Genomic DNA, 45079 nt, shown 5'->3' on the forward strand with positions numbered 1-45079 from the left:
ATCTTTCTGTACTGACATCAGAATTTCTGAAGGACACAGAGTATCAGGACCGGATTCTTGGAATTGGTATTTCAATTCCGGGAATCATCAGTCAGAAAGCCCATCTGCTTATAAAATCACATGCATTGCAGCTGGAAAATTACAGCCTGAGTTTTTTGGAACAGGCATTTGATCTTCCGGTTTATTTCGAAAATGATGCAAATGCGGCAATGATGGCAGAGGATATGAACAAATATAAAAATGCAATCTACCTGTCACTGAACAATACGCTGGGCGGAGCATTCTGTATTGGTGGAAAGCTGTTTCAGGGAGAAAATCAGAAGGCAGGAGAATTCGGACATATGATTCTGGTTCCGGGAGGACGTAAATGCTATTGTGGCAAGAAAGGGTGTGCGGATGCCTACTGTGCAGCAAGTGCACTTACAGATGAAATCAATTCTCTGGAAACGTTTATGGAACAGTTAAAATCCGGTGACGAAGCAGCGGAAGAAAAATGGAGCGAATATCTGGATATGCTGGCGGTCCTGATCTCAAATCTGCGTATGGCATACGATATGGATATCATCCTTGGTGGAGAAGTTGGTGGATATCTGGCAGAACATATGCTTCCACTGGGGGAAAAAGTGATGGAATACAATGGCTTCGATCATGATATCCGGTATCTCAGAAACTGCTCCTACAAGAGAGAAGCATCCGCAGTAGGTGCTGCGAAACATTTTTTACAGGATTTTATCAAAAATATAGAATAGAAGCTGAGAACTTTTATTTTCGGAAATCTCTGAACAAGGTCTGTCAAAAGGCAGATTTTGCTCAGAGATTTTTTGTTGTGGGATGATGCACAGTGTATCTATGAAACCTGCACAAAAACTGATTTCTAATATTGTGCAATAGAGAGAAGTGATAAGAACACTCTTGACAAAAGAGAGTTTCTGAATAATAATGTAATTACTTTAATAAAACATTTAATAAAAGATAATACATAACAAAAACAAGGAGGAAACTATTATGTTACAGCAGGTAATGACAAAACCAGGAGAAATTATTTTCAGAGAGGTTCCGGTTCCGGAAGTAAAGGACGATCAGGTTCTTGTAAAGATCATGAATATCGGAATCTGCGGATCAGATATCCATGTATATCACGGCAAACATCCTTTTACGAAATATCCGGTTACACAGGGACATGAAGTTTCCGGAGAAATCGTAGAACTTGGAGCTAATGTAACAGGATTTCATAAAGGACAGAAGATCACCATTGAACCACAGGTATATTGTGGACACTGCTATCCATGCCGCCATGGAAAATATAATCTCTGCGAGGAACTGAAGGTTATGGGATTCCAGACAACCGGAACGGCATCCGAATACTTCGCAGTAGATGCATCCAAGGTAACACCACTTCCAGAGGAAATGTCCTATGAGGAAGGTGCAATGATCGAGCCGCTGGCAGTTGCAGTTCACGGAGTAAAACAGATGGGCGATGTGAAAGGCATGAATATTGCAGTCCTTGGAGCAGGTCCGATCGGAAACCTGGTGGCACAGGCTGCCAAAGGAATGGGAGCCGCCAAAGTCATGATCACAGATGTCAGTGACCTTCGTCTCAAAAAAGCACAGGAATGTGGAATTGATGTCTGCGTCAATACAAAGAACAAAGACTTTGGAGAAGCAATGGTAGAAGCTTTTGGACCGGACAAAGCAGATGTGATCTATGACTGTGCCGGAAATAATATCACAATGGGACAGGCAATCAAATATGCAAGAAAGGGCAGCGTGATCGTACTGGTTGCAGTTTTTGCAGGAATGGCAGAAATCGATCTGGCTGTAGCAAATGACCATGAGCTGGATATCAAGAGCACTATGATGTATCGCCACGATGATTATGTAGATGGTATTAAACTTGTAAATGAAGGCAAAGTTCATTTAAGACCTCTGATCTCCAAAACATTTGCATTCAAGGATTATCTGGAAGCATATCACTACATTGATGACAACCGTGAAACAACAATGAAAGTCATTATCAACGTACAGGAAAAATAAAGCGAAGGAAGCAGGAGAAGCCATGGGAAAAGAATTTAAAGATGGAAAAGTGCCGCTGATCAGCAAGATTGCGTATGGATTTGGAGATGTAGGCTGCAATTTCAGCTGGATGTTTGTGAGTAATTTTCTGATGATCTTTTATACGGATGTTTTTGGAATCAGTATGACAGCGGTTTCTGCGCTGATGCTTTTTTCAAGATTCTGGGATGCGATCAACGATCCGATCGTCGGAGGACTGACTGATAAGACCAAGACAAGATGGGGCAGATACCGACCGTGGCTGCTGGTTGCAGCACCGGTCACAGCAATCCTTCTGATGCTGACTTTCTGGGCACATCCGGACTGGTCAGACAAGGCAAAGATTATATATATGGTCATTACTTACTGTCTGCTGGTTCTGGGATACACCTGTGTAAATATTCCATATGGAACCCTCTGTGGAGCAATGACACAGGATATCGATGAGCGTGCCAAGATCAACACATCCCGTTCTGTAGCGGCGATGATCGCAATTGGAATCATCAATATCATCACGGTTCCACTGATCAGTAAACTCGGAAGCCACAGCACCAAAAATGGATATCTGTTTGTAGCGATTATTTATGGATGTATTTTTGCAGCATGTCATTTCTTCTGCTTTGCAAAAACAAAGGAAGCCGTGACAACGCCGGAGAAAGAAAAAATTTCCATTAAAGTTCAGCTAAAAGCAGTTATGCAGAACCGGCCATATATACTTGCACTGATCGGACAGGTACTTTTTGGATTTACTCTTTATGGAAGAAATGCAGATGTTCTCTATTATTTTACTTATGTGGAAGGAAATGCAGCTTATTATACAACATATTCCATGTGCATTATTATCCCGTCGATCATTGGAGCAGCATGTTTCCAGCCAGTATTCCGTAAACTTGACAACAAGGGAAGAACTGCATCTGTTTTTGCACTGCTTACCGGTATTTCCATGTTGAGCATGTATTTCTTCAATGTAAAAGAAAGTGCAGTCATTTTCTATGCACTGGCAGGAGTGACACAATTCTTCTTTTCTGGATTTAATACCGCAATTTATGCAATCATCCCGGACTGTGTGGAATATGGAGAATGGAAAACGGGTCTTCGGAACGATGGATTCCAGTATGCATTTGTCTCACTGGGAAATAAGATCGGAATGGCAATCGGAACTGCGATGCTTGCAATGCTTCTTGGTAAATATGGTTATGTTGCGAATCAGACGCAGAATTCTGCTGTCATCAGTATCATGAAACACTCATTTTCAACAATCCCCGGAATTCTCTGGATCGTGACTGCGATTGTACTGTTCTTCTATCGTTTAAATAAAAAACGCTATAATGAGATTGTAGAGGATCTTAAGAATGGAAAAAGAGGACAGTGCTAAAATAAAAATTCTTGACTTTCTTTTACGAAAATAGTATGATTTACCCGAATTGGGAATGAAGTTCTCCCATGGGAAACCTAAACTGCTTATTCAGAGCTGATGACTTCTACGATTATTCAGTCGCAGAAGTTGTCAGCTCTTTTTGCGTTGTACTGCTGATTGCGTCTGAGGGAAAGAAAAGGAGGAAATTTTTTATGTTAACATCATTGTCACTTATTTTTCTGGTTGGCCTTGCAATGGGGGCCATCTGCGGATATCTGAAACTGCCACGGATCATTGGCATGCTGGTTACGGGAATCGTTCTCGGACCGTATGTGCTTGACCTGCTGGATCCATCGATACTGTCAATCTCAGCAGATCTGCGAAAGATGGCACTTATCATCATTCTTCTCAAAGCCGGACTGTCGCTGAATCTGGAAGACCTTAAGAAAGTAGGCCGCCCCGCCGTTATGATGTCTTTTGTGCCGGCATCGTTTGAGATCCTTGGTTATATTCTGTGCGCGCCTGCGATCCTGGGAATCTCAAGAGTGGATGCGGCAGTCATGGGAGCCGTCCTCGGAGCAGTATCGCCGGCGGTGGTGGTCCCACGCATGGTAAAACTGATAGAAACAAAATATGGTACAGGCAAAGCAATCCCGCAGATGATTCTGGCGGGTGCATCCTGTGATGATATTTTTGTGATTGTGCTGTTCACAACATTCCTTGGAATGGCGCAGGGAGATAAGGCAGATGTAAAATCCTTCCTCAATATCCCGGTATCGATCGTACTTGGAGTTGCACTTGGAGCGGTTGTCGGATATCTTCTCTATCTGTTTTTTGAGACAGCATACGCCAAAAAACATTATGTCAGAAACAGCATGAAGGTCATCATTGTACTGGGTGTTTCCTTCCTGCTGATCGCGATCGAAGGCTGGCTGGAAGGAAAGATTGCCATATCCGGACTTCTTGCAGTTGTCAGCATGGCCTGCGTCCTCAAGATGAAAAGCACTGCTTTTGTCTCAAAACGTTTATCCGAGAAATTTGGCAAACTCTGGCTTGCAGCAGAAGTCATTTTGTTTGTTCTTGTCGGTGCGGCGGTGGATATCCGATACACCCTGGAGGCCGGAGCTGCGGCAATCTTTATGATCCTGGTCGCACTTATTTTTCGTGCCTGTGGAGTCCTTCTATGCATGGTAAAAACAAACCTCAATGCGAAAGAAAGACTTTTCTGCGTACTCGCCTACCTGCCAAAAGCAACCGTCCAGGCCGCCATTGGCTCCGTCCCCCTGGCAGCAGGCCTTGGCTGCGGCAAGATCATCCTCTCCGTAGCAGTCATGGCCATCATCATCACCGCCCCGTTTGGCGCATTCGGCATGGATATGTCGTATAAGAAACTTCTGGAGAAGGAGTAAAAATGCAAATAAGTACAAATTAAAATGCAAAATCCCCTGAGAAATAGAATTGCAGCATAAAATGTGATAACATAACACATATCGGTTATTCAAAAAATATTTCTGAAAGTTTTGAGCAAAAGAGGAATGTAAATGAAGATCATATGTAAAAAAGGTCATAATGCACAGAAGATGCTGCAGATGGTTACGAATCTGATTGAGAAGAAAAGTCGGGAATATCCATTGCTGAGCGAAGACATGGAGATTGAGATCACGCTTGATAATGAAGAAGGACAGGTCAGTCCCGATAATGACAGAGAATATTATTTTGATGAGGAAGTGCAGAGCATCGAGATGATGCAGGAGAATGCTGCTTTTTATTATTCGAAGCTTTCACCCGTGAAAAAAGCTCTTCCGAAAACGGCATCATGGGAACCGGGCTGGGGCTCCGTATCGTAAAATCCTTCACAGACCTGATGAATGGCAGTGTCTCCGTAGAGAGTGAACCAGGAAAAGGTTCCTGTTTTACCGTTCTTCTCCCATGCAGGATCTCTGAGGAAAAAGAACTTTCAAAAGATTCGAAAGAGGATGCTGTACAGGAAGAAACTCTGAAAAATAAACGGCTCCTTCTCGCAGAAGATAACGAATTAAATGCTGAGATCGCAGTGACGATCCTTCAGGATGCACATGCAGAAGTAGAGGCTGCCGGGGACGGTGAGATCGCACTTTCCATGCTGCAGGCAAAACCGGTGGGATATTATGATGTGATCCTTATGGATATCCAGATGCCGCACATGAACGGATACCAGGCAGCTGAAGCAATCCGAAAACTGCTGGATGACCGTGCCAGAACACCAATCATAGCCATGACCGCAAATGCTTTCGAAGAGGACCACAAAGCTGCGCTGGCAGCAGGAATGGATGCCTATGTGGCGAAACCGATCGAGATAGACACTCTGTTTTCCACGATCACGCAGGTACTGGAAAATAAAATAACCATAAACAAATCATGAAAGATAAATAAATTTCGTCTTTTCATTTCATAAAAAAGATGTTATCATAGTATTATTAGACAAAAAACAAAGGAGGGCAATTTATGCGAAAGAAAGTAATGGCTGCAGTATTAACAGCTGCTATGGTAGCTTCCGTAAGTGCTATGCCGCAGATGGTTGCAGCAGCAGACGACGAGTTTAAGATTGGTCTGATCACAGACGTAGGTGGAGTTAACGATGGTTCCTTCAACCAGTCAGCATGGGAGGGACTTGAAAAAGCCGGAGAGGAACTCGGAGTAGAGGTTAACTATCTGGAGTCTGCTACAGATGCAGATTATCAGCCAAATATGGAAACTTTCGTAGACGAGGATTATGACCTGATCATCAGCGTTGGTTATATGCTGGCAGATGCTACCAGAGAAGCAGCAGAAGCTAACCCGGATACCAAATTCGCTATCATTGATGATTCAAGCATCGATCTTCCAAATGTTACCAGCCTGATGTTCAAAGCTGAGCAGGCTTCTTATCTGGTAGGATATGTTGCAGGTTTAACTACCAAGACCAACAATATCGGATTTGTAGTAGGTATGACTAACGAGACCATGAACCAGTTTGGATATGGTTACTGTGCAGGTGCTATTGATGCTAACCCGGATATCACTGTTCAGCAGTTCAATGCAAACTCTTTTGCAGATTCCGCTACAGGTAAGACTATGGCAAACACAGCGATCACCAACGGCGCTGATATCGTATTCCAGGCAGCTGGTGCTACAGGACTTGGTGTTATCGAGGCCTGCCAGGAAGCTGGTGTATATGCGATCGGTGTTGACTCTGACCAGTCCAGCATCGCTCCGAAGACCGTTCTTACCTCTGCTATGAAACGTGTTGACAATGCTGTATATGATGCAGTACAGGAACTGATCGATGATAAGCTTGAGGGCGGCGTTCAGACTTTCGACCTGGCAGCAGGTGGTGTTGATATCGCTCCGTCTCAGGATCTGATCTCAGATGATGTAATCAAGGCAGTTGACGAAGTAAAAGAAAAGATTATCAGCGGTGATGTTGTTATTCCGGATAACAAAGATGATTTCGAGGCAAAATACGGCGACGTATATGTTCTTGACTAAGAAGTGACCGTTTTACCCGGTAATCTAATATTTGCGTCTGTACGGGGCCTGCGTATGCAGAGCCCCGTCGATGCATATAGAGACAAAGATTTCCAGATTTTCTATCTTCAATGGAGAAGAAAATATCCTGCATTTTCGTTACTGTGAACGGAATGCACAGCAATTTTATTTTCCTGTCCACTGGAGACAGTGAAAAGAGCAAAACAACAAACAAAGGAGGCGGCATACGTGGGAAGAACAAGCCATATGGATGAGAGCAAAGTCGTAATCCAGATGAAAGACATCGTAAAAAAGTTTGGCGATTTTACAGCGAATGACCACATCAATCTGACCGTACACAAAGGAGAGGTCCACGCGATCCTGGGAGAGAACGGAGCCGGAAAGAGTACAATGATGAACGTACTCTGTGGACTTTACAAACCGACCAGCGGACAGATTTTTATTAATGAAAAGGAAGTACATTTTAACAGTCCGAAGGATGCTATTGATATCGGAATCGGTATGGTACACCAGCACTTTATGCTGATCCAGCCATTTACTGTGACCGAAAATATCATTCTTGGTATGGAGCCGACCAAGGGCCTGTCCGTCGACAAGGCAATAGCAAGAAAGAAAGTCCTGGAACTGTCCGAGCGTTACGGAATGAAAGTAGACCCTGACGCAAAGATCGAGGATATTTCCGTAGGTATGCAGCAGCGTGTGGAAATCCTCAAGGTTCTGTATCGTGGTGCAGAGACACTGATTCTGGATGAGCCGACTGCTTCCCTGACACCACAGGAGATCGAGGGACTTATGGAGATCATTGATAACCTGACCGCAGATGGCAAGAGTATTATCCTGATCACCCATAAGCTCAAAGAAATCACTGCTTCCTCTGACAATTGTACGATCATCCGTCAGGGTAAATATATTCGTACCGTAAAGGTATCAGATGTAAACGAGAATGATCTGGCAGCCATGATGGTAGGTCGTGATGTCAACTTCAAAGTTGACAAGAAAGACATGGAACCAGGCGAAGTCGTTCTGGAGGTCGATGATCTGCATGCCAAGGATTACCGAGGCGTAGAGATCCTCAAGGGATTCCACCTGAATGTCCGCAGAGGTGAGATCGTAGGTCTTGCCGGCGTAGATGGAAACGGACAGACAGAGCTTGTAGAAGTCCTGACAGGTCTTCGTAAGGCAGAATCCGGCAAGGTTACTGTACTTGGTAAGGACGTATTCAATAAGAGTCCTAAGGAAACTTTTGCGAATGGAATTTCCAGTATTCCTGCTGACCGTCAGAAACATGGTCTGATCCTGGAATTTTCCAATGAAGACAACCTGATTCTGCAGCACTTTGAGGAAGAACCGTTTTCGAATCACGGCATTCTGAACCGAAAAGCGATCAAGAAACATGCAGAGAAACTGATCGAGAAGTTTGATGTCCGTCCGAGAGGATGTGCAGAAGCACCGGCGGGTACACTGTCCGGTGGAAACCAGCAGAAGGTTATCATTGCCCGTGAGGTGACAAACGACAAGGAACTGCTGATCGCAGTAAACCCGACCCGTGGTCTTGACGTAGGTGCGATAGAGTTCGTACATAAATATCTGGTAGAGCAGAGAAACAAGAATCGTGCGGTCTTACTGGTATCCTTCGAACTGGATGAGATCATGAGTCTGTCTGACAGAATCGAGGTTATCTTTGATGGCCAGATCACCGGAAGTGTTCCGGGTAAGGATGCAGATGAGAAAGAACTTGGATTTATGATGGCAGGAGGAAAAACAAATGAATAAGAAAAAAAGCATTCTTGAGAGCAATGTACTCTATACCATCGTTGCGATCATTGCAGGTTTCCTGGTAGGTGCGATATTTCTTCTGATCGCCGGAATCAGTCCTGCAGTAGCATATGGCAAGCTGTTTGACAGTATTTTCAGCAAACCGAAATATCTGGTGTGGACTCTGGTTTATGCGAGCCCGCTGATCTTTACCGGACTGAGTGTGGCTTTCTCCTTCCGAACAGGTGTATTTAACATCGGAGCAGAAGGCCAGTTCGTAATCGGCAGTCTGGTAGCCTGTGTACTTGGCATTGTCCTCAAGCTTCCGCCGGTCCTTCATGCACTTGTATGCCTGGTGGCGGCAGCAGCAGCCGGCTGTATATGGTCTCTGATCGTAGGTGTCCTCAAAGTAAAACGAGGTATTCACGAAGTATTGTCCTTTATCATGTTTAACTGGATCGCATTTTATCTGTCCAACTATGTGGTAAACCTTCCGGGAATCCACAGAGAGAGCAGTGAAGCGACACTGGATATCGCCGAAAACGCGAGACTTCTTCTTCCGGAGGGTATCCGTAAGGCTCTGGACTGTAATGCAGCACACTGGGGCATTCTGTTCGCAGTGATCGCAGCAGTAGTTATCTGGGTCATCATCGAGAAGACAACACTTGGATACAAATTAAAAGCCGTAGGATTTAACAGAAACTGTGCACAGTATGGCGGTATCAATGCAGATGGTTCTGTGCTGACTGCACTTGGAATCTCAGGTCTTTTATCCGGTCTCGGCGGCGCGGTTCAGGTACTTGGTATGGCAGGTCGTCTGAGCCAGTTTGCAGGACAGGAAGGATTTGGATTTGAAGGTATCACCGTTGCCCTGATCGGAGGATCCAACCCGATCGGATGTATCTTTTCCGGTATCTTCTATGGTGCAATGAAATATGGCGGTTCCAAGCTCAGTATCGTAAAGGCACCGTCTGAAGTTGTTGATATTATCATGGGATGTGTTGTTCTCCTGATCGCCATCTCACACGTATTCAAAGTATTCGTACTGAATGCTGCAAAGAAGAAGGAGGCTAAATAAGATGAACGGATTAATTAAAGACCTTGGTCTTCTGATCAATGCGACTCTGATCGCAACACCGCCGCTTCTTCTGGCGGCACTTGGCTCCTGTTTTTCTGAGAGATGTGGAGTTGTAAACATTGGTATCGAAGGTATGATGACAATTGGTGCATTCACCGGAGCGGTAATGGGCCTGACTACCGGAAACGGCTGGATCGCATTCTTATGTGCAGGACTGGCGGGCGCATTGTTCGGCCTGATCCATGCATTTGTATGTATTTCTTGCCACGCAGACCAGACGATCGCCGGTACAGCGATCAACTTCCTGGGACCTGGACTTGCACTGTTTCTCTGCAAGGCAATGTATAATAACTCATCAGATACACCGGCTATGGACCCAAGCTGCAAGCTTCCGAAGCTGTTTGAGGGTGTCTTCCCGACAGGTTCATTCTGGAACAACGTATTAAATGTTTACGCAGTAGCGTATCTGGTATTCATTCTTGCATTTGTGTGCTGGTTTGTATTTTATAAGACAAAATTTGGAGCACACCTCCGTGCAGTCGGAGAACATCCGGAAGCATGTGAATCTCTGGGAATCGATGTTTACAAAGTTCGTTATACCTGTGTGATCCTGTCAGGATTTTTTGCAGGACTTGGCGGCGCATTCGTAACTCTGGCAACCATCAACCAGTTCCGTCCAAGCGTTATTGTAGGACAGGGATTTATTGCGATCGCAGCTGTAATCTTTGGTAAATTCTCACCGGAGGGCGCAACAAAGGCATGCCTTCTGTTTGGTCTCTGCAGTGGTATCAAATCTCTGGCAGCACAGAGCAATGTGGTATCCCCGAACCTGATTTCCATGATTCCATATGTGGTAACGATCATTGCACTGGTACTGTTTGTTGGTAAGGCTCACACACCGGCAGCCAACGGAAAGATTTTTGTAAAATCCAAATAAACGGTACAAGTGGAGCAAAGAGTGCTGTAAAAGACTGAAAACAGTTTTTGCAGCACTTTTTTTGACAGCAAAAAAAGACATTTGTTCTTTTTTGTTTACAGGAAATATGGTATAAATAAGATAAGACAACTGAGGGAAAATAATAGTTTTTTATAGTATTTTAGGAGGAATTACTATGCGTGACATTTCTATGGAAAGAGTCAATGAAACAAGAAAAAACATTCTGGAAATTATAGAGAGCGCAACGCTGACTCATGAACAGAAGCTGACCTGCCTTGCAAATCAGGCAGATTCTCTGATGGAAGTCCTTGATCTTCCGGAAGGACTGGATGAGCTTCTGAATGTACCGATCGACCGCAAATGTATCTGCGACCTGTCTGAAGGACATGCGCCGATGCGTCCGCGTTACATTATCCCGGATTATGCGAAATTCCTGAAAGAAGGAAGCAAATTCTTGCAGCTCGATCCGCCGACCGATCTCTATGAGGCACTGAACAGCCTGATGATCTTTTATAAACATGTACCGAGTGTTACCAATTACCCGGTTTACGTAGGACAGCTGGATGAATTACTGGAGCCATACATCGATACCGTCGATGAAGCTCAGGCAAAAAAGATGCTGAAGCTGTTCCTGACACAGATGGACCGCACGATCCTCGATTCCTTCTCACATGCAAACATCGGACCGAGAGAGACCAAGGCAGGACGTCTGCTTCTGGAAGCTGAGAAAGAACTGGAAAATGCAGTTCCGAACTTAAGCTTCAAATATGACGAAGACATTACTCCGGATGATTTTGCCCTCAAAGCGATCGACTGTGCAATGCACAGCGCAAAACCAAGCTTTGCCAATCACAAGATGTTCAAGAGCGAGCTTGGTGAGAATTATGTGATCGCCAGCTGCTACAATGGCCTTCTGCTTGGCGGCGGTGCGTATACCCTTTGCCGTCTGGTCCTTGGAAACATTGCCAAGAGAGCAAAGAACATCCAGGATTTCAAAGAACGTGAACTTCCATATGTACTGGATATCATGGCCCGTTACATGGATGCAAGAATCAAGTTCGAGGTAGAAGAGAGCGGATTCTTTGAGAATAACTTCCTGGCAAAAGAAGGATTTATCCACAGAGATCGTTTCTCCGGCATGTATGGTCTGGTAGGTCTTGCTGACTGTGTCAATATCCTTTTCGAAAAAGAAGGTCTCAAGGGACGTTTCGGACATGATGAAGCAGCCAATGATCTGGGTGTGGAGATCATGGAGATCATCAAGGAATTTAATCTGAACCACAAGAATAAATATTGTGAAGGAACCGGCGGACATTTCCTCCTTCATGCACAGGTAGGACTTGCTGAGGATGAGAATGTAACTCCGGGAACACGTATCCCGATCGGCGAGGAACCGGAAGAACTGATCGATCAGCTCAACGTGCTGAGAAAGTTCCACAAATACTTTACTTCAGGAACCGGCGATATCTTCCCGATCGATATGACTGTTCATCGCAATCCGGAGTATGTACTGGATATCATCAAGGGCTCCTTCAAGATGGATCTTCGTTACCTGTCTTTCTATTCCAGCGACAGCGATGTGATCCGTGTCACAGGATATCTTGTAAAACGTTCTGAACTTGAGAAACTTGCAAACGGAGAGGCTGTTCTGCAGGATACCACAGCTCTGGGGCTTGGTGCTGCAAGAAACGGACATATCCTGGAGAGAAAGGTACGTTAAATGAAAGCAGTAGTGAACCGGATCATCCCGTTCAGCAGTGTGGATGGTCCGGGTAACCGGACGGCAGTGTTCCTGCAGGGATGTAATATCAACTGCAAATACTGCCACAATCCGGAAACAAGGAAATTATGTGTACAATGCGGTACCTGTGTGAAACAGTGCCTGGCAGGTGCACTGTCTTTTGATGAGAATGGCAAAGTGGCGTTCGATCCATCGAAATGTGTACAGTGTGATACCTGCATCCACGTCTGTCCCAACGACAGTTCTCCGAGAACCTTTGAGATGACACCGGAAGAAGTCTATGCAAAAGTTAAGAAGCAGATTCCGTTCATCCGAGGTCTTAGTGTTTCAGGGGGAGAGTGCATGCTCTGGCCGGAGTTCCTGACAGAGTTGTTCCGCCTGGCAAAGAAGGACGGACTGGGGACACTGATCGACAGCAACGGCATGATCCCGTTTGAGGATTATCCGGAACTGATGGAAGTATCAGACGGCGTAATGCTGGATATCAAAGCGTTTGAAGCTGCCGAGCACAGGAAGGTCACCGATTTTACAAATGAAATGGTGTTGAAGAATGCTGTATATCTGGCAAAAACTTCCAAGCTTTATGAAGTAAGAGCGGTCATCGTACCGGATCTTTATGATACAGAGAGAAGTATCCGTGAGATGGGAGATTTTCTTGCACCATATCTCAAGATCAACGATATCCGCGTAAAGATCATTGCATACCGTCCGATGGGAGTCAGGGAGCAGTATTCGCATTACCAGGTTCCAAACCAGGAGTATCTGGCTTACCTGGCTGATATATTAAGGGAAAAAGGATTTCAGCACATTACGCTGATCTGACGGATTATAAATATCCGCCTAATCTGGGGAATGATATTACAGCAAAAACGAAATTAATATAAAGGAGGAGTAAGATGACAAATATTCCAACTGCACACAACAGTGCCAAAGCAGGAGATTTTGCAAAAACTGTACTGATGCCGGGAGATCCGCTCCGTGCAAAATATATTGCAGAGACATATCTGGAGAATCCAAGACAGGTGAATGCTGTCAGAAACATGTTCGGATATACAGGAACCTATAAAGGAAAGGAAATTTCTGTTATGGGAGGCGGTATGGGGATGCCGTCTATCGGAATCTATTCTTACGAGCTGTTCAATTTTTATGATGTAGATCAGGTCATCCGTATCGGTTCTGCCGGAGCTTTCCAGGACAACATCAAACTGATGGATGTGGTGATCGGTATGGGTGCCTGCACAGATTCCAATTATGCGTATCAGTATGGTCTGCCGGGAACTTTCGCACCGATCGCAGATTACGAACTGCTGAACAGAGCTGTAGAGACTGCGAAACGTCAGGGCACGAATGTGGTTGTAGGTAATGTTCTGTCTTCCGATGTATTCTACAATGCCATGAGCAATGTAAACGACCTGTGGCGCGATATGGGCGTGCTGGCAGTGGAGATGGAAGCAGCGGCATTATATATGAATGCTGCCAAAGCAGGAAAGAAAGCACTCTGCATGCTGACAATTTCGGATCATCTGTATACAGGAGAATCCTTAAGTGCCGAGGACCGTCAGCTTGGATTCGGCAAAATGATGGAAATTGCACTGGAACTGGCATAATGAATAATAAGAGTTACTGTTCACAGGTAGTATCCCGCGAGGTGTTTTGCCATGAATATGGCAAAATCCCGAGATATACAGGGCAAAATTCCATCACCGTAGGTGATGTGGAATGGATTTTGACCAAGTTACTGTGAACGGAGTGAACAGTAACTAATAAGAATGGAGAATAATAAAAACATGGATGCAAAAGAAATTTTAAAACACGTAGATCATACTTTACTGACACAGACTGCTACATGGGAAGAGATCAAACAGATCTGTGACGACGCAATCAAATATGGAACAGCCTCCGTCTGCATTCCGCCTGCATATGTAAAACAGGTCAAAGAATATGTGCAGGACAAAATGGCAGTCTGCACTGTTATCGGTTTCCCGAACGGATACATGACTACAGCAACAAAAGAATTCGAAACAAAAGATGCTCTGGCAAATGGTGCAGATGAGATTGATATGGTCATCAACATCGGCTGGGCAAAAGACGGCAAGTTTGACGCGATCGAAGAAGAGATCCGCACTCTCAAAAAAGTCTGCGGTTCCAAGATCCTCAAAGTGATCATCGAGACCTGCCTTCTGACCGATGAAGAAAAGATCAAAATGTGTGAGGCAGTTACCAAAGCAGGAGCAGATTATATCAAAACCTCTACCGGATTTTCCAAGGCAGGTGCGACTTTTGATGATATCAAACTGTTTTCCGAGCACATCGGCCCGAATGTAAAGATGAAAGCAGCCGGAGGAATCTCTTCTCTGGATGATGCAGAAAAATTCTTAAGCCTTGGAGCAGATCGCCTCGGCACAAGCCGTATTGTCAAAATCATCAAAAACGAAGAAGCTACAGGCTATTAAGAAAGAGTTGAGCAGAAATATGAAGAAAATGGAACAGAAACAGATTCAGGAACTGATCGAAAAAGCGATCGGTATGATGGATTATTCTTATGTACCGTATTCACATTTTCATGTAGGTGCGGCATTGCTGGCAAAGAACGGTAAGGTTTATGGCGGCTGTAACATCGAAAATGCGGGATACACACCAAGTAACTGTGCGGAGAGAACTGCATTTTTTAAGGCAGTCAGTGAAGGCGTAATGGAGTTTGACGCTATCTGTGTGGTTGGTGGTATGAATAAAATTATGAAAGAATACGCAGCTCCATGTGGTGTTTGCCGCCAGGTTATGATGGAATTCTGCAATCCTGAAGAATTCCAGATTATTCTCGCAACCAGCAAGGACCAGTATGAGATTTTCACGCTGAAAGAACTTCTTCCGCTTGGATTTGGTCCAGATAATCTGAATAAATAAAAAAGCTGGAATAAAAATCCACGGCGTGATTGACGAAAACGCTTCAACGTGGTATACAGATAGAGTGACAACTGTAAGGAATAAAATACAGATGTCATTCTATTTTTGATTTTAAGAAACTTAGCGTGATCCCCGGTGGGTTCCGTCTGCCAGATGGCCATTATGAGGATATCATTCCACATTATTATGTACTGTAAAAGGAGGACATCATGTCATTAAAAAGAGCAGAAGAATATCTGGAAAATAAGGGATTTCTGGATCATGTGATCGAACTTGAGGAATCCACAGCAACGGTTGCGATGGCAGCAGAAGCACTCGGTGTAGAGCCGGGAATGATCGCTAAGACGATGTCCTTTTTGCAGGGAGAAAATGCGGTTCTGATCCTCACAGAAGGCACTGCAAGAGTCGATAATCGTAAGTATAAAGATACCTTTCATGTCAAAGCAAAAATGATCCCGTTCGATCAGGTAGAGGAAGTGATCGGACATGCCCCGGGCGGCGTGTGCCCGTTTGGAATCAACGATGATATTGAGGTTTATCTGGACGAAAGCTTAAAGAAATTTGACACCGTATACCCGGCAGCAGGCAACGACCACAGCGCAGTAAAACTCACGATCCCGGAACTTGAACAGGTCGCAGATGCAAACGGATGGGTGGATGTGTGTAAGGAAACGGAGGCTTAAATGATCTACAAAAAGATAGAGATTAAAGTAGAAGGATACCAGGAGACTGCGGATCTATATACCTATATTCTGGATAATTCTGTGGAAATGCACCCGGACAGGAAGCGTCCGGTCGTTGTGATCTGCCCGGGCGGTGGTTATGAAATGACCTCCGACAGAGAGACCGAACCAATCGCCATGCAGTATCTTGCAAGAGGATATCATGCGGTGATCCTGCGCTACAGTGTAGCTCCGGCGAGGTATCCGCTGGCGTTAATGCAGCTTGCAAAAACGGTCGCATATTTAAGAGAACATGCAGGAGAATTCCATATTGATACGGACAAGATCATCCTCCAGGGCTTTTCTGCGGGAGGTCATCTGGCAGCGAGTCTTGGCGTATTCTGGAGGGAAAAATTCATCTCAGAAGCTCTGCATACAGATGCGGAAATGGTGAAGCCAAATGGAATGATCCTCAGTTATCCGGTCATTACATCTGGAAAATTTGCGCATATGGGTTCTTTTGAAGCTCTGCTCGGAGAGAACAGTAATGATTCGGAAAAGAGAAAAAAACAGTCCCTGGAATTCCAGGTAACAGAGGATACTCCGCTGACTTTTCTGTGGCATACCGTTACAGATGATACCGTTCCGGTTGAGAATTCCATGCTGTTTTTTGAAGCATTGCGCAAACACAGAGTACCCGTAGAACTGCATCTATATCCGTCAGGCGGTCACGGCCTCAGTCTCGCAAACGAAGAAACCAGCCACGAAGATGGCGGCTGCATCCAGCCAGAATGCCAGTCATGGATAGAACTTGCGTGCACGTGGATTGGGAATTTATAAAAGAGAAAAAGGTGTTCCATAGATCGGAATGCCTTTTTCTTTTGTGAGATTTTTTGTAACGTTTCTGATACATACATCGTCATATATGTGAAGGAGGAAAACACCAATGCTGAATATTCAGGAGATATACGAACAATATTTCACCATCGTATACCGTTATCTGCTTTCGCTTTCGCATAATACCCATATCGCAGAGGAACTCACACAGGAAACATTCTTCAAAGCCCTGAAAAAAGTCGACGATTTCAGAGGCGACTGTGACCTGCGAGTGTGGCTTTGTCAGATCTCCAAAAACACATATTATGACTATCTGAAGAAAAATAAAAAGTATGCACCGGAATCTCAGGAAGAAACAGAGGATACTTTTGTACCGGATCTGCTTCAGAATTTTTCGGATAAAGAAACGGCATTTCAGGTTCACAAAGTACTGCACAGACTTGCAGAGCCGTACAAAGAAGTCTTTTCCCTTCGTGTGTTCGGAGAACTGTCATTTACCACAATCTCCTCGCTGTTTGGCAAAAGCGAAAGCTGGGCAAGAGTCACTTATCACAGAGCATGTAAGAAGATCAGGGAGGAATTAAACCATGAAGATCACCTGTAATATCATAGAAGACCTACTTCCGCTTTATGTGGACGATATGGTCAGTGAAGACAGCCGCCAGCTTGTAGAAGAACATCTCAAGACGTGTCCCGCCTGCAGAAAGATGCAGGAAGAAATGATGAGAGAAAATCGTCTGACAGCCACCGCGAAAGGAAACAATTTGACACAGACAAACAAAACAGAGGCAGAACCACTCCGAAAGATCCGCCGAAAGATCCGTAAGAAACGGATTGCATCTGTCCTTCTGGCGGTCATTCTCGTAGTGGCAGCAGGCGGAATCGGACATTACTGGTACTATGACAAAGAGAATTATATTTCCTGGGACGAGGCAGATATTTCCGTAAAAGACGGGAAAGTATATTCTACAGTCAATCCACTGGGACGGATGAGATCAATCCTGTCCGTGGATCAGAAAAACATGTTCTATATGCTGTCAGAAACCATGTGGACCCGCAAAGAATACCCATCCGATCCGAATACAGAAAATGAGCTTTGGAATCTGCAGGATTTTCAGGAAGCATATGAGCGCGGAGCGGACGAATCTACAGATGAAACCTCGTTTCCAACAGGGATTGAACATGTCTATTATGTTGACCCGGAGAATGTAAAAGAAACTTTTGCACTTTGGGATTACCAGGATGAACCAGAGAAAGCGCAGCAGAAAGAAGAAGAGCTGGCGGCGAAATGTCATTTGATCTGGAGCGCAGATGAATAAAATTCTTCTTGCATTATGTACGAAATCGTACTATGCTATCAAGTACGATTTCGTACATTTTTTATATCAGGAGGATTTTTATGCATATTGAATTATCGGAGCATTTCACTTACAGCAAACTGCTCCGCTTCACATTCCCATCCATCATTATGATGGTGCTGACCTCCATCTATGGTGTTGTAGATGGATTTTTTATCTCAAACTTTATCGGCGCAGAGCCTTTTGCTGCGGTCAACATTGTCATGCCGTTCCTGATGATCTTCGGTGCGGTCGGATTTATGATTGGAACCGGAGGCAGTGCCCTCGTTGCCTACACTCTGGGCGTTGGCGATAAGAAGAAAGCGAACGAGATCTTTTCTCTGCTTGTTTATCTGCTGGTCGGTCTGGGACTTCTGTTTACCGTAATTGGTGAGATCTTTGTCGGACCGATCTCGCAGTTTCTGGGTGCAGATGCCGAAATGCTCCCATATTGTGTGACTTACGGCAGGATCCTGATGCTTGCCCTTGTTCCGTTTATGCTTCAGAATGTATTTCAGAGTTTTCTTGTCACAGCGGAGCGTCCGCAGCTTGGACTTGTTACAACATTGGTATCTGGTGTGTTAAACATCGTGCTGGATGCATTATTTATCGCAGTATTTCGATGGGGAGTGGCAGGTGCCGCATCTGCTACAGCACTCAGCCAGACGATCGGCGGCATTGTACCACTGACCTTTTTTATCATGTCAAGGAGCAGTAAACTTCGTCTTGGAAAAACACATATGGATCTGCGTGCGATCACAAAAGCCTGTACAAACGGTGCTTCCGAGTTTATGACAAATGTGTCTATGTCAATCGTAAATATGCTGTATAACTGGCAGCTGATGCGAATGCTCGGCACAAATGGTGTTGCGGCATATGGCGTGATCATGTATGTGAACTTTATTTTTCTGTCTATTTATATCGGCTATTCGATGGGAAGCGCACCGATCGTAGGCTACCATTATGGCGCAGGAAACAGAAACGAACTGAAGAATCTCTTCAAAAAAAGCCTCAGGATCATTCTGGTCATGAGCATAGTTCTGACCATAGCGGCAGAACTTCTGGCAAGACCGCTGTCGATGATCTTTGTAAGCTACGATACGGAACTTTTGGAAATGACAACCTATGCATTTGCCGTATATTCCATTTCCTTCCTTGTTTCAGGATATAATATCTATGCCTCATCGTTCTTCACGGCACTGAACGACGGATTTACTTCCGCGATGATTTCTTTTGGAAGAACGCTGATTTTTGAAGTGATCTGTGTTCTGGTACTTCCGATCCTGTTCGGACCATATGGGATCTGGTATGCAGTGATCGCGGCAGAAATTTTTGCACTGATCCTGTCGATCTTCTTCCTGATGCGCAACAGGAAAAAATACGGTTATATTTGATGGGAGGCGTAGTTCATGGAATCAAGATTTAAAGAATGGGTTTATATTGAAGGTCTGATGCAGAGTGCCTACCATGAGTCTGCACTCAAGATGAATCTCTCAGACAGTGAATTCTGGATTTTGTATGTTTTTAATTTTCATCAGGAAGGCTGCAACCAGAGCGTTCTCTACAAAGAAGCCTGCCTGACAAAATCCACCGTAAATTCAGCAATCCGCAAGATGGAGCAGAAAGACCTCCTCTACCTTACCCCAGGAGAAGGCCGCAATACAATGGTCTTCCTCACCGAAAAAGGCCGTAAACTGATGGAAGACACCGTCTACAAAGTCATCCAGATCGAAAACACGATCTACGATACCTGGACACCTGAGGAACAGAAACTTTTTATGAAACTCAACTGTGATTTCGCCGAGAAACTGCGGGATAAAATAAAAGAACTTTGATAGCAGGGGCTGCCATATGGCAGTCCTGTTTTGACAACTCTAAGCTGCCTGTTTACAACAAACAAAAACTACGATAAAATATTCTTCTAAGAGCAAAGTTGAGGTGGCTGGTGTAGAGACGATTCTTCCGGCAGCACAGGCAATCCTGCCGTCCGTAGTCTACAAGATTTTTATGATCGGTGGACCGATTATGGCAATCATCACAACACTGAACGGAGTATTCAATGATGTCAGATATCCAATCGCACAGGCTGCAAAGGATGGCTGGCTTCCAAAAGGAATCCTGAAGGAAAATCGTTTTGGTGCACCATTTCTGATCTATACATACACATTGATCGTAGTACTGTTTCCGATCATTTTTGATATGAGCATCGTAACGATCACAAATATTTTCCAGGTGATCACATTTTTTATGAACGTAACAGTTGTATATGCGATCTCACGTCTTCCGCAGAAATATCCGGATGCCTGGAGCAAAAATAAATTCCATCTTAAAAAAGGCGGTATCCGTATTGAAACATCTATCTGGCAGCCGTCTGAGGAGGAGAAAAATGACTGATACATTTACAAGAACTGAACTTAATCCAATAAAACTGGCAGAAATGCTGGAAGAACTTGAGAATACAGTTGAACTGCACAGTATGTCTGTTCGCTACAAAGGCGAGACTGTTCTGGAAGGAGCCTGGGCACCTTTTTCACTGAATGATCCGCAGATGATGCATTCCCTGTCAAAGATCGGAACCAGTATCTGTGTTGGTTTTGCTGTAGACGAAGGAAAACTTCATCTGGAAGATCATCTTCTGGATTATGTGAGAGAAGAGTTACCGGCGGCGTATGATGAAGCACTGGAAGATATTACAATTTATGATCTGCTTACCATGCAGGCAGGATCAACTGGCTGACAAGTCCGGAAGGACACAATACCGGCGGATGGGGAATGTATCTGACTGCGCCGCAGATTTCCGCACTGGCACAGCTTCTGCTTCAGAAAGGAAACTGGAAAGGCGGGCAGCTTGTACCATCCTGGTGGATAGAAGAAATGGGAAAACCGAGAGTAGAAATTCCGGGAGATGAAAAGAAAGCACTGACACATTATGCTTATCACATAAAAGCAGGAAAAGAAATCTTTGCGGCCGAGGGAGCATTTGGTCAGTATCTGATCTGTTTCCGTGATCTTCCGGTGGCAATTGGAATCACAGCAGGTGCGAGAGAATATCTTGCCGCAGATATCTGTCTGAAATATATAAAGGAAGCAGTTTCTGAACCATGCAAAGAGGAACAGCTGGAAGCAGCAGAGAAAGCACTTCGGACCAAGATAAACAGCCTGTCACTTGTACAGCCGGAAGGTGCATTTCGAACTGCCAGACAGGAGGCTGCAAGATTATTTGACCGCAAGATTCTTTTTACAGAAAATCTACGAAAGATCGAGAGCGCAGTGCTTACGAAAGAGGGATATAGAATTAAGATTGAAGCTGTGATCGACGGCGAACAGAAAGTGCTTTATGCTGGCTACAAAGCATGGAAATGTAATGATCTTTACCCGTCTGATTTTACAAAAAGATATCACAGCGTGGCTTATGCAATGGATGCAGAAGCACTGTATCTGTCCGTAGGACTTATAAATACTTCCTATAAAGAAGAATATTGTTTGTGGGTAAATTCAGAAGACAAAGTTATTGCAACCTGGCGTCCAAACGTAACTTATCTCCCGGAAGAACCGGATATGGTCTGGAAATTTACCGGAACCTTCGAATAAAAAATTAAAATACAGATCCGCAGAAATTGTGGGTCTGTATTTTTTCACAAATCATAGAATCCAGCACGGCTTTGTGGTAAGATAAAACAAAAAGCAAGAAAGGACTGCACCAGAATGGGAAATTATCTGAATCCGGATAACAGTAAATTTCAGAGAGCTGTAAATTCTGATATTTATGTGGATAAAACAGGGTTGATAAAATATACAAATCGTGTGATAAATACCATGCAGGCATATGTCTGTGTCAGTAGACCGAGACGTTTCGGGAAATCTATGGCGGCAGATATGCTGACTGCGTATTACAGCAGAGGCTGTGATTCCAGAGAGTTATTTGCAGGTCTGGAAATTGCGGAAGACAAAAATTTTACCAGATATCTGAATAAATATGATACAATTTTTCTTAACGTGCAGGAATTTTTAAGCCGAAGCGCTAATGTGCAGGAACTGCTTACCAGAATAAAACAGAGAGTGATCCGAGAACTTGCAAGACTGTATCCGGATGTGGAGTTGTTTGATCCGGAAGATCTGGCAGAGACCATGCAGGATATTTATGCAGAAAGTAAATGCCCATTTATTCTTATTATAGATGAATGGGATTGCATTTTTCGAGAATTTAAGAATGACAAAGAAGCACAGGAGAAATATCTGGATTTTTTGCGTGATTTGATCAAAGACAAAAGTTATATCCATCTTGCATATATGACGGGGATTCTTCCTATCAAAAAATATGGCACACACAGTGCGCTGAATATGTTTGATGAATTTTCTATGATAGACCCGGGACCATTGGCTTCTTATGTTGGTTTTACAGAAGCGGAAGTAAAAAAACTCTGTGAAGAGTATCATATGGAACTTAGTGAGATCAGAAACTGGTATGATGGATATTCTTTTGAGGAAGTTTTACAAATGATATGACAACTTTCCGTACCGAAGACGATGTTTTGACCTTGTTGATCCACCTTGGATATTTGGGGTATCATTATTCTGCAAGATCTGTGTTTATTCCTAATGATGAAATCCGGGCAGAATATGTGAATGCAGTATCCGTATCAGATTGGGGAGAAGTATCGAAAGCACTCAAAAATTCAGCAGATACCCTGCAGGCAATCTGGCAGGGACGTGAAAAACAGGTCGCGGAGGGGATTCGGCAGGCACACTTTGAGACTTCGCATATTCAGTACAATGATGAAAATGCATTAAGTTATACGATTTCGCTTGCACTTTATGCCGCGCGGAATTTTTATACAGTTCATCGGGAACTCTCTGGTGGAAAGGGCTTTGCAGATTTGGTTTTTATTCCAAGAAAGCGATTTGCAGATAAACCGGCGTTGGTAGTAGAATTGAAATGGAACAAAGATGCAGTCGGTGTTATCGCACAGATCAAGGAAAGAGAATATTGTCAGAGCCTTGAAGAATATCATGGAAATTTGTTGCTTGTCGGAGTTAATTATGATAAAAAAACACAGGAACATAGCTGTAAAATAGAAGAGTACAGGAAGTAGATATCTTATCAGAAATTGTGGGGTGACGGCGATGGATGCGGCTACAATGGTAGCAATCAATAATCTGAATATGCTGACGGTGATGTCAGCAATGCAGCAGACACAGAATTTTATTACAATCATTGATAGTGAAAAGGAGTATGAGGATATGAGCGGTTCGATGTTAGATCAGTATGTAGGACGGGATTGTGTAGTAAGTCTTTTTAACGAAGTTGGTGCGATCAAGGGCAGATTCGTCGAGGCAGATGCCCAGTGGGTCAAAGTCGAAACACCAAAGAAAGGCACACAGCTTATCAACCGGAATATGATCCGAAATATTACGTTTGATAATAAATAGGAGAACACCGTGAACAATATAATCGAAATCAACGACATCACCGTACCGGAATTAGACGTATACGCACGGACATCGGAAGTGCAGCTTCTGCGGTATTATGAACCAAAACCAGGGCTCTTTATTGCGGAAAGTCCGAAGGTGATCGAACGTGCATTAAATGCAGGATATGAGCCGCTTTCTTTTCTGGTTGAGCACAAAGACCTGGAGGGTGAGGCGAAGCAGATCCTGGAGCGATATCCGAAAATTCCGGTCTATACAGCAGAATATGATGTCCTTGTGGGAATGACCGGCTACGCACTGGCACGCGGCATGCTCTGTGCCATGAAACGCCGCCGTCTTCCGTCTGTAGAAGAAATCTGCCAGAATACCAGCCGCATCGCAATCCTGGAGAATGTCGTGAATCCGACAAATATCGGAGCCATTTTCCGCAGCGCAGCGGCACTTCATATGGATGCGGTCCTTCTGACCAGCGGGTGCAGTGACCCGCTCTATCGAAGAGCCGCCCGCGTAAGCATGGGAACGGTATTCCAGATTCCGTGGACATATTTTGACAAAAAATCCTCCTGGCCGGAAGAAGGAATGAAATCGATCCAGAACCTTGGCTTCAAAACCGTGGCAATGGCACTTTGTGACGATTCTTTCAGCATCGATGATCCGAAGCTCCTCGCGGAAGAAAAACTTGCCATCGTTCTCGGCACAGAAGGAGACGGTCTGGCATCTCAGACCATTGCAGACTGTGACTACACAGTAAAGATCCCAATGTCACACGGCGTCGATTCCCTGAATGTAGCAGCCGCAAGTGCCGTAGCATTCTGGGAACTTGGCAGGAAACGCTGAATATAAAAAGTTCTTGAAAAGTCTATTGTCTTTTCGAGAACTTTTTACTATAATGCAGAGGACAGTCTGTGAAATGGAGAAAAATTATGCTAAAAAAATTTACAAAATATGTTTTCCAAAGTGTAGCAAGTATGATGGGGCAATCCGTGTATATTCTTGCAGACACTTTTTTTATATCGGTCAGCTCAGGAGCAAATGGACTGGCAGTCCTCAACCTGATCCTGCCGGTTTTTGGAATCATGTTCGCAATAGGATCCATGATCGGGATCGGTTCTGCGACGAGATACGGGATCCGCAGAGCCAAAGGTGAAGAGGCGGATCATTATTTTACACAGTCGATCAGCTGGGCGGTACTTTTCAGCATTCCATTTATGCTGATCGGGATTTTCTTCCCGGATAAATTTCTGGCGCTCCTTGGAGCAGATGCAGAGCTGATCGCGCTTGGCAAAACTTATCTGCGGATCGTTCTTGTTTTTGCACCGTTTTTTATGTGCAATTATTCCGTTACCGCATTTGCACGAAACGATTATGCAACCTCAACCGTAATGGCAGGTTCCCTTGCCGGCAGTGCCTTCAATATCGTGTTTGATTACATTTTTATTTTCCCGGCAGGGCTTGGATTTTCCGGTGCGGCGCTGGCAACTGCTTTTTGTCCGTGTGTTACGATGCTGGTATGTTCCACGCATTATTTCAGCAAAAAATGCAACATCGGTTTCAAATGGAAAAAACTGTCCGTGTGGCATCTGATCTCCTGTTGTCAGCTTGGCGTGTCCGCGTTTGTGGGCGAAATTTCCTCCGCAGTGATCACGTTCATATTTAATATGCTGATCCTTGGACTTACTGGAAGCACCGGAGTTGCTGCATATGGAGTAGTAGCAAACCTCTCGCTTGTGGGAATGGCGATCATGAACGGTATGGCACAGGGCGCGCAGCCTCTGATCAGCGAAAGCTTCGGCAAAGGTGCATCTGGCGATGTAAAAAAACTTCTCCGCTGGGCACTGACCTGCGCAGCAGCAATAGAAATCGTCATGGTCGCACTGGTCTGGACCTTTACAGATCCGTTTATTGCAGTATTCAACAGTGAAAACAACCAGCTTCTTCTGGAATATGCACACACAGGTCTTCGGTTATACTTCCTGGGATTTTTGTTCGCAGGAGTCAATATCATGCTCGTTGCATATTTTTCCGCAACAGCAAACCCACGTCCGGCAATCATCGGCTCTCTGCTCCGAGGCGCGATCGCGATCGGAATCTGTGCGATCGTACTTTCCAGGATTCTGGGAATGAATGGTGTATGGCTGTCCTTCCTGGCATCTGAAATGATCACCTTCGCAGTTATTCTGATTTTGTCGAAGTACAAAGAAAGCAGGAAAACAAATGAATACGCTTGAGATCCTGCTTCAGCAGATCGGCCTGTTTGTGATCTACATTCTGGCAGGCATGATTCTGGTAAAAACAAAAGTACTGAACAGTGAAACTCTTGATCCGATCTCAAGATTTGTGATCAAGATGGCACTGCCGGTGATGATTTTTGTCAATATCATAGACGGTGTGGAGCGGGATACACTTTTTCATTCCTTATCTATTCTGGTGATCGCAGCAGTGTTTTATATCTGCACGTTCATCATAAGTCTGGGAATGACAAAAATATTTCACCTGGGAGGCGACCAGGCGGGAATCTACCAGGCGATGTTTCTGTTTGGAAATGTCGGTTTCATGGGAATCCCGATCATCACGAGTATTTTTCCACAGAATGGAATTCTTTATGTTTCAGTATTTACCGTGATCGACCAGTTCATGTTGTGGACAATGGGAGTAAAACTGACCACTCCATGTGGAAAAGGGAAGTTTGATCCGCGGAAACTGGTCAATCCGGCAACGGTGGCGATTTTTGCGGCACTTTTTCTCGTAGTAACAGGGATTAAGATTCCACAGCTTCTGGATACAGGACTGCAGAAGATAGGTGCGACCGCATCTCCACTTGCCATGATTTATGTGGGCGGCGTATTTGCGTGCATCGATATCCGCAGATATATAAAAGAACTTTCCCTTTACGGAATCGTACTGGTCAAGATGCTTCTGATCCCGGTCATCATGTATGGAGTTTTGAATCTATTTCCGATTTCAGAAGAGATCCATCTGACAATGGCTCTGATCGCAGGAATGCCGGCGATGACTTCTGTAGTTATGATGGCAAACAGCGCTGGCTCAGATGGAGACTATGCACTGGGCGGTGTGTTCGTGACGACGATATGCAGCATTGTGACACTGCCGTTTATCTGCTGGCTTTTGCAGTACATATTATAAGAAAAAAGAAGAAGATCAAACTTTGCCGAAATGGTTCTGGTAAGAGATTGATCTTCTTCTTTTTTCATTTGCGGGATATTACAGGTGAACAGTAATCTCAGATCACATTTGCAAGTCCCTTCTCAAGTGCAGTGATCTTATCATAAATAGCATCAGCGAGTGCAGCATGTCCAACTTCATCCATATGTTCACGGTCCGTAGTGCTTGGAGAAGCAAAATCAGCGGCATTCAAAAAAGCAGCATGATTTTGGAGTGCAACTTTACGGTATTCATTTGCGAGATTTCTGGAAACGACCTCAGATCTCTCATCGAATTCCGGGTCAAAATCCGCTTCTCCGACACCATGACCAAGATGGATCGGAGAGATGACAAGCAGATCAAAGTGCTGAGATGCATTGAGCCGTGCTTTACGGATCACCTGATCCAGACCTCGGGCGATTACACTGGCGGATGCACCATAGCGGGTCTTGCAGTCGTTCGTTCCGAGCATGATGATCACGAGATCGAGAGGATTGTGCATTTCCACAGTGACACCGATCATATCCAGCCCCCGGCGGCTCTCGCGGAGCTCATCCTGAAAGACAGTAGTCCTGCCGCAAAGTCCTTCCTCTATAATATGATATTCTGGACCAAGCTTCTTCTGAAGAAGAGCAGTCCATCTTGTATTTTCATCAAAGCGTCCGGTCTTATCCGGCTTGTATCCCCAGGTATTAGAATCGCCAAAGCATAAGATATTCATGAGATCACACTCCTTAATCAAACAAAAATCATATAAACATACTAAATAAATATGTTATATATAATAAACGCTTTTTCAGGAAATGTCAATGTACTTTCCATCAATATTTTATTTTCTCACCGCATTATCATAGAAACGGAAGTGATCCGGGCGGTGGCGGGACTGGGTGTACTCAAACATTACGCCGTCACTGTTATACGTCTGGCTGCTGACGACAGCGACACAGTTGTAGTCCCGGATATTCAGGTCGAGATATTTTTCATCGATCTCTGTCACTTTTTCGATGGTCATGATCCTTTTGCTGTTGACGATTCATATGATGCGCGGAACTCCTTATATTTATCAGGGAGAAGAGCTTGGAATGACAAATGCTCATTACAGCGATATTTCCCAGTATCGTGATGTGGAAAGTCTGAACTATTATGAGATCCTTCTCTCAGAAGGAAAGTCAAAGGAGGAAGCACTGGAAATCCTTGCAGCAAAATCCAGAGACAACAGTAGAACTCCAATGCAGTGGTCGGCAGATGTAAATGCAGGTTTTTCAGAAGCGGAACCATGGATTTCTGTAATTGATAATTATAAAGAAATCAATGCGGAAAAAGAAATGCAGGATCCGGATTCTATTTACTCTTTCTATAAGAAACTGGTCGGACTCCGCAAAGAGAAAGCAGTGATCTCTGAGGGAACGATTGAATTTTTTGAGAGAGAAAATGCAGATGTGCTTGCATATAAGAGAAATTACAAAGAGGAAGAACTGGTCGTATTCAACAACCTGACCGGTGGAAAAATCGTACTCCAGGCGAAACCGGAGTGGAAAACTTACCATAAACTTCTGGGAAATTATGAAAAAGAGTATGAGATCGAGAATGGTGGCGAGATCATACTGGAACCGTATGAGCCCCTTGTACTGGAAAAATAAAATGAGTGCCTCCACAATATAAAAAAGAACAGCCCTGCTTCATGTGTGACAGCGTGAAGCAGGGCTGTTCTGCACAGTGCAGATGTTTTATTATTTCATCAGAAAACCAGGATACCGAGGTGCTCCAGAAGGATCTTGAGCCCAAGGAGAACAAGGATCAGGCCGCCGATAAACTCAGCTTTGCTCTTGTATCTGCTTCCGAAGAAGTTTCCAACAACAACTCCGGCGATGGAGATGACCATGGTTGTGATCCCGATGATGGTGATCGCTTCTACGATCGGAGTTCCGAGGAAAGCAAATGTGATTCCGACAGTGAGTGCGTCAATACTGGTTGCGACAGCGAGAACAAGCATGTTTTTGTGGTCGATCGGTGCGTCCATGACATCGACAACTTCCTCTTCGTTCCATTCCCGGACTGCTTCGATCATCATTTTGCCGCCGATGAAGCCAAGCAGGATGAATGCGATCCAGTGGTCAATGCTTGTGATATATTTCTGGAACTGGCTGCCGAGGAGCCAGCCGACAAACGGCATCAATGCCTGAAATCCGCCGAAGTAAAGCCCGATGATGAGTGCCTGTTTTTTGTTCAGCTTTTTCATACCGAGCCCCTTACAGACAGAAACTGCAAAAGCATCCATAGAAAGCCCAACACCTAACAAAAATAGTTCAATAACGAGTGCCATAACAAAATCTCCTTTTCCTTTTTTCTTAAGAAAGTATCTGAACACGCAAAAAGACTCATGTATGCAGCAGAACAGTACAGACGTACAAAAGCGCTGTATGTATTGTTTTGCTGCATACATGAGTCTCATTCATTAAGATTTGCCAGGTACAAAATACCAGTATGTTGACAAATCACACGTTCCTTCGTGCAAATTACTCCCTCACGTAGTTTGCTTAAAATCAGATTTTTCCTACTATAACAAATGCACGGTGTGTTGTCAATAAATTTTTTCAATAAAAAAGAAGCAATTGCATAAAGTATGGCATGTGGTTATACTGTTTATGAATAAAGTTAAATAAAACTAACTTAAATATAAATAAGGAGGAATTAAGTGATGGATATGAATGCGTTTTACGGGATACTGATCCCGTTCATAGGTACCTCGGCGGGAGCCGCCTGCGTCTTTTTTATGAAAAAAGATCTCAACGCCTATGTGCAGCGGTGTCTAACCGGTTTTGCAGCAGGGGTGATGGTAGCGGCTTCGATATGGAGCCTTTTAATCCCGGCGATCGATCAGTCAGTGGAAATGGGAAAATTTTCATTTGTTCCGGCACTGATCGGTTTTTGGATAGGGGTACTTTTTCTGCTGATGCTGGATCACATCGTGCCGCATCTGCATCAGCACAGTGACCAGGCAGAGGAACCAAAAAGCTGTCAGCAGAGGACGACCATGCTGGTGCTTGCGGTCACACTTCACAATATCCCGGAAGGAATGGCGGTGGGCGTAGTCTATGCCGGATATCTGACAGGGAAAGCGCAGATCACCATGATGGGAGCGCTGGCACTTTCTCTTGGAATTGCGATCCAGAACTTCCCGGAAGGTGCGATCATCTCCATGCCGCTTCGCTCTGAAGAAATGGGAAAAACAAAAGCTTTTGTCGGCGGGGTGTTATCAGGAATCGTGGAGCCGATCGGAGCAGTGCTGACAATTCTTGCAGCCGGGCTGATCGTTCCGGCACTGCCGTATCTTCTGAGCTTTGCGGCAGGAGCCATGCTCTATGTTGTTGTCGAGGAACTGATCCCTGAAATGTCTGTGGGAGAGCATTCGAATATCGGAACGATCTTCTTTGCGGTGGGATTTTCACTGATGATGGTTCTGGATGTGGCATTGGGATGAGCGTAGAATGGAATCACTGATGGTTTTTCTTTTTGACATGCGGGCAATAAAAAAGCTGCCACAGAGGGCAGCTTGCAGGTGTGTTTTGTTGTCTTATCTGAAGGAAATGGACGGTACTGAATTGACAGCAGTGTGAGATTTTTTTACAGTACCGCGATAGATATAGAAGATACCGCCGAAGAATCCGAAGATCAATCCCGCATATCCACCGGTGCAAAGAACAACTGTTGCTTTGACAAGCACAGCCGCCTGGAGGAACGGACAGATCAGAGCACCAGCAAGAAGTCCGATCACTGTCCATCCAAGCACCAGAACAGGGAGAAAAACGGATGCGGTAGTATGTTTCTTTGTATTTTTTTTGATATGATTCCATAAAGTCTTATACATTGTAATCCCTCATTTCTTAATGAAAGCAGTTGTTTTTTTGATTTGTTTTCATTATAAAGAGAAATTGTAAAATGCAAATGCAGAGTAATGCAAAATCTATGTAAAATTATGGGTTTTGATCAAATCAGGTAAGCAGTGAAGCAGACCTCGGGTTAGTTTATTAGCATCGGATATAAGAGAAGAAAGATTTTTCGATGCAGAAATCCAGGATAACCATTGTTTCTCTGATTGTATATGATCAATTATTCGCAGAGAATTGATAATCTATTAAATCTTGCTGTGGAGGTTATAACGCAGAAACGGGTGAAGCAGAAAATGGAAATCAATGTATTGGAAAACTGCTAGAATATACTGGAAAAAGAGGAGCATATAATAAAGTAAATGTGCTATCTGAAATGAGATCTTTATGCCGGATCAGAAAATAGATAATCTTCTTAATCTTGCAATGGAGGCAACGCCACAGGAACGGGCAAAATCGGAAAATCTGAATGTTGGATATGATTCCACAGTAAAACTATGGGACGTGATCGTGAAATACAGCGGACCGGAAAGTGACCTTGGCGGTGATGGAATTCAGGCAGTTCCGTTGCTTGGAGGTTATGCAGTAGTGACTTTACCGGAAACAGAGATTGATGCGTACTCCGACAGACAGCAGGTGGAGTTTATAGAAAAGCCCAAGCGACTTTATTTTGAGACGCTTCAGGCGAAAGAGGCGAGCTGCATCCTGCCGGTACAGGCTGGTGCAAACGGATTGACCGGCGAAGGGATTCTGGTTGGCGTTGTGGATTCCGGAGTGGACTATTTTCATCCGGATTTCAGAAATGAGGATGGCAGCAGCCGGATCCTGCGATTATGGGATCAGAGTCTGGATGGAAAGCCACCAAGAGGTTATGTGACAGGAACTGAATATACGAAAGAAGAAATAGATAAGGCGCTTGCACTTGGGGAAACTGAGGGCAGGCGCCTTGTTCCATCCAGAGATTCCAGTGGACATGGAACGGCAGTTCTTGGAATCGCGGCGGGAAATGGGAGAGCATCAGGCGGAGTAAATCGCGGCGTGGCCTATAAAAGTGATCTGCTCGTTGTAAAAATGGGAAATGCACGGGAAAATTCTTTTCCACGGACAACAGAGCTGATGGAAGGGATTGATTATCTGATCCGGCAGACAGTGAAGATGAGAAGACCGATTGCTATAAATATCAGCTTTGGGAATAACTACGGTTCACATGAACCTTATAATTAAGGGAAAACATAAGAAAACACTGATATTTCCTGTGTTTTCAGGCGATTCAGTGCTTTACTCGGATTCATGTTTGGTTGTCATTTGGGTCTTATAATACTCGGTCAGGATCATGTTAATCTGCTGGGAACGTGTACGATAGTTCGCTTTCGCATCCTTATCAATCTCAGCAACCAGTTCTTTGGACAAAGTAGTATAGACCTGAATATTGTTGGAACTGATAGCCATGTGGCACCTCCGATTCAATTTAATAGAATTATTCTATCATACTTCTTCGGGAGGGGCAATGTGAACTGAAAATTGAAGAATTATTGTTACTGTAAAATTGGAACGGTCGTAAAGAAAATCTATGAATAGAGAACGATAAGAAAGGTAGAACAGACAATGAAGAAAACAATTTTTGAAGAGATGGGCGGTACTTATATCAGACATGGGGATTATCTTATCCCTGCTCTTACCTTACCGAAGGAAGAAGAACAAAGGGTTGTCGGTGTATGGGGACAAAGACATTTGCGGTATTTGAAGGAATACCGCAGATTGCTATATCTGAATATGCTTACAAGCGGCAGGCTGAATGGTTATTTGGCTGATATAGAAGAACAGGCACAGGAACGCTTTGAAAGACTTGTAGAACAGATGAAACAGGCACAAGGCATTGCAGAACAGCTAAAGGTGGAAAATGTCTTGGAATGGATAGGAAGAATGAACAATATACAAGTATGTGCGAGGGAGATTGTGGATAAAGAGATAATTTATCAAGAATGAAATGTAAGATAAATAGTGTATAAAATGTAGTAGGGCATCATAAGATAAAATTGTAATTGCATTTTCCACATAGTTCGTGTAAAATGTAATTAGAAAAGCTGTGCATCAGCGGTGGGTTGACACCTAAAATCTGATACGTTTTCCGAACGAAGGTGTCGGAGGTTGGCAGGCAACGGAAAAACCTGATATTTTCCAGACGAAGGTGCTGGAGGTTGGCAGACAACGGAAAAATCAACCATGAGAAGGGAATGTTTAGTGCTGCGGCGTGAACATTCCCTTCTCTAAATTTTATGGGATAAGGATTAAGTTATGGACAAAAGACGTGAATTCAGATTATGACAAAAGCGGCACAACTATATAAAGAACATCTTGAGGATCAGAAGGTTTTGTTCCTATATGGCTTACCGAAAGAGGTGAATAAGCAATTACAGGAAAGTAATAAGATTTTGTCATCTGTACAGGGATATGAAGTTGTTTTCCATAGATACAATTTTTTACATTTGACAGGAGTTCGATTGAATAAAAAAGAGACAGCTTCTGCAATTCATTTTTACCAGAAATGCCTGGATAAGCGATTAACAGAAAATGATTTTGTTTTTGCAAAAGATGGCTCTACGGGGCAAAAATTGGATATATTGGAACGTATGATGCTTATTAAGAAAAACGTAACAATGATAGGAGAATTTACAGATCGAGGACCGAAATTATATACAGAAAAAGCTGCCGGGAATATATGTGGTTGTATTGGCTTCGTAAAAGATAAAAATACGAAATTAAATGTACCGAACACATTGCTGAAAAAGGACATCAGAGATGTAACAGCACAGCCTACATATAAAGTATTTGCTGTAATATCAAAACACTATACAGATGAGAAATATACAAATCTTGTAAAGATGGACAAAAGTATTGATTTGAAAGAGTGTTGTTTCTCAGAAACAATAGAAAATATGATAGATAGAGAAAATCTATAATGAAATAGAAAGAAACCATGCTACTGCTTTTTGTAACAGTATCATGGTTTTATTGTTTGTCGTCTATATTTTAAGTTGATTATTACTTTACAAAATTGGCAATGTTATAATTATCATTGATTTTAGAAGAAGGGAGTATCGAGGGAAATCAGTGAAACTGGTTTTGCAAGCATAGCGTTTGGATATCCAGACGCACTTTGGGAGAACTCCCAACCCCCTTTTGCTCAGTGGTTAGCAGTTTGTGAATTATTGGGATGAAGCAATATAACTGTTTTGAGAAAACGGGATATTTTTCATGTTATCAGTTTAAACATTATAGTTCCGTGTTGTGCGATTTTTGCCTGGATTGAACAGGATGTTTTTTTCGCAATTCCTGTTTCCTCTGATATTCAAGTTCCCAGGTACGATGAGAGAAGCTATAGGGATCTTCCATATTGAGATCATCCACTTCATGGGTTGCGATATCACGATAGTGATAGTCATAATATTCACCAAAAGTACCTTTGAGCTGCTCAATCAGTTTCTCTCGGAAAGTAGGTCGTATCTGGATTCTGGCATCCAGTAATTCTGTATATTGCTCTGGTTTAGGCCGGAGTTTTTCCTCTTGGAAAGCGACAGCATCTTTTTCAAGCTGCTCTTTGAGAGCCATATCCTGAGAATCGAGAATATCCAGATTCTTATCCATCTGGTTATATTTATTGGAAAGACTCACCATATCTTTATCTGTGGAACATTCAGCCTGAAACAGCAGTTGTTCTTTGGCAGATTTCAGTTCCTCGATTTCTTCTGTTACGGTTGTAAGCTGCTGGTTTAACTTTATATGCTGGAAAGGATTTAGAATACTGGTTTTACTTTTTTGCACATTTAGTTCTTTCTTTTCAGTAACTTTCGCTTTGAGCTTTTTCTTAATGGTATCATATTTATTTAGGATAGGACGAAAATGCTGCATCCAGTCATGGATCACTTCTTTTTGCATTTCATTATGAAGTAAATGATATTGTGTAAAAATCATATGATTGCGGATTGCTTCTAATGTTTCTGCAATTACCGGAATAGATTTTTCGACAGCTTGAACCAATTTTTTTATCTGTGTTTTTAATTCCCGTAGTATTCTGTTATCCGCACGAATCTGACGGTTGATTTCACACCGGTCTGCTATCAAGCCTTTCTTTTCCATATTCTGGGCAATGTAGCCCTCATGGATGGTTGGCTGTTCGGTGATTCCCTGATCTGCAAAACTGCGGTGATCAATAGTGGTATTTATCTGATTAAGGGCAAGCATTTTATTTACGGCATCTGCCCAGTTTGCTCTCCAGAGGCAGAGCTGTTTCTCACTGTTCCATTGTTCGGAAATCGGGTTTTGTCTGCCATACCGGGTGCTTTTTGGATGTTTGTCGATACGTTCATAACCTTTCTCCTGTGCTGCCGAGGGAGTCAGATATACTTTCTTTTTCCCAGCTTTATAACGATACTGTTTTTCCCAGCCCTCTTTCTGAGCATCCTTAAATTCAGAAGCAGTAAATCCCTTTTCCTCTCCATCTTTGATGCATAGATATTCTTTTTCGGTTTTATACTGCCATGTTCCGTTTTCGTTTAATGGACGGACAGTAAGTAGAATGTGTGCATGGGGATTGTGACCATTTGTATCGTGAATGGCGAAATCGGCACACATTCCCATATCTACAAAATTCTTTTGAATAAAATTCTGAAGAAGAGAAATATTGCTGTCTTTATCCAACTCAATAGGGAGTGCGACAACAAATTCTCTTGCCAGTCGGCTGTCTTTTGTTTTTTCAGCAGCTTCTACAGCATTCCAGAGTTGCTCCCGGTTTTTCCATTCAGGCGGAGCCATAGGGGGAAGCATTACTTCCTGATAGATCAGTCCATGTTTTCGGGTGTAGTCATGCTGGATGCCATCGTAATCATTGTATATGCGGCTACAGCTCATATAAGCAGATGCAGCGACAGCAGACCGCCCGGAACCACGGCTGACGACCTTGGCTTGCATATGATAAATTGCCATATCTGGCACCTCCTTTCGATGTTGCCTGCAACAGCGGATAGCCCTCGGCAGAGCGCACGAGCCCCGTAGGGGATACCACCGCCCGATTTATCGGGTGGTGAGTAAGTGCGCCCTTCGGGAGTAGAACTTGTGCGTTTACATTCCCCTTAGCCGGATCATCAGCTCCCGCTTTAGGGTATCTAAATCCATTTCTTTAATATGGGGAGCAATGCTTTCCAGAATCGCTCCTTCTTGAATCAATCTGCGTGTTCTGGCATTACGTACCTTTTTACGGTTTCTTGCTTCGATTTCTTCCAGTCTGTGTTTTGCCTGTAAAAGCACTTTTTCTTCTGGTGTCATAATTCTTTTATTTGCCATATCTGGCACCTCCTTTTTATGCCCGTATCCGGGCGATTTAGTTTTAAAATCTTGTGGTTTAGTACTATAGTTTTAGATAACTGACAGTGGCATGTCTCTGGTGATAAATAAGAAAAGAAAGTAGTACTACTGTCAGTGAAAAATAGTTATTGTGCGATGCTGCTTTGTTTCAACTCTGGTTTGAAGTGTGATTATCTAACAGAATTTTTTTCGTTTTTTTTAAATTAGCTGTTGCATTGTCCTGACGGATATTCCGGTTATTGATACGGATGGGAACACATCTCTCCAGAATCCGGTCATAAATTCGCTTGTGTGCGATATCAGCGGCGTTATTCAGCTCTGATAAAGTGAGATTGGTTGTTATGATCAGGGGCTTTTTACTGCGGTAACGGCTGTCAATCACATTGAAAACCTGTTCCAGTGCAAAGTCAGAGTTCCGTTCAATTCCGAGGTCATCAATGATCAGAAGGCTGTAGCGGTTTAAGCTGTGGATGAACTGATTCCTGTCTTCAAAATGCATTCCGGTAAGGGTATTCAGAATCCGGGAAAAGTTGGTTATCAGTACCGGGACGCCTTTTTCCAGAAGGGCATTGGCAATGCAGCCTGCAAAGAAAGATTTTCCAGTACCGACATCGCCCCAGATGAGAAGTCCGGAAGCGTTTGCTTTCATCTCTTCCCAGTTACTTACATAATTGTGTGCAAGTTTCATTTCCGGATTGATGCCGTTATCTTTGGAAAAGGTGTAGTCATAAAGTGATTTGTCCTGTAAGCCGCTGGTTTTGAGATGCTCTATTTCCATTCGCTTTTCATGAAGTTTTCTCTGGGCTTCCTCCTGTTCAAAGATCTTCTGCTGGCACTTACAGCGGATGGAAGGAATAAGAACCTTTCCCTGTAATTCATGCCTGCACTGTCTTGGCGTATTGCATTTGGAACAGTAGATCAGGTGGTCTGTTTCGTTAAAATATTCATCAGGCTGAAGTTCTCTGTTTGGTGTTATAGCATTTGCTTTTTCTGTAAATCTTGTCATAGTGTTTCGTATTCCTCACTTTCATAATTTCGTTGCCGGGAAACAGGATGATCCTGTCTTGCCCAACGGATGATGGTAGCTGCATGGTTTTGGTATTTCTTTCCGGTAGAAGCCATATAACCGGATAAGCGTTCCATATAGTCCTGCCAGTCAGGGATTGTCTGCCGGATATCTTCCAGCTCCGTCTCTGACAGAAAAACATTTTGAAATGTTCCATAGGGTGAGCGTGGCTCTTTACTCCCTCTTATTGTTAAATGGTTCTTTTTTATCTCTTTCTTATTACTGGACAGTTTTCTGTCTGTATCAGGGAAAGAATCCTGTCTGTCAATAGGACAGTTTTCTGTCTGTCTTGAGGAAAGAATTCTGTCTGTATTGCTGAGGGTTTCTTTCGGGATTTTTACATAGATCCGATTAGGGTGTCCGGGTCCCTGCCGTTTTCGGAAGATAAGCTCTTGTTTTTCCAGTACTGCCAGAGCAGTTTTTACCGTCATCTGGCTTTTGTGGAGAACTTCTGCCAGTGCTTCAATCGTAAAGTAGAGGAACACATGACCATTTGTATCTGACCAGCCCTCATTTTTCTGGGAAAGCCTTGCACGGTCGAGCAGGATCATATAAAGCATTTTGGCAGTTTCGTTTATTTCCATGTCCAGAGGAAAACGGGGAAACATCATATAAGATGGCAGGCTTGTGTCTGCTGTCAGAAAGTCCGTCATGTGTTCACCTCCAATCACAATGGTTTATTCTCCAAGGAAATCCCAGTCTATATCACGATCCGGCTGTTCTTTTTCAGGAGCTGGAAAGGGCACCCTGATGGGGGATTCCCTTTCCAACATGCCTGCAGTCAGCCCGGACAGAAAAATCGGCAATGACTGTTTCAGGCTGTGTTCCACTGCTTCTACAATCTGTTTCACAAAAAGTTCTTCCCGTTCCCTTGTTTCCAGATAGGGATCAGCCTGAGTGCGGTAGTAGCGGTCAAAATAATCGACCAGTGCAAGGGAGATTACCTGGCTGTAAGATTTAAAATTCTGCCTGTCCATCGTCTGTAAATATTCCCAGGCTTTCCGCTGCTGGTCTTTGTCCAGATTAAATCGCAGGTTTGTGTTGCGGATATGGTTCTGCATGGCTTATCCCCTCCTTTTCAGGCTCATATAAGCCAGAGATTCATAACCTTTGGCAGTGGCACAGACATCATCAAGGATGGTAACTCGTGCTTTGTCATACGTTCCAAAGTTACGGATCAGGCATCCACCGCCTCCGACCACATACAGGCGCATCAGGTCAGGATTGTATTCATATTTGCGGAGTGTGGCAAAAATATCTGTGACATACTGTCTGGCAACAGCAGTAATACAATCCAGATAAGGCGCTGAAATGTCAGCGGTTCCAAACCGTAGAATCTGCTCTACGGTGGATTCCTCAATCTTTACTCCGAATTTGTCCAGAACAGCGTTTTTAGCGGCAATCATACATTGGTTTACGCCGAACTTTTCTGTCCAGCACCGGCTTTCTTGAGCTTTCTTATTGTTGATATATAGAATATTCATGGTTCCGTTTCCGATATCTGCAAGAAGATTGGTTCCCTTGAAATCTCCAAGCCAGTTTACAATAGCCGGATATCCCTGCGGGTAAAGGCTGCATCCCACAAAGCGGATATGATACTCTTTGCTGTTAAATCGGTAATGGATTTCAGAATTCTGGAGCAGATAGGAACGAAATTCTTCCCTCTGGTTTCTGATCCACGTCAGAGGAAGCCCGGCAGCTAGATGAATGTCTGCTTCACGGATGGAAAAGACATTCAGTTCCCTTGCAACTGCCATCAGCGTCAGAAGATAATATTCTTCGTCCATAGCTTTATCCGGGATAAATTCTTTGTGCCCTTCGCCAATCCGGTAGTAAATGCCGTTATATTCCAGAATATTCCCGGTGAAGATGGGTTCTGTTTCATAGGCTTTGATTCCGGTTGGTGTGACGGTATTTGCTGTTTTCATGTTGCCGTAGCCGTGATCTACAGCAATGATTTTTGTGTTTCTGAGTTCTCGTATAAAAAACACCTCCATTTTCGTATTGATTGATTCAGCAGGCTGTACCGGTGTGGTACTGCTTTGCTGTGAGATAAGCATACGAAAGTTGGAGGAAAAAGACATTGAGGGGAAATTGAGCTGAAATTGAAAAAATATACCTTTTATTATTATGGTGCTTGCTGATATGCAGTTTGCTGAGAAAGTAAACAAAATACTTTCTATAATTGTTAAAAAATTAGTTAGTCTGTCAAAAAAATATTGTGAGAAAAGGAAGATTATTGTAAAATGGGCTAAATAGAAACTACATTTGAAATGTAATTCTAAAGATAAGGAGGGGAATGATTTGTAATGAAATATAAAAAAGTCGTTGCAGTTCTGCTTGCTGTGGGATGTATTGGGCTTGTAGGAACTTTGGGATATTTTCTTGGATAAACAAATCAAAAAGAACCTGATGTAAAACAAGTAGTTGCCCCAGTTGATGAAACAGAAGACACGAAACAGGAATCAAGAAAAATTGCAGTAGTTAATCTTGATGAAGGGACAACTGTTGGTGGAGAGATTATTAATTATGCTGATAGGATATCAAAATTTCCAAGTACAGATTTTGAATATTCTTCGTTAGAAGAAGCACGTATGGGGTTTGAAACTGGAAAATATGGAGCGTATGTTACAATTCCTGCCACTTTTTCTCAAAGTGTTGAAAGCTTAAATGGAACCCCTCAAGCTTCACAGATTGAGTATGTGATTAACAAATCATTTTCTGGAAAGTCTCAATATGAACTTCTTTATAATGTTGTAAGTTATGCGGAAACATTAAATGACAGTTTGAGTTATATGTATTTGAACAATATTCTGAATGAGTTTCACAATGCACAGGACGGGGCATCTAATGTAATGAGTAATGATTTGCGGGATAAAGATGCGATTGACCGTATTGCGGCATCAGATCTTGTGGCATTGATTGAAATGCCAGAAATTGTGAGAGAAGAAAATAAAATTGAAGCACCAGATTTTGTCTCTTATACAGAAAAAAATTCAGAATTAGCTAAAAATATAGATGAACAATATTTAAAATGCGTCGAAGACATTGAAAAAGAAATTAAGGGATTAAGTGAAAATGGGAATACTTTAGCCAATGTTTTAACAGAAATTGCTTCTAATGTGGAAGAAATAGACTTAACGGTAGATGAGGAAGGAAACTCAATTGCAGAGGAAGCAAATAAAAAGTTAGAACAGTCTTTAAAAGAGTATGTGAGTCAGGCTCCAGACAAAGGCGGAATCCAAACCCAATTAAGAGAAATTCAAAATCACTTGACAGAAATAAAGAATGGATGGGTAAATGCTAATAATCAGAACAATAAAAAATTAGAAGAACAATTAACGGATACGTTAGCAAGCTATTTGGAAGAACTGAAATCTCAAGTACCGATGCTGGTTGCCACCGAACAGCCTGATGGAAGTTATCAAGTTACTTTTCAGCAAACAGGAACAGAAGTTCCGCCTTCTGTAACATTCTCCATTGTAGATGTTCCGGGAGCACAGAATAATCCCAAACAAGACTTATTGAAAGAAATTTCTAGTGCGATTGCCCAGGCTGAACAGCTGACAGAAAAGATTCAAATACCTGTAGAGATAGCAGAAAGTACGCCGGGAGCAGGCGATAATTATACGATTAATGTAGAATATGATATACCAATGTCAGTTGCATCACTTTCGGAAGAACAGTTAAGGGAATTGATAAAGAAAAAAGAAAATTCGTGGTATGTTATTAAGGATTCGATAATGGAGGATTGATTATGAAAAAAATAGTGAAAGTTGGTGTGTTAATATGTTGCTTTATAGCAATAGGCTCTATTTTATATCTGCGATATCTGCAATTTCAAAAGAAGGAAGCGGAAGAAAGAGAATGGGAGATTTGTATAGCTTATAGAAGACAAAATGATGCATTAATTCGCAAGGATGGTCCGCTTCATTTATATGAATATAGTTCATATGAACATATTGATGAAAAGGAGTTGTTTGTTGCGTTACATGTTTATAATATGTCTGACCGTTGTAAAGAAAAGGTCACATTAGAGGATGTAAAAAAGTATTTATCAAGTGAGTTTGATGAGGAAGGGAATTTATATGTCCTAAATAAAAATAATAAAGTGCATGATTACATTGAATGGTATCGTAAAAGAGTTATTACAGATACTGGTATGGACTTTGAAGGCGAACATCAGATAGAACGGTATTGGACACGCCTATCAGAGATTGTGCTCAATTATGTTAGGGAGGGGAATGACTTTCCAAATCAGGATGTCAAGTCATTTTCGTACGAAAAGCTAAAAGAAATAATGAAAAAAGCAGACGATCCATCATATCAAATCAATGATGATATTATGAAAAAACCAATTAATGAGGCAGAATAAAGAAGAAAGTAGGATCATGAAATAGATATGAAAAATTGAATATCTATGGAATTGTATCATCTGTACTTTTGGCAGTTTTATTTAGTGTTGCTATATTTGAAGAAGCTGTAGATGGTTCAATGGAGATGCTAAATTAAGTCCTTTTTTATAGGACTTTCTAAAAAGATATTCAGAAATAACAGCGGTTATTGCTCAAAGTAGAATGTTAGATTATATGAATCAGGAACAAGAAAATCTAAAGAATCATTGTACGATTTCTGCTATTATCTCCTATATTTGTAGAATGAAAGATCTGGGAACAATGATGCATGGAAAATATGTTACTATTTCTTGGGAGGAAGAATGCAAAAAGTATATTGTTAAGTTAACACATACAGATTTTATTAATTATTACAACCCGTTAGGTGTTGTAATTGAAAGTAACCAGAATGCTAAAAGAAATCAAAGATTTGAAATACTATCGTGGAGAAATTCTTATTTTATAGAACACAATTTAGGTAAAAAAACTATTTTAGAGATAGCTGGAGAAAAGAAAACTGATGCAGAAGTACTACAAGAAAAAGTGGCTTCATCTTTACTACTATCTGGGATTGAGAAGGCAATAAATTCGACTTATGCTACTATAATTAAGGTGATAGCAGATATACAGAATAATCAAGAAAATAATATAAAACTTGACACAAGTGTCACAAATATAGAAGTAGGAAATTATATAAAAACATTAGGTTTAAATGGAAATATTATTTATGAAAATAATAATAAAGTTTTTATGCTGAATGTTATGGTAAATAAAGTAGTATTAAATATAAGAGTGCATGTTTATAAATTTAGTAAAGGAGATGGTGACGATGTCAAAAGGAATAAAAGTAAATAATGGGCATGTAAACGAAGTTGCAACTCAAATTGAAACGGCTAAAAGTTATTTTCGTCATGTTCCGTTAGTTCCACAGGATTCTAAGACAACAATTTCAGCGAACAGTAAAAGTAAAGAGGCATACGGATATGCACAGCAAGGAATTGAATTATTAGGGCAGACCTTAGATGGTGATGTTCACAATATAAGAAGTCTGAATCTTAGTTTTTCGCAGTTTGATGAGATGATGGGGAAACTTGCACAACATGGAACTAGATATCCAGTGATTAAAGCCGCCGATGACTAGGGAGGAAAGTTTATGAAAGAAAGTGATTATTTAAACCCGAATGATATAAAAAGCCAATGTGATCAGGCAATCCATAAGCTCGAAAATGATAATGAGACTCTGGATATTGTTTCTAAGAGTGTAACTGCATTTTCTACAGATAATGAAATTAAAAGCGTTTCTTTTGAGAATTTAAAGCAACAGTTGGCCGATTATATAACTGTAATTGATGCAATAAAGTCGGCGAATGCGTATGATATTGCAGAATTTTCAACACTAAAAGATTTGGTAGGAGATGAAGTTCTTGATGGGGCGAATATTCAAAGCCAAATGAAAAAAGCACTTGATAACAAGGAGTTTTATTTGGAAAAAGCAGATGAGTATGAAATGAAAAAAGAGACTTCTAATTCTATCATAGATTTATATTATAGTTGGAAGGTAAATGACTATAAACGATTGGCTGAATCTAGTCAGAAGTTGTATGATGAATGGAAAAGCAAATCAGATAAATATGATGAAATTGAAGGTAGTACAAGTATATTGTTTTCAACGACAAGTAGTCTGCGTGAAGCTATCACAACTGCACTTAATAGTATGAGCGGACGATTTCAAAGTGGAACATACATACCCAGAACAGGTTTCGATTGGAAAAAAATTATGGAGGTGGAATGCTTAAAGCTGGAATCGTGGTTGAAAGCTAAAGAGGAATTAAAATTAAGCGAATCAGAAACTGAGTATTTGAAACAAAAAGGAATTGTTTTAACGACAATGGATATTGCGTGTATAAAACGTACAGAAGGAACAGAATTAGTATTTCTTTCAAAAGATAAAAAAGCGTTGTTTTATAAAGGAGAGATATATCCTATTTATGTTCCAGATAATGAAATATCTTTTCAACCTATTTGGAAGTTGGATGGGAAAAAAGAAATCTCAGCAATGGAGTTTGATGCATTAGAGGGAATTTTAGGATTTAGTTTGGAAGAAATACCTAAAGAAGATATATATACAACATCTGGACATAAGGTATTATCAGGAGAATTATCTTCAACAGATCCAAATGTAAAGGCAGCAGCAGGTTTGAGTGCGTTATTAGGGTTAACGCAATTTACACTTTCTTCATTATCCAAAAGCGAAGTGACAGTTATTTTCCAGTCTTCAGAAGGTGGAAATAGAGGCACTATTTGTGTTGGAAATTCAGAAGATAGAGCAACTTTTCAGAACTGGAATTATAATATTCCAATGGATACATATAGAGACTCAGAACCTGGCATTGGAAAAATATGGGCATCAGATTATGCAGCAGGAATATATAAAATAGCTTCGGGAAAAGATGTTCCAAATCCAGACGGAACTTATACGATAACGGGCACTTTGGATGAAAGACATAAAGATACAAATATTTCGGGTTATTTATCATATTCAACGGATGGAAAATTAATGTATACACCGTTAACCTATTCTGGTGATAAAGCATATATTGAATCTGTTGATGGGTTTATGGAGTTTGGCCGAACACAAATTTTAGATTTTAGTGATAAATTATCTACACCATCTTTTGCGGACGAGGATAGTCAGAAATTATTAGAAGAATTATTGAAAGGGGAAAATGAATGATGGAGAAGAATAAAGATATTTTGATTGTAATAATTGCAACGCTTATTTTCGGAGGTGCTTCTAAGATATTAGTTGGAGTTCCATATATGGCATGGGGATATTTTGATCAATTGTTTATAGCAGCATTTATTTTGTGGACATTTTATAGTGCTGCGCTGTATGTAGCTATTAAAATAGAAAACAGAAAAAATGAAAATTATTTAAAAATTGGATTTGTTGGAGTAATGTTTGGTTTAGCGGTAGCATGTTTAAAAATGGGTGTAGATGCTATTATAGAACAATTTGCAAAGTCTGCAAGTAATTTGATTATTACAGCCTTTATGATGGAAATGGGAATCCTTATTTTAGGGAGTATCATTATCTTTGCTTTATATATTTATGTAGCGAAGAAAGAAATTTTATGGAATAAATCTATGAAAAATTATACTTTGGGATTAGGCGGAATTATAGGTATATATTTTGCTGTAATTGTCTATTATTTATGGCAACTCAAACATTGGATGGAAAAATTTTCTGGTTTGGATGTGGTAAAAGAAATTGGGAAAGAGCAGGGTATATTAAATTTGTCAACAAAGTATGCTAGGGAATCGACTATGATGGGGATGGTTGTGTATGTGGCTTTTTTTATAGTTTTATGGATTGCTTTAAAAAAGAATACAGAAAATAAGGAAGCTTAATAAATTGTTGCAACAAAAATAAAGGAGGTATTATGTGAATGAGGTTAATTGCATGTCTGAGGAAGAACTTCGGGCACATTTGAAGAAGATGGAGAAAAATAAAGAGGAATTAAAGTTTCAAGAACAGAGGATTTGGAAAGAAGAAGAGGAGCTTCTTGTATAATTCAAATATAGGGAATTCCGAGAAAGAAGGTTGAGAAA

50 protein-coding genes, 2 pseudogenes and 1 riboswitch (1 of these 53 only partly in view) are annotated in these 45079 nt (G+C 42.3%); of the genes and pseudogenes, 41 read left to right on the forward strand and 11 right to left on the reverse strand.

All coding sequences use genetic code 11. From position 1 onward, the window contains the following. From DXC01_RS05700 to DXC01_RS05840, 29 genes and pseudogenes are all read left to right on the forward strand, one after another. On the forward strand, positions 1-749 hold the 3' portion of the coding sequence (locus DXC01_RS05700) for an ROK family transcriptional regulator (protein ID WP_118251826.1). Its footprint begins 355 nt before the window's first position; only the last 749 of its 1104 coding nucleotides appear in the window; the start codon falls outside the window, past its left edge; its stop codon occupies positions 747-749. A gap of 256 nt (positions 750-1005) precedes the next feature. Next, positions 1006-2034, forward strand: a complete 1029-nt coding sequence (locus tag DXC01_RS05705) for a zinc-dependent alcohol dehydrogenase (protein WP_118698485.1) — start codon at positions 1006-1008, stop codon at positions 2032-2034. A gap of 22 nt (positions 2035-2056) precedes the next feature. Beyond that, a complete protein-coding gene (locus DXC01_RS05710; protein ID WP_022213803.1) occupies positions 2057-3427 on the forward strand; it encodes an MFS transporter in 1371 nt (456 codons plus the stop codon). Positions 3428-3469: 42 nt separating this feature from the next. Beyond that, positions 3470-3543, forward strand: a riboswitch (Fluoride riboswitch). Between the two features lie 78 nt (positions 3544-3621). Further along, on the forward strand, positions 3622-4818 hold the full coding sequence (locus DXC01_RS05715) for a cation:proton antiporter (RefSeq protein WP_022213804.1): 1197 nt from the start codon (positions 3622-3624) through the stop codon (positions 4816-4818). Positions 4819-4950: 132 nt separating this feature from the next. Continuing rightward, positions 4951-5256: a hypothetical protein gene (locus DXC01_RS05720; RefSeq protein WP_118698486.1), complete on the forward strand. Its 306-nt coding sequence runs from the start codon at positions 4951-4953 to the stop codon at positions 5254-5256. Beyond that, positions 5226-5810 (forward strand): ATP-binding response regulator, encoded by a 585-nt coding sequence (locus DXC01_RS05725; RefSeq protein WP_243111554.1) that lies wholly within the window; start codon positions 5226-5228, stop codon positions 5808-5810. The genes DXC01_RS05720 and DXC01_RS05725 overlap by 31 nt, the downstream gene beginning before the upstream one ends. Positions 5811-5893: 83 nt before the next feature. Then, positions 5894-6916, forward strand: coding sequence for a BMP family lipoprotein (locus tag DXC01_RS05730; protein WP_022213806.1), 1023 nt, complete (start codon positions 5894-5896; stop codon positions 6914-6916). Between the two features lie 246 nt (positions 6917-7162). Then, positions 7163-8689 carry an ABC transporter ATP-binding protein gene (locus DXC01_RS05735; RefSeq protein ID WP_118698504.1) on the forward strand — a complete coding sequence of 509 codons (1527 nt, stop codon included), beginning with the start codon at positions 7163-7165 and terminating at the stop codon, positions 8687-8689. Continuing rightward, positions 8682-9749, forward strand: coding sequence for an ABC transporter permease (locus tag DXC01_RS05740; RefSeq protein ID WP_022213808.1), 1068 nt, complete (start codon positions 8682-8684; stop codon positions 9747-9749). Before DXC01_RS05735 ends, DXC01_RS05740 begins: the two co-directional genes overlap by 8 nt. Before the next feature lies 1 nt (position 9750). Beyond that, a complete protein-coding gene (locus DXC01_RS05745) occupies positions 9751-10686 on the forward strand; it encodes an ABC transporter permease (RefSeq protein WP_022213809.1) in 936 nt (311 codons plus the stop codon). Positions 10687-10861: 175 nt separating this feature from the next. Continuing rightward, positions 10862-12406 carry a YjjI family glycine radical enzyme gene (locus DXC01_RS05750; RefSeq protein WP_022213810.1) on the forward strand — a complete coding sequence of 515 codons (1545 nt, stop codon included), beginning with the start codon at positions 10862-10864 and terminating at the stop codon, positions 12404-12406. After that, positions 12407-13249, forward strand: a complete 843-nt coding sequence (locus tag DXC01_RS05755) for a YjjW family glycine radical enzyme activase (RefSeq protein WP_118698487.1) — start codon at positions 12407-12409, stop codon at positions 13247-13249. Between the two features lie 74 nt (positions 13250-13323). Further along, on the forward strand, positions 13324-14034 hold the full coding sequence (gene deoD, locus DXC01_RS05760; RefSeq protein WP_022213812.1) for a purine-nucleoside phosphorylase: 711 nt from the start codon (positions 13324-13326) through the stop codon (positions 14032-14034). A 180-nt stretch (positions 14035-14214) separates the two neighbouring features. Then, positions 14215-14880 carry a deoxyribose-phosphate aldolase gene (gene deoC, locus DXC01_RS05765; protein ID WP_118698488.1) on the forward strand — a complete coding sequence of 222 codons (666 nt, stop codon included), beginning with the start codon at positions 14215-14217 and terminating at the stop codon, positions 14878-14880. A gap of 28 nt (positions 14881-14908) precedes the next feature. Further along, entirely contained in the window at positions 14909-15331 is a 423-nt protein-coding gene (locus tag DXC01_RS05770; RefSeq protein WP_118251875.1) for a cytidine deaminase, read from the forward strand. A gap of 209 nt (positions 15332-15540) precedes the next feature. Beyond that, complete coding sequence (locus DXC01_RS05780; protein ID WP_118698489.1) at positions 15541-16014, forward strand: YbaK/EbsC family protein; 474 nt, start codon at positions 15541-15543, stop codon at positions 16012-16014. Beyond that, the gene (locus DXC01_RS05785) at positions 16015-16833 is read left to right on the forward strand and encodes an alpha/beta hydrolase (protein ID WP_118698490.1); all 819 of its coding nucleotides are present in this window, start codon (positions 16015-16017) and stop codon (positions 16831-16833) included. A gap of 106 nt (positions 16834-16939) precedes the next feature. Continuing rightward, positions 16940-17434 carry an RNA polymerase sigma factor gene (locus tag DXC01_RS05790; protein ID WP_118251820.1) on the forward strand — a complete coding sequence of 165 codons (495 nt, stop codon included), beginning with the start codon at positions 16940-16942 and terminating at the stop codon, positions 17432-17434. Next, positions 17418-18149 carry a zf-HC2 domain-containing protein gene (locus DXC01_RS05795; RefSeq protein WP_118698491.1) on the forward strand — a complete coding sequence of 244 codons (732 nt, stop codon included), beginning with the start codon at positions 17418-17420 and terminating at the stop codon, positions 18147-18149. The genes DXC01_RS05790 and DXC01_RS05795 overlap by 17 nt, the downstream gene beginning before the upstream one ends. Positions 18150-18229: 80 nt before the next feature. Beyond that, positions 18230-19561: an MATE family efflux transporter gene (locus DXC01_RS05800; protein WP_118251818.1), complete on the forward strand. Its 1332-nt coding sequence runs from the start codon at positions 18230-18232 to the stop codon at positions 19559-19561. A gap of 15 nt (positions 19562-19576) precedes the next feature. Continuing rightward, positions 19577-20002 carry a MarR family winged helix-turn-helix transcriptional regulator gene (locus DXC01_RS05805; protein WP_022213822.1) on the forward strand — a complete coding sequence of 142 codons (426 nt, stop codon included), beginning with the start codon at positions 19577-19579 and terminating at the stop codon, positions 20000-20002. A gap of 103 nt (positions 20003-20105) precedes the next feature. After that, the gene (locus DXC01_RS05810) at positions 20106-20561 is read left to right on the forward strand and encodes a hypothetical protein (protein WP_243111555.1); all 456 of its coding nucleotides are present in this window, start codon (positions 20106-20108) and stop codon (positions 20559-20561) included. After that, on the forward strand, positions 20554-20904 hold the full coding sequence (locus DXC01_RS20515; RefSeq protein ID WP_243111556.1) for a serine hydrolase: 351 nt from the start codon (positions 20554-20556) through the stop codon (positions 20902-20904). The genes DXC01_RS05810 and DXC01_RS20515 overlap by 8 nt, the downstream gene beginning before the upstream one ends. 35 nt (positions 20905-20939) lie before the next feature. Beyond that, positions 20940-21758, forward strand: a complete 819-nt coding sequence (locus tag DXC01_RS05815; RefSeq protein ID WP_243111557.1) for a hypothetical protein — start codon at positions 20940-20942, stop codon at positions 21756-21758. Positions 21759-21872: 114 nt separating this feature from the next. Further along, positions 21873-23260 (forward strand): annotated as a pseudogene (locus DXC01_RS21200) (AAA family ATPase). 46 nt (positions 23261-23306) lie between these two features. Then, complete coding sequence (locus DXC01_RS05825; RefSeq protein WP_147399624.1) at positions 23307-23597, forward strand: hypothetical protein; 291 nt, start codon at positions 23307-23309, stop codon at positions 23595-23597. A 9-nt stretch (positions 23598-23606) separates the two neighbouring features. Beyond that, positions 23607-24434, forward strand: a complete 828-nt coding sequence (locus tag DXC01_RS05830; protein ID WP_118698493.1) for a TrmH family RNA methyltransferase — start codon at positions 23607-23609, stop codon at positions 24432-24434. An 86-nt stretch (positions 24435-24520) separates the two neighbouring features. Beyond that, entirely contained in the window at positions 24521-25825 is a 1305-nt protein-coding gene (locus tag DXC01_RS05835; RefSeq protein ID WP_118698494.1) for an MATE family efflux transporter, read from the forward strand. Further along, positions 25812-26741: an AEC family transporter gene (locus DXC01_RS05840; protein ID WP_022213830.1), complete on the forward strand. Its 930-nt coding sequence runs from the start codon at positions 25812-25814 to the stop codon at positions 26739-26741. Before DXC01_RS05835 ends, DXC01_RS05840 begins: the two co-directional genes overlap by 14 nt. Positions 26742-26838: 97 nt before the next feature. Here DXC01_RS05840 and DXC01_RS05845 read toward each other — a convergent pair whose 3' ends face one another. Together DXC01_RS05845 and DXC01_RS05850 are read right to left on the reverse strand one after the other, a co-directional pair. Then, positions 26839-27480, reverse strand: coding sequence for a GDSL-type esterase/lipase family protein (locus tag DXC01_RS05845; RefSeq protein WP_118698495.1), 642 nt, complete (start codon positions 27478-27480; stop codon positions 26839-26841). A gap of 108 nt (positions 27481-27588) precedes the next feature. After that, positions 27589-27792: pseudogene (locus DXC01_RS05850) on the reverse strand (UTRA domain-containing protein); the annotation flags it as partial. Positions 27793-27799: 7 nt separating this feature from the next. Between DXC01_RS05850 and DXC01_RS05855 the strand changes: the two are divergent. After that, positions 27800-28399: an alpha-amylase family glycosyl hydrolase gene (locus tag DXC01_RS05855; protein ID WP_442857939.1), complete on the forward strand. Its 600-nt coding sequence runs from the start codon at positions 27800-27802 to the stop codon at positions 28397-28399. 98 nt (positions 28400-28497) lie between these two features. On the opposite strand, the gene DXC01_RS05860 is transcribed toward DXC01_RS05855, so the two are convergent. Beyond that, positions 28498-29082: a manganese efflux pump MntP gene (locus DXC01_RS05860; protein ID WP_118698497.1), complete on the reverse strand. Its 585-nt coding sequence runs from the start codon at positions 29080-29082 to the stop codon at positions 28498-28500. 375 nt (positions 29083-29457) lie between these two features. Here DXC01_RS05860 and DXC01_RS05865 point away from each other — a divergent pair, with 375 nt between their 5' ends. Beyond that, complete coding sequence (locus tag DXC01_RS05865) at positions 29458-30240, forward strand: ZIP family metal transporter (RefSeq protein ID WP_022213833.1); 783 nt, start codon at positions 29458-29460, stop codon at positions 30238-30240. Positions 30241-30333: 93 nt separating this feature from the next. Here the strand turns inward: DXC01_RS05865 and DXC01_RS05870 are convergent, their stop codons facing one another. Continuing rightward, positions 30334-30627 (reverse strand): hypothetical protein, encoded by a 294-nt coding sequence (locus DXC01_RS05870; protein WP_118698498.1) that lies wholly within the window; start codon positions 30625-30627, stop codon positions 30334-30336. Positions 30628-31033: 406 nt separating this feature from the next. On the opposite strand from DXC01_RS05870, the gene DXC01_RS05875 reads away from it, so the two are divergent. Next, positions 31034-31870, forward strand: coding sequence for a S8 family serine peptidase (locus tag DXC01_RS05875; protein ID WP_118698499.1), 837 nt, complete (start codon positions 31034-31036; stop codon positions 31868-31870). A gap of 54 nt (positions 31871-31924) precedes the next feature. Here the strand turns inward: DXC01_RS05875 and DXC01_RS20265 are convergent, their stop codons facing one another. After that, complete coding sequence (locus DXC01_RS20265) at positions 31925-32095, reverse strand: hypothetical protein (RefSeq protein WP_004614765.1); 171 nt, start codon at positions 32093-32095, stop codon at positions 31925-31927. A gap of 156 nt (positions 32096-32251) precedes the next feature. Here DXC01_RS20265 and DXC01_RS05880 point away from each other — a divergent pair, with 156 nt between their 5' ends. Both DXC01_RS05880 and DXC01_RS05885 read left to right on the forward strand, forming a co-directional pair. After that, a complete protein-coding gene (locus DXC01_RS05880) occupies positions 32252-32632 on the forward strand; it encodes a TnpV protein (RefSeq protein WP_004614764.1) in 381 nt (126 codons plus the stop codon). Between the two features lie 335 nt (positions 32633-32967). Continuing rightward, positions 32968-33606 carry a PBECR4 domain-containing protein gene (locus DXC01_RS05885; RefSeq protein WP_004614763.1) on the forward strand — a complete coding sequence of 213 codons (639 nt, stop codon included), beginning with the start codon at positions 32968-32970 and terminating at the stop codon, positions 33604-33606. Positions 33607-33919: 313 nt separating this feature from the next. On the opposite strand, the gene mobQ is transcribed toward DXC01_RS05885, so the two are convergent. From mobQ to DXC01_RS05915, 6 genes are all read right to left on the reverse strand, one after another. Next, the gene (mobQ, locus tag DXC01_RS05890; RefSeq protein ID WP_004614762.1) at positions 33920-35629 is read right to left on the reverse strand and encodes a MobQ family relaxase; all 1710 of its coding nucleotides are present in this window, start codon (positions 35627-35629) and stop codon (positions 33920-33922) included. Positions 35630-35764: 135 nt separating this feature from the next. Next, entirely contained in the window at positions 35765-35986 is a 222-nt protein-coding gene (locus DXC01_RS05895) for a hypothetical protein (RefSeq protein ID WP_004614761.1), read from the reverse strand. A 169-nt stretch (positions 35987-36155) separates the two neighbouring features. After that, positions 36156-37013 (reverse strand): ATP-binding protein, encoded by an 858-nt coding sequence (locus DXC01_RS05900; RefSeq protein ID WP_004614760.1) that lies wholly within the window; start codon positions 37011-37013, stop codon positions 36156-36158. Then, entirely contained in the window at positions 37010-37726 is a 717-nt protein-coding gene (locus DXC01_RS05905; RefSeq protein WP_118659566.1) for a replication initiator protein A, read from the reverse strand. The genes DXC01_RS05900 and DXC01_RS05905 overlap by 4 nt, the downstream gene beginning before the upstream one ends. Positions 37727-37750: 24 nt before the next feature. Next, a complete protein-coding gene (locus DXC01_RS05910; RefSeq protein WP_004614758.1) occupies positions 37751-38134 on the reverse strand; it encodes a hypothetical protein in 384 nt (127 codons plus the stop codon). A gap of 3 nt (positions 38135-38137) precedes the next feature. Further along, positions 38138-39055, reverse strand: a complete 918-nt coding sequence (locus DXC01_RS05915) for a ParM/StbA family protein (RefSeq protein WP_117753648.1) — start codon at positions 39053-39055, stop codon at positions 38138-38140. 612 nt (positions 39056-39667) lie between these two features. Here DXC01_RS05915 and DXC01_RS05920 point away from each other — a divergent pair. The 7 genes from DXC01_RS05920 to DXC01_RS20870 all read left to right on the forward strand — a co-directional run bounded on the left by DXC01_RS05920 (position 39668) and on the right by DXC01_RS20870 (position 45041). Next, positions 39668-40828, forward strand: a complete 1161-nt coding sequence (locus DXC01_RS05920; protein ID WP_004614754.1) for a hypothetical protein — start codon at positions 39668-39670, stop codon at positions 40826-40828. Between the two features lie 2 nt (positions 40829-40830). After that, positions 40831-41448: a hypothetical protein gene (locus tag DXC01_RS05925; protein WP_004614753.1), complete on the forward strand. Its 618-nt coding sequence runs from the start codon at positions 40831-40833 to the stop codon at positions 41446-41448. A gap of 214 nt (positions 41449-41662) precedes the next feature. Beyond that, positions 41663-42322 (forward strand): hypothetical protein, encoded by a 660-nt coding sequence (locus DXC01_RS05930; RefSeq protein ID WP_044988162.1) that lies wholly within the window; start codon positions 41663-41665, stop codon positions 42320-42322. After that, positions 42297-42608: a TIGR04197 family type VII secretion effector gene (locus tag DXC01_RS05935; RefSeq protein WP_158551238.1), complete on the forward strand. Its 312-nt coding sequence runs from the start codon at positions 42297-42299 to the stop codon at positions 42606-42608. The genes DXC01_RS05930 and DXC01_RS05935 overlap by 26 nt, the downstream gene beginning before the upstream one ends. 12 nt (positions 42609-42620) lie before the next feature. Then, positions 42621-44201 carry a hypothetical protein gene (locus DXC01_RS05940; protein ID WP_004614750.1) on the forward strand — a complete coding sequence of 527 codons (1581 nt, stop codon included), beginning with the start codon at positions 42621-42623 and terminating at the stop codon, positions 44199-44201. Then, on the forward strand, positions 44198-44878 hold the full coding sequence (locus DXC01_RS05945; protein ID WP_004614749.1) for a hypothetical protein: 681 nt from the start codon (positions 44198-44200) through the stop codon (positions 44876-44878). Before DXC01_RS05940 ends, DXC01_RS05945 begins: the two co-directional genes overlap by 4 nt. 34 nt (positions 44879-44912) lie before the next feature. Further along, complete coding sequence (locus DXC01_RS20870; RefSeq protein ID WP_279221573.1) at positions 44913-45041, forward strand: hypothetical protein; 129 nt, start codon at positions 44913-44915, stop codon at positions 45039-45041. Positions 45042-45079 lie beyond the last annotated feature (38 nt).

It is taken from the genome of Blautia sp. OM07-19, assembly GCF_003481595.1.
GTDB classification, from domain to species: domain Bacteria; phylum Bacillota; class Clostridia; order Lachnospirales; family Lachnospiraceae; genus Blautia_A; species Blautia_A intestinihominis.

Bases quoted from the DNA above. Each gene is read 5' to 3' on its own strand.
- DXC01_RS05705 (WP_118698485.1), top strand. From the start codon at position 1,006: ATGTTACAGCAGGTAATGACAAAACCAGGAGAAATTATTTTCAGAGAG.
- DXC01_RS05710 (WP_022213803.1), top strand. From the start codon at position 2,057: ATGGGAAAAGAATTTAAAGATGGAAAAGTGCCGCTGATCAGCAAGATT.
- DXC01_RS05715 (WP_022213804.1), top strand. From the start codon at position 3,622: ATGTTAACATCATTGTCACTTATTTTTCTGGTTGGCCTTGCAATGGGG.
- DXC01_RS05720 (WP_118698486.1), top strand. From the start codon at position 4,951: ATGAAGATCATATGTAAAAAAGGTCATAATGCACAGAAGATGCTGCAG.
- DXC01_RS05725 (WP_243111554.1), top strand. From the start codon at position 5,226: ATGGGAACCGGGCTGGGGCTCCGTATCGTAAAATCCTTCACAGACCTG.
- DXC01_RS05730 (WP_022213806.1), top strand. From the start codon at position 5,894: ATGCGAAAGAAAGTAATGGCTGCAGTATTAACAGCTGCTATGGTAGCT.
- DXC01_RS05735 (WP_118698504.1), top strand. From the start codon at position 7,163: ATGGATGAGAGCAAAGTCGTAATCCAGATGAAAGACATCGTAAAAAAG.
- DXC01_RS05740 (WP_022213808.1), top strand. From the start codon at position 8,682: ATGAATAAGAAAAAAAGCATTCTTGAGAGCAATGTACTCTATACCATC.
- DXC01_RS05745 (WP_022213809.1), top strand. From the start codon at position 9,751: ATGAACGGATTAATTAAAGACCTTGGTCTTCTGATCAATGCGACTCTG.
- DXC01_RS05750 (WP_022213810.1), top strand. From the start codon at position 10,862: ATGCGTGACATTTCTATGGAAAGAGTCAATGAAACAAGAAAAAACATT.
- DXC01_RS05755 (WP_118698487.1), top strand. From the start codon at position 12,407: ATGAAAGCAGTAGTGAACCGGATCATCCCGTTCAGCAGTGTGGATGGT.
- deoD (WP_022213812.1), top strand. From the start codon at position 13,324: ATGACAAATATTCCAACTGCACACAACAGTGCCAAAGCAGGAGATTTT.
- deoC (WP_118698488.1), top strand. From the start codon at position 14,215: ATGGATGCAAAAGAAATTTTAAAACACGTAGATCATACTTTACTGACA.
- DXC01_RS05770 (WP_118251875.1), top strand. From the start codon at position 14,909: ATGGAACAGAAACAGATTCAGGAACTGATCGAAAAAGCGATCGGTATG.
- DXC01_RS05780 (WP_118698489.1), top strand. From the start codon at position 15,541: ATGTCATTAAAAAGAGCAGAAGAATATCTGGAAAATAAGGGATTTCTG.
- DXC01_RS05785 (WP_118698490.1), top strand. From the start codon at position 16,015: ATGATCTACAAAAAGATAGAGATTAAAGTAGAAGGATACCAGGAGACT.
- DXC01_RS05790 (WP_118251820.1), top strand. From the start codon at position 16,940: ATGCTGAATATTCAGGAGATATACGAACAATATTTCACCATCGTATAC.
- DXC01_RS05795 (WP_118698491.1), top strand. From the start codon at position 17,418: ATGAAGATCACCTGTAATATCATAGAAGACCTACTTCCGCTTTATGTG.
- DXC01_RS05800 (WP_118251818.1), top strand. From the start codon at position 18,230: ATGCATATTGAATTATCGGAGCATTTCACTTACAGCAAACTGCTCCGC.
- DXC01_RS05805 (WP_022213822.1), top strand. From the start codon at position 19,577: ATGGAATCAAGATTTAAAGAATGGGTTTATATTGAAGGTCTGATGCAG.
- DXC01_RS20515 (WP_243111556.1), top strand. From the start codon at position 20,554: ATGACTGATACATTTACAAGAACTGAACTTAATCCAATAAAACTGGCA.
- DXC01_RS05815 (WP_243111557.1), top strand. From the start codon at position 20,940: ATGTATCTGACTGCGCCGCAGATTTCCGCACTGGCACAGCTTCTGCTT.
- DXC01_RS05825 (WP_147399624.1), top strand. From the start codon at position 23,307: ATGGTAGCAATCAATAATCTGAATATGCTGACGGTGATGTCAGCAATG.
- DXC01_RS05835 (WP_118698494.1), top strand. From the start codon at position 24,521: ATGCTAAAAAAATTTACAAAATATGTTTTCCAAAGTGTAGCAAGTATG.
- DXC01_RS05840 (WP_022213830.1), top strand. From the start codon at position 25,812: ATGAATACGCTTGAGATCCTGCTTCAGCAGATCGGCCTGTTTGTGATC.
- DXC01_RS05845 (WP_118698495.1), bottom strand. From the start codon at position 27,480: ATGAATATCTTATGCTTTGGCGATTCTAATACCTGGGGATACAAGCCG.
- DXC01_RS05855 (WP_442857939.1), top strand. From the start codon at position 27,800: ATGCGCGGAACTCCTTATATTTATCAGGGAGAAGAGCTTGGAATGACA.
- DXC01_RS05860 (WP_118698497.1), bottom strand. From the start codon at position 29,082: ATGGCACTCGTTATTGAACTATTTTTGTTAGGTGTTGGGCTTTCTATG.
- DXC01_RS05865 (WP_022213833.1), top strand. From the start codon at position 29,458: ATGGATATGAATGCGTTTTACGGGATACTGATCCCGTTCATAGGTACC.
- DXC01_RS05870 (WP_118698498.1), bottom strand. From the start codon at position 30,627: ATGTATAAGACTTTATGGAATCATATCAAAAAAAATACAAAGAAACAT.
- DXC01_RS05875 (WP_118698499.1), top strand. From the start codon at position 31,034: ATGCCGGATCAGAAAATAGATAATCTTCTTAATCTTGCAATGGAGGCA.
- DXC01_RS20265 (WP_004614765.1), bottom strand. From the start codon at position 32,095: ATGGCTATCAGTTCCAACAATATTCAGGTCTATACTACTTTGTCCAAA.
- DXC01_RS05880 (WP_004614764.1), top strand. From the start codon at position 32,252: ATGAAGAAAACAATTTTTGAAGAGATGGGCGGTACTTATATCAGACAT.
- DXC01_RS05885 (WP_004614763.1), top strand. From the start codon at position 32,968: ATGACAAAAGCGGCACAACTATATAAAGAACATCTTGAGGATCAGAAG.
- mobQ (WP_004614762.1), bottom strand. From the start codon at position 35,629: ATGGCAATTTATCATATGCAAGCCAAGGTCGTCAGCCGTGGTTCCGGG.
- DXC01_RS05895 (WP_004614761.1), bottom strand. From the start codon at position 35,986: ATGGCAAATAAAAGAATTATGACACCAGAAGAAAAAGTGCTTTTACAG.
- DXC01_RS05900 (WP_004614760.1), bottom strand. From the start codon at position 37,013: ATGACAAGATTTACAGAAAAAGCAAATGCTATAACACCAAACAGAGAA.
- DXC01_RS05905 (WP_118659566.1), bottom strand. From the start codon at position 37,726: ATGACGGACTTTCTGACAGCAGACACAAGCCTGCCATCTTATATGATG.
- DXC01_RS05910 (WP_004614758.1), bottom strand. From the start codon at position 38,134: ATGCAGAACCATATCCGCAACACAAACCTGCGATTTAATCTGGACAAA.
- DXC01_RS05920 (WP_004614754.1), top strand. From the start codon at position 39,668: ATGGGGTTTGAAACTGGAAAATATGGAGCGTATGTTACAATTCCTGCC.
- DXC01_RS05925 (WP_004614753.1), top strand. From the start codon at position 40,831: ATGAAAAAAATAGTGAAAGTTGGTGTGTTAATATGTTGCTTTATAGCA.
- DXC01_RS05930 (WP_044988162.1), top strand. From the start codon at position 41,663: ATGAATCAGGAACAAGAAAATCTAAAGAATCATTGTACGATTTCTGCT.
- DXC01_RS05935 (WP_158551238.1), top strand. From the start codon at position 42,297: ATGTCAAAAGGAATAAAAGTAAATAATGGGCATGTAAACGAAGTTGCA.
- DXC01_RS05940 (WP_004614750.1), top strand. From the start codon at position 42,621: ATGAAAGAAAGTGATTATTTAAACCCGAATGATATAAAAAGCCAATGT.
- DXC01_RS05945 (WP_004614749.1), top strand. From the start codon at position 44,198: ATGATGGAGAAGAATAAAGATATTTTGATTGTAATAATTGCAACGCTT.